The sequence below is a fragment of the Staphylococcus sp. EG-SA-18 genome, assembly GCF_017151825.1.
Classification (GTDB): domain Bacteria; phylum Bacillota; class Bacilli; order Staphylococcales; family Staphylococcaceae; genus Staphylococcus; species Staphylococcus aureus.
The window spans coordinates 13410-71080 of the sequence record NZ_JACYVY010000005.1 but is presented as its reverse complement, the minus strand read 5'-3'; the positions used below and the strand labels follow the sequence as shown (position 1 = coordinate 71080).

Below are 57671 nucleotides of genomic sequence, written 5' to 3'. Positions count from 1 at the left end.
TTGTAGTATATTTGCGAGGTGGCAAAGGTCAAGTAGGACGTGTGCGCGCAGGTAGATTAATGCAATTTTCAGATAGTCAAACTTTAGTGATTGGGCCATACTACCGAGGTAACAATGGGAGTGAAGGTAAAGACGAATTTTACCGTGGCGATTTAAATGATGTGACGCAATTATTAAGGTTGCTACATGATAAATATCCACATGCATTTATCCACATGGTTGGTTTTTCGCGAGGTGGTTTACAAGGATTGTTGACATTTCAAGACTTACCAGTAACAAGTTATACAATCTGGGGTGGTGTCTCAGATATTGATTTAATGTATGAAGAACGTGTCGATTTAAGAGGCATGCTACGAAGAATGATTGGTCATCCGAAAAAAGATCGAGCGGCATATGAGGCACGCCAAGCGATTCCAAACATTAATGAAAACAGTCCGCCAATATTAATTGTACATGGAGGGAAAGACCAGCAAGTTGGTATTCATCATGCGTATTATTTAGCGGACCAACTAGAGTTAAAAGGTGCCACGCATGAAACATTTTATCAAATGGCAGAAGGACATGTGCCAAGACCACCAGCGATGGTTGAAACATTGACTTATATTAAAGAGTTTATGAACCAAGTTGAGTTGCATAGCTAGTATGAAACGTGGTGTGCGCATGGGAACTATCAAGCTTTGAAGATGTGTGATATACGTTGAATGAGGGGTATGCGCTTTCAATGAAAATGTGCTCCATGCAGATAACTGTATGTGCTTTTTGTGAATAGGAACAACTTGCGTTGAGTTAACGATAAGTACTTTATGCAAAGTAGGGCAACATGCATAGCGTAAGGAACCGGTACTTTATGTGAAGACGTGCTGCTTCCATTAAATGAGTGATGCGAGTTTGGCATGAAGGTCACCTTAAATGTGCATTGTTGTAATAAAATTGCCTATAAATTTTTAGCACATAAAATAAGAGGAGCCAACCATTGTTAGACTATAACAACGGTTGGCTCTTTAATTAGTATTCAAATTTATTTGTTGAAGCTACCTTTTTCAGCAATATGTTCAACTTTTTCACCAAATTTTTCGAAGTTCTTTTCAAAACGTTGAATTAAATCTTCTGCTTGTGCTTTATATTTCTCTTTGTCGCTCCAAGCATTAATTGGATTTAAAATTGTTTTCGGTACATCTTCAATTTTTACAGGAATGCTTAAACCAAACGTACTATCTTTTGTATATTCTGCATTTTTCAATTTGCCAGAAATCGCTTGGTTTACCATTTGACGTGTGTAATGTAAGCTGATTCTACGTCCTACACCATATTTTCCGCCAGTCCATCCAGTATTAACAAGATAAACATCAACATCATGTAAATCGATAAGTTCACCTAATAAATCAGCGTAAACAGTAGGGTGTAACGGGAAGAACGGTGCTCCGAAACATGTTGAGAATGATGGTTCAGGTTCTGTCACACCACGCTCTGTACCAGCTAATTTAGAAGTGAAACCACTCAAGAAATGATACATTGCTTGGTCTTTATTTAACTTTGAAATCGGTGGAATAACACCAAATGCATCCGCAGTTAAGAAAATAATTGTATTTGGATGTGCTGCTTTTGATGGTACTACAATATTGTCAATGTGATTAATTGGATAAGCGGCACGAGTGTTTTCTGTATAACGATTGTCTTCAAAGTCCACTGAACCATCTTCTGCAACTACAGTGTTCTCTAAAATCGCACCATATTTGATTGCGTCAAAAATCTGTGGTTCTTTTTCTTTGGAAAGATTAATTGCTTTTGCATAGCAGCCACCTTCGATATTAAAGACCCCGTTTTTATTCCAGCCGTGTTCATCATCACCGATTAGTTTTCGGTGTGGATCAGCCGATAAGGTTGTTTTACCAGTGCCAGATAGACCAAAGAATAATGCAACATCGCCTTTTTCACCAACGTTTGCTGAGCAATGCATGCTCATAATATCTTGCATCGGTAAGAGATAATTCATTACAGAGAAGATACCTTTTTTCATTTCACCAGCGTATTCAGTACCGCCGATTAAAATGACTTTGTGTTTAAATGAAATAATGACAAAGGTTTCAGATTTAGTACCATCAACTTCTGGATCTGCTTTAAAATGTGGGGCAGAAACGATAGTGAAGTTAGGTTTAATCTTTGTAGCTTCTTCTTTTGATTCAGGTCTAATAAACATATTTTTAGCAAATAAATTATGCCATGCTAATTCATTGATGACTGTAAGTTTTAACATTGTATCTTTATCGCTACCAGCGTAGCCTTTAAATACGTATAGTTCATCTTTTTTATCTAAATAGTCTAGTACTTTATGGTATAACTTCAAGAAAGTTTCTTCATCGATAGGTTGATTAATTTCTCCCCAATCAATGTTATCTCTATATGAAGGTTCAGAGACAAAAAATTTGTCTTTAGGCGAACGACCAGTATATTTTCCAGTACTTGCATTAACAGCACCAAGTTCTGTTAATACCCCTTCGTTATTGTCTAAGATTTTATTATAAAGTTGTGTCGTCGAAAGTTGAAAATGTGACGTTGGTTTTTTCAGTAATTTGTCAATTTTAGTTGTTTCAGTGTATGTGTCTACTGACATCCTAAATCCCTCCAAAGCGATAATTTAAATGTAAGCCTTTACATTTAATTAGTATAACACATTAACATAATTAATCTACAATATTTTACTGTAAATTTATTTGTGAAAAATTGACATTAATTCATTAATTAGGTACTATTATTTTTAACGGATTCTCTTATCCTGAGTGGTGGAGGGACATGGACCCAATGAAACCCAGCAACCTCTTTTTTTATAAAAGAAAGGTGCCAAACCGTTTGCAGACAAATAGGTCTGAACGATAAGAGCGAATGGACGTATTAGGCCTTCTCTCTATATTAATAGTTAGAAGGTCTTTTTTATTTAGCTCACAGAGAGAGAATTTTCGTAATATAAATTTAAAGGAGCAAACTATGTTAAATAACAAACGATTATTTACTTCAGAGTCTGTTACAGAAGGACACCCAGATAAAATCGCTGACCAAGTGTCAGATGCAATATTAGATGCTATTTTAAAAGACGACCCAAATGCACGTGTAGCTTGTGAAACAACTGTTACAACAGGTATGGCATTGATCGCCGGCGAAATTTCTACAACAACATATGTTGATATTCCGAAAGTTGTTAGAGAAACAATTAAAGAAATTGGATACACAAGAGCAAAATATGGTTATGATTATGAAACAATGGCAATTTTAACTGCGATTGATGAACAATCACCTGACATTGCACAAGGCGTGGATAAAGCATTAGAGTATCGTGATAAAGATAGCGAAGAAGAAATTGAAGCAACAGGTGCAGGTGACCAAGGTTTAATGTTTGGTTACGCAACGAATGAAACAGAGACGTATATGCCTCTAGCAATTTATTTATCACATCAATTGGCAAAACGTTTATCAGATGTGCGTAAAGATGGTACGTTAAATTATTTACGACCAGACGGTAAAGTTCAGGTCACTGTTGAATATGATGAAAATGATAACCCAGTACGTATTGATACGATTGTCGTATCAACACAACATGCTGAGGATGTGACACTTGAACAAATTCAAGAAGACATTAAAGCACATGTCATTTATCCAACTGTTCCAGAAAACTTGATTAATGAACAAACTAAATTCTACATCAATCCTACAGGACGCTTTGTAATCGGTGGACCTCAAGGTGATGCAGGATTAACAGGACGTAAAATCATTGTTGATACGTACGGTGGCTATGCACGTCATGGTGGCGGATGCTTCAGTGGTAAGGATCCTACAAAAGTAGACCGTTCAGCTGCATACGCTGCACGTTATGTGGCTAAAAATATTGTTGCAGCAGGTTTAGCAGATCAATGTGAAGTACAATTGGCATATGCGATTGGTGTTGCAGAACCAGTGTCAATTGCAATTGATACATTTGGAACAGGTAAAGTTTCTGAAGGGCAACTTGTCGAAGCAGTTAGAAAACACTTTGACCTAAGACCTGCAGGTATTATTAAAATGCTTGATTTGAAACAACCGATTTACAAACAAACTGCTGCTTATGGTCATTTTGGACGTACAGATGTCTTATTCCCATGGGAAAAATTAGACAAAGTGGAAGAATTAAAAGACGCAGTAAAATAATAAGATGAATTGAATATAGCTAAATAAAAGATTTTCGGTATATAAATGATAATATGTATCGAAAATCTTTAGCTTTTCTATTATAATTAAAGTTATTCATATATTAAAAAGGAGCGTTGTTGTGATGGATTTATCTTCACCGATAGTCATTGGACTCATTATTGCAGTAGTCATTGCATTAATCTTTTTTGTCCTTTTCTTAGTTACCTTAGGTAGTAAGAAAAAAGTTAAGCGACAAACAGAAGAAAAGTATGAACAACAAGAACAAAACATTAAAAAGTCTCATGAAGAAGCTTTAGAGAAAGAGCGTATTCAAAATAAAAAGACAATTACAAAACAACAAGAAGATTATAATCACATGGTTAGTACAAAAGATCGTGAGATTGACGCATTAAAATTGTTCTCGAAAAATCATAGTGAATATGTAACGGACATGAGATTAATTGGTATTCGTGAAAGATTAGTTAAAGAAAAACGAATTCGACCAGAAGATATGCACATTATGGCAAATATCTTTTTACCAAAGGATGGCTTTAATAATATTGAACGAATTAGTCATTTAGTATTAACAAGAACTGGTCTTTATATTATTGATTCTCAATTGTTAAAAGGTCATGTTTATAATGGTATTAGTGGCGGTCAATTTAAAGATTTACCACCAATGGAACAAGTATTTGATACATTGGATTTAGATAAATCTAGACCACAAACTATTGTGATGGATCAAAATGATGACAAACGTTCATTATCTTTTGTAAATTATTCAGATCAAATTGAGGCGATTAAACAATTGGCTGAAGACTTACAAAAAGAATTAGGTGCCAAATATACGCCAACTTCAATTTTATACTTTAATCCTAAAAATGAAGGCGATGTAACGATTTCAAATTATAATCAAAATAGTGCTGTCAAAGTGCTTGTCGGTGCTGAACAATTAGACGAGTTCTTTAACAAATTTGTATTCCATGGTCGTATTCAATACAACGTGGAAGACTTACAACAAATGATGGATAAAATTGAATCATTCAATTAAATGTTAGGCTGAAGTGATGACTATATGTTGTTACTTCGGCTTTTTTAGTTTGTCATAAATTAAACAGAATTACTTTTACAATTTGATTAATATTTGAGAGATATTACTAGAATTTTAGTGGTTGATTGCTCTAAGTGTTTTTTCTCATGTATTCAACTCAGATTTGTTATGATAACAGGGTATAATACATCAAAAAGGTGAGGCGATATTTATGGAGGTTAAAACATTTTATAATGGAAACACGATGCCACAAATTGGTTTAGGGACATTTCGTGTGGAAAATGATGAAAATTGCATGGAAAGTGTTAAGTATGCCATTGAACAAGGATATCGTAGTATTGATACCGCAAAAGTTTATGGGAATGAAGAACAAGTAGGTGCTGGCATTCGTGCCGGATTGGAGTCAACTGGTATTGCTAGAGAAGACTTATTTATTACTTCAAAATTATATTTTGAGGATTTCGGTCGTGAAAATGTAGCAGCTGCTTACGAAGCTAGTTTATCTAGATTAGGTTTAAAATACTTAGATTTGTATCTAGTACATTGGCCAGGTACGAACGAAGCCGTAATGGTTGATACATGGAAAGGTATGGAAGATTTATATAAAAATAATAAAGTTAAAAATATAGGTGTCAGCAATTTTGAACCTGAACATTTGGAAGCTTTGTTGGCACAAGTGTCAATTAAACCTGTAATTAATCAGGTTGAATATCATCCATATTTAACGCAACATAAATTGAAATTATATTTGGCAGCACAACATATCGTGATGGAATCTTGGTCACCATTGATGAATGCACAAATTTTAAATGATGAGACAATTAAAGACATTGCTCAAGAATTAGGAAAGTCACCTGCCCAAGTTGTTTTAAGATGGAATGTGCAGCATGGTGTGGTTACAATCCCTAAATCGGTAACACCAAACAGAATCTCTGAAAACTTCCAAATATTTGATTTCGAATTATCAGATGAACAAATGACGCGAATTGATGGTTTAAATCAAGATAAGAGAATTGGACCTGATCCAAAAACTTTTGAAGGATAGATTAAAATCACTCAACTGATGAAAAGGTTAGATGGATTGTCACAGGCTGGGACATAAATCAATGTTCTATGCTCTACGAAGTTATATTGGCAGTAGTTGACTGAACGAAAATGCGCTTGTAACAAGCTTTTTTCAATTCTAGTCAACCTTGCCGGGGTGGGACGACGAAATAAATTTTGAGAAAATATCATTTCTGTCCCACTCCCTTTATTTTCGACTAGTTTGGAGAATTTATTGACATTCACATTATTTAAACGGTAACAAAGATTATTGAAATTTGGTAGGCATTTTATGGTGCTAAAAAATTTGCATGAAAATTAAAAAATGCTTCGTTCAGGAAGGTGTCGTAATTTACCTATTTGCTGAATGAAGCATTTTATTTTTAAATATGATAGCCAATATAACAAGCTATAAATCCAATGATGAATTGTAAAAGTGAATAATTGAGAAAAAGGTTAATATTAAATTTTGGCGTCATCATTAGTGTAAGTTCCTTGGCTAACGTTGAGAAAGTTGTTAAGCCACCTAAAAAACCGGTAACAAAGAACGCAGGGAACCATGAGATTGAAATTGATAAGCCTATATTTAATCCAATTAAAAAACTACCAACTAGATTTACTATCAATGTTGCGATAGGTAACTTTGAAGTAAATTTATGATTAAAATAATCAGTAATGGCACTTCTAGTAATTGCACCGAAACCGCCGCCAATCATGACTAAAATGATTGATATCATGATAAACCACCACCTAGTTTTATACCGACGTAACATAACAAAATACCAAAGACATAACTTGTTACAGCATATAGTAGTAAAGTTATAAATTGTTGATGATCAAACATATGTATTAATTCTAATTGAAATGTTGAAAAAGTCGTTAAAGCACCAAGAAAACCAGTCGTAATAGCTTTTTTTAGCGTCGGATGGTTTGAAAAAAATGCAATTGTTAAGGCTGTTAGCAATCCCATTACAAAGGCACCAGTCAAATTGGCTATCAGTGTTCCGATTGGAAAACCTCCGTCAGTATTCAGAAAAGAAATGAGGTAACGTAATAAAGCGCCTAAAGCACCACCGATAAAAATATATACATATTGCATTTGGTTCACCTCGAAAAGAAGTAGTTTGAATTTAAAAAAGAGGTTTTGGCAACGCGACGACAAAAATTGTCGATGCATTATCAAACCTCATTATATGTTATATCTTGTTGTATAACTATAGCGATTAGATGTATAGTTATGATTTCGAAAATCTAATATTTTTTATACGCAACAACGTCATCAAATTGTTTTACTCATTATAGCATGATACATTGTATTGTTTTGTATTAAGGCTACATTGACATTTTATCTTTTTTAAATAAAACCGAATGTACGAACAATTGAAAAGATATGTACTAAAATAACAATTAGAATAATCCAAGGCAAACTTTTACTCGCAATTCTAATCCAATCTGCATCAGGCTTTAGTGATTTAATTGAACGATCTGCAAAAATTATAGACAAAATTAGTACAATTGAGTTAATAACACTGCAGAAAAGTATTAATTTAATAAAAGAATTAAAAAGTCCACTTAGGAAAACGTTATTTGTATTAAAGAAAAAGCTTAAAATAATCATTAAGCTAGATAAGTAAAAGTATTTTTTTGAACGAGACATGCTAGACCTCCTGGATGGTTATCATTTACATATCGTATCATAAACAATCATAAAACAATAGTTTTATTAACTTGTAGACACAATGTTTACTAAAGTCATTTTTTAAAAATATAGGCAAAAAATTAGCTATATATTATAAAAGCGTGATATAAATGTTTTATATAACAAAGAAATAAAAATCATTTTTTACAAATGGTTGTAAGAAAAAGACATGCAGATGTTGTTAAAATTTTAATAAGAATCAAGGAGGCAATATTATATGGCTAAACTAAATGTAGAAGTATTTGCGGACGGTGCAGATATTGAAGAAATGAAAGCAGCTTATAAAAACAAACAAGTGGATGGTTTTACAACAAATCCTAGTTTAATGGCGAAAGCGGGCGTAACAGATTACAAAGCTTTTGCTGAAGAAGCTGTGAAAGAAATTCCAGATGCTTCAATTTCATTTGAAGTATTTGCAGACGATTTAGAAACTATGGAAAAAGAAGCAGCAATTCTAAAACAATATGGCGAAAATGTATTTGTTAAAATTCCTATTGTAAATACAAAAGGTGAATCAACGATTCCTTTAATTAAAAAGCTTTCAGCTGACAATGTGAGATTAAACGTTACGGCTGTTTACACAATTGAACAAGTTAAAGAAATAACTGAAGCAGTAACTGAAGGTGTGCCAACATATGTTTCAGTATTTGCAGGACGTATTGCAGATACAGGCGTAGATCCATTACCATTAATGAAAGAGGCTGTAAAAGTTACGCATAGTAAAGACGGCGTTAAATTATTATGGGCAAGTTGCCGCGAATTATTCAATGTGATTCAAGCTGATGAAATTGGTGCAGATATTATTACATGCCCTGCAGATGTTGTGAAAAAAGTGAATACAAACTTAGGTCGCGATATTAACGAATTATCAGTAGATACAGTTAAAGGCTTTGCGAAAGATATTCAATCTTCAGGTCTTTCTATTCTATAATATATAAATATATTTAAACACTTATAGGCATTGTGCTTATGGGGGTTTTTCCATAATAGTTATTAATGAAGAAGAAGTCAAAATTCAGCTAAGTAAAAGCTCGAGTTATAAAAAAGTCTAAATTGATTCAACAGGAGTAGAAAAGGAAATTAGTCTCGCATATTTTAGAAAATGAATAAAAACAATTACTATATGCAACTTAAGAATTAAATATTATTTAAGCCACATACCTATTAGAGTACAAAATATACAAGTTGTACTTATATCTAGGTATGTGACTTTTGATTTTAAGCGTAAAGCAAAAGTTTTTATGTTTGTATTAGTTCTAAATTATTTTGCACTTGATGACACGTATTTTTGAGTTTAAGTGGTGACTCAAGTTCAATAAAATAAATATCAGATAGATAATTTGAAAATAATATGAAAGGTTATCTCAAAATTATCCCCATATTATAAAGAGCAGAGCTAACAAGTTATTTAAGAAGTGCATGAATATTACCACTTCTAATCGTTTTGTTTTTATATAAATTATACCAAAAATCAAACCAGAATATAAGTAAGGTAAATAACCAATCCAAGTGTCAGATTCGTGTAATGATGCAAAAACTAAACTAGACACAATTAACCCTAAAAACAAGTGTTTTCTGAAGATAACCCTTATTATCATACCGCGAAAAACAATTTCTTCCACAATAGCGGGGATGATGGTAACAGTGAAAATAGAAATATAGAATGGTGTATTTCGTATTTCTTGCTCTAATTGTTGTTCATTTGCCGGTACGTCATGAAAATATAAATAAAGATTATCTAACCCATAAATTAATAGTGCACCGCCTATAATATAAATAACTTGAGACAATGTTAATTTTTTAAAAGAGAATAAATTGATTTTGAATAGCCTCAATAGAATTAAACCTACTAATACAATTAGCATGCTATAAAGTAAATGTACTTCACTGACAACTATGCCGATAAATAAAATGATAGTAATAAAAAATGCTGCCATTAAAGTTAAAAAATAATTTCCTCGTGTAACCGATAAATCATCGTAAAAAAAGTCTTTGAATTTTTGCATGCTAAATCCTTTCTTTTCATTTTTTAAAATTATTTTGAATGCAATATGTTTAAGGATAGATTCATTATATATGAAACATATATACGATTAAAATTTATCATTGTACCTACCTAAAAAGCATTAGTTTGGAAAATTAGCAGACTGTATTTTAGCGTCAAATCACCATAAATGAAATTGTAATATGGATTTTTGTAGATTTGATACATATATTTCTGTAAAATATATAAAATACACTTTCAATTGACGCTAATGTTTAAAATTACGTCAATATTATAAAGGAGAGAAATCCTTAATTATGAATAAAGCATCATTTGATAAAAAAGTTAAAAAGCAATTATGGTTTTTGAACAAGAAGGAGAAACAAGCATTAGATCAACGATTGTCTTCTATATCTGATGATGACAGCGTTAACTTAAATAAGCCTGTTACCTTTGCTAATGCTTACTTAAGACAAAATGTATTTCGAAATAAAGAAACAAAAAGTTATAGTATGTTTGTTACATTAGTAGTGATGATGTTTGCTTATGTTGCTTTATTAGGCTTGTTTTTATTTGGGCTAATTACAAGTCTATCTGGCGTACAATTTTTCGTTAGTCCTAAGGTAGATTTATCAACAACTGTTGTTATTTTAACAATTATTGGAGCGATTTTATTAATGATTGTTAGCATATATTTTATAAAAATTGTGACATCATACTTTACTAAGAAACTTTTAGAAATTAAATTTAATTCGAAATAGTATTTTCAATGAAGTGCTTCAAAGCTAAACTTTCATGACATTTTTTTGAAACTAGAGAAAATGGCTCATCAACTTCTAGCTGAATGCCTTCTTGAAAATGTATTAATGTTGAATTCTCTATGGCAGTCATACCAACAATATAATGTGCATTGATATAAATTTGTATCGGTGCACGTTTATGTTTTAACGGAAAAAGTATAGTTTTTGGGTTGATGTAAATAGGAACCAGTTTATTAATATTTAGTATGTTTTTTGCAGTCTCAATTAGCACACTTTGTGATGATAAATGCAATTTCGCATAATATGAAACGAGTTTGTTAATTGGAACTTTAAGAATGTAATCGCAATGTAAAAAGACACAATTTGTTTCGAGATGGTTTGAAGTAGCAGTTTGGATATAAAGTAGATATTTAGTAGAATTGTCTTGCAAATATAGTACTCCTCGTATAATAAGTTGTTAATTTAATGGTTAAAATAAATTTATATGAAGATGTTAGGGTGTTTCAACATCATTAACACATCGACCGAAATTTCACAATAAACTAATTAAAATTATGTTGGCATTTACGCTTAACGGACATCTTAATTAATTTAATCGTTGAAAGCGATAATGACATGATTTCAGCAATTTCAAATTGCTTGTATCCTTCAAGGTATAGTTTGAGCCATAGTCTTTCTCTTTGATTTAAAAGCTTGAAGATATCTTGTAAACGAAGGTCATGTTCATTAAAGTATGTTGGTTGTTCAGTTAATGTTGGTGAATTATTCTCACATAAAATGACATCTTTTAATTGATTTTGTTGTCTGAATAAATCGATAAGGTAAAAATTTAATCGAGTGAATAAAAAAGAGGATAAAGATTGCTTGCTTGAGGGTTTATATATCTGACTCAATTGCCACATTTTTATCAAGAGTAGTTGATAATACTCATCATAATTATAGCTAATATTATATTTTTTTAAAAGATGGTGTATGATTTTGTGGTGTTTGTTGTATACGTCATTAAATTTCAAGTAGTCATTCTCCAAGTTATACGTATAACAAATATTTCCGGATAAAGTTAGAATAAAATATTTAGAAAAATCATTCATTTGCGTAATCGCTAAATTAAGTGTTAAATATAAGACATAAGTAATTAATTTAATGTGATATGATGTATTATTACTCTGCTAAATAGTAGATAGAACAAAATTTGTAATCGGGAGGTAACAATGGATTACGCACATTTAAATTTAGAACATTTTTTTGCACGAAACGACGATTTAGATGTTATAAGAGATCGCGCTGATTTCGTGATGATAAATAACTTCACTAATGAAATGATGTATCGTGATGGTCAAATTGAAGGTACGATTGATTTAAATCAGTACTATTATAAAAATAGATCAAATGCAGCAAGTTTTATTATGATGGATTATAAAAAAGAAACTAAGTAAACGAACAAGAGAATTTTTTGTTTTTTAATACGTGAATAATAAGATTATTGATATAAAGGTTTTCAAAGGTTATACAAAAAGAAAAAACATTTATGATTCGTAAATCAACGTAAAGTAATGTTGATAAATGGTTTAAAACGTTTCATTTACATTACTGTTTATTTATGAATATGTAACAATGCATAGATAAAATTGTTAAACGGTTTTAATAATGTTAAACTTTATTATCGTAATCAAACTGAATGTATAACAACAATGACCTAAGAGGTGTGGATATGAATAAACACAAGAAAGGTTCTATTTTTGGAATAATAGGACTTGTTGTCATATTTGCTGTTGTCTCATTTTTATTTTTCTCAATGATATCCGATCAGATATTTTTCAAACATGTTAAATCCGACATTAAGATTGAAAAGTTAAATGTTACATTAAACGATGCAGCAAAGAAACAAATAAATAATTATACGAGTCAACAGGTATCAAATAAAAAGAATGATGCATGGAGAGATGCATCTGCAACTGAAATTAAAAGTGCAATGGATAGCGGTACTTTTATCGATAATGAAAAGCAAAAATATCAATTTTTAGATTTATCAAAGTATCAAGGGATTGATAAAAATAGAATTAAACGTATGTTAGTAGATAGACCAACGTTATTGAAACATACGGATGATTTCTTAAAAGCTGCTAAAGATAAGCACGTTAACGAAGTTTATTTAATTTCACATGCATTATTAGAAACTGGCGCAGTTAAAAGTGAATTAGCTAATGGAGTCGAAATTGATGGCAAAAAATACTACAATTTCTATGGAGTAGGAGCCCTTGATAAAGACCCAATTAAAACAGGTGCAGAATATGCTAAAAAGCATGGTTGGGATACACCTGAAAAAGCTATTTCAGGCGGTGCTGATTTCATTCATAAGCACTTCTTATCAAGCACAGATCAAAATACATTGTATAGTATGAGATGGAATCCAAAAAATCCAGGAGAACATCAATATGCTACTGATATTAAGTGGGCAGAAAGTAATGCAACAATTATCGCTGACTTTTATAAGAACATGAAGACTGAAGGAAAATACTTCAAATACTTTGTGTATAAAGATGACAGTAAACATTTGAATAAGTAATTTGATAGAGTTAAGTTATGATATAACTTGCTCAAGTATAAAAAGACGCTTTCTATCGCAATAAATAGAAAGCGTCTTTTTATTAATTAAAATATGATAAGTGTTAGATACAACCCTATGAGGGTTATAAATAGTACTGGAATTGTAATGATGATACCGGTTTTAAAGTATGTGCCCCAAGAAATCTTAACATCTTTTTGTGTTAAGACGTGTAACCACAGTAATGTAGCTAGAGAGCCTATCGGTGTAATTTTTGGACCTAAATCAGAACCGATAACATTCGCATAAATTAGGCCTTCTTTTAACATGCCATGGACATTTGATTGACCAATAGCAATCGCATCTATTAAAACTGTAGGCATATTATTCATTATTGATGATAAAAACGCTGAAATGAAGCCCATTCCCAAAATAGTGCTAAATAGACCGTAATTGGAAATATATTCTAATATTTTAGCCAATATTAAAGTAATGCCAGCATTTCTTAAGCCGAATACGACGATATACATACCAATTGAAAATAATACTATATTCCAAGGTGCGCCCTTAATGACTTGCTTAATATTTAAAGCATTTGATTTACGAGCCAACATTAGAAAAATAAAAGCAATGATTCCAGTGAAAATTGATACCGGAATTTTAGTAAATTCACTGATAAGATAGCCGAAAAGTAATATAACTAGCACAATCCATGAAATTTTAAATAGCTTTAAATCATTAATGGCATCTTTAGGATGCTTTATATTATTATCATCAAACGTTTTAGGTATCGCCTTTCTAAAATATAACCACAATACTATAATACTTGCTAAAAGTGAGAATAAATTAGGTATAATCATTCTACTAAAATATCGAATGAATCCTATATGAAAATAATCAGCAGATATAATATTCACTAGATTGCTCACGATCAAAGGTAAAGAAGTTGTGTCAGCTATAAAACCACTCGCAATAATAAAAGGGAATATGGCCCGCTTACTAAAACCTATATTTTTAACCATCGCTAATACAATAGGCGTTAAGATTAACGCTGCGCCATCATTTGCGAAAAATGCAGCAACAATGGCACCCAATAATATGATATAAACGAACATTTTTAAACCATTGCCTTTTGAAGCATGAAGCATGTGAATAGCTGACCATTCGAATAATCCAACTTTATCTAATATTAATGAAATAAGAATGACTGAGACAAAAGTCAAAGTAGCATTCCAAACAATACCTGTTACTTCGAAAACATCGGAAAAACTTACAACACCAGTAATAACAGCAATAAAGGCACCAGTTAATGCGGTAATGCCAATATCTAGGCCTTTAGGTTGCCATAATACAAATAATAAAGTTACTAGAAAAATGAGTGTCGCTAAAGTTGTCATCATTAGCATTCACCAGTCTTAAGGTTATGACAAATACATCGTTGGTTAGAGGTATGAACCTTTGACAAGTTATTAATTACGGACTCAAAAATATTATGATTAAGCTGGTATAAATGTTTATTTCCGATTTTTCGTGTCGTAACTAAGTTGGTTTTTACTAATGCTTTCATATGATAGCTAAGTGTAGGTTGAGAGAATTGAAAATGTGCTAACAAATCACAAGCGCATAACTCTCCACAAGAAAGTAAATCTAGTATTTCTAATCTGCTTGAATCTGATAAAACTTTTAAAAATGTTGCTAGTTCTTTATACGTCATAACATACCTCCTAGACGTTAAATAGATTATCATCTATATAGATGAATGTCTATGTTCCTTTGGTATATTACACGATATGACTATGTAATTTAAATTTGGTTTTAGTATTAAAAGGGTATTAAAGATAAATTATAGATATTGATTTTGCAAAATATACTCTTTGTTTTGCATTGAAAAAGGTGATTAGCCATATCTTGAGTGTATGGCCAATCACCTTAGTTGAATTTATTTTGTAATCAAGGGTATTGATTAAGAAGCTTTGTTTTTACGACTAAAAATCATAAATAGAATTACTAATGAGATTAATATCTTTGCTATAAATTTCAATTTAATTCACCTCGTTAAAAATATTTTAACACAAACACTAAGGTTGATATTAAATGAAAAGTTTTAAATGGTTTAATGGTTGTGAAAGTGAAATAATAGCTTGCCTTAATAAATTTTATTAAAAATACCAAATTGCTATAATTATAGGTAATAGTTTAAATATAATATTTTGAATTACAAAAGGATGGATGATATATGCGTGTAGCAATAATAGGCATGGGAACTGCTGGTGTAAGTGTATTGAGAGAGTTAGTTAAGCACCCGAAGTTTAATCAATTAGATATAGATTTATACGATGATAAAGTAAATATGGGACAGGGCGTACCATTTCAAAATGATAGTTCTGAGCTGCTAATTAATATGCCTTCGAAAAAGATGAGTTTAAATTTAGATGATGAGACTGAATTTTGGAAGTGGTATAAACAACAAACTGATTTTAATTTTGATGAACCTGCATATTTACCGAGATTTGTATTCGGACATTATATGAAATCTTATTTATCTATGTTCACGAAAAAATATCCAAATATATCAACTAATTATAATAAAGTTCAAGAGATTTATACAAATTCTAATATCGATGAAACGAATTTAACTTATTACATATGTACTACAAATTCAGAACAATCATGGCAAGCGTACGATTATGTATTTTTAACATGTGGTACATTTGCCTACCATGATCCATATAACTTAAAGGGTAAAAAAGGATATATCGCTACGCCTTATCCAACATATAATACGTTAGACGAAGTAAATGAACTGGACGATATTGCGATTATTGGTACAGGCCTTGCCAGTTTAGATGTTGTCCGTTATGTTGCTGCTCATCATCCGAAATTACCAATTACTATGACGAGTCGTTCTGCTCATTTACCAAGTGTAAGAGGTACAATGATAGACGTGACATTCAAGTACTTAACTAAAGACAAATTAAATGACATTAAAAAACATCATTTCGGCAATGCACCGCTTGATACTTTAGTTTCTTTATTTTTAAAAGAATGTGCTGAATATGACATTGATTTTAAAAAATTAGTATATAGACGTACAGGAAATCATATTGCAGATTTGAAGTATGATTTAGCGCGTCCAACAGAAATGGGCATTTTCCAAAGTATGATTGAACATTTGAAAGAGAATTTAAATTGGATATGGAATAGCTTAAGTATTGAAGACCAACATCAATTTAATCAAAAATACTCAAAGATGATTCAATTAAATTCAAATCCAATGCCTCCAAGAACTGCTGAACTAATTATTGAATTAATAGAAAATAAGTCTTTAATTTTGAAAAAAGATTTAGAAGATGTGAAACATGATGGCAAGTTGTATTATTTTTCATACAAAAACCAAGAATCAGTAGACATATATAATGTTGTCATTAACGCGACAGGTGCAAAAAGTCATTTAAATGAATTGGATCAAGATGATCAATTAATTAAAAATCTTGAAAATAGACAAATTGTACAAGCACACCCAATGGGAGGCATACAAATCATTCCGGAAACCAATCAAGTTATTAGTCCAAGGTTTGGAACATTAACAAATATGATTGCGATAGGTCAAATGACAAACGGTGTTAATAAACTACGAAATGGTGTGAAAATGATTGTAGAACAAGTTGCGCATAAAGTATCTCAATTATATGATGCTTTAGAATCGAATGAGCAACAACAGCGCAGTGACAATCAATAATTTGTAACTAGAAGATAATAAAGAGAACGCTCTATAGAGACGAATTGAAGGTTTGATTTTAATGTCTGTTAGTAAGAATCATATCAATGAGATGCCTATAGTACTCAGATTATATTAAATTAAAACCGTCATTAATTGTTTTTTCAGAAAACATATAGTATCATTTTAAATGTAGTTGACATACTACGTACTCAAATAATCTATAACAATTTCATATATAATTCTTTCGGGGCAGGGTGAAATTCCCAACCGGCAGTAAATAAAGCCTGCGACCTGCTAATATGTTTCATATTAGTGGCTGATCTAGTGAGATTCTAGAGCCGACAGTTAAAGTCTGGATGGGAGAAAGAATGTTAATTATCGACAAAGATAATGTAGCGTATTTGTAAAAATGTGTACAAATAGGCTTATTTAACGATAAATTTTTCTCCTTGCATCTTAATTCATGATGTGAGGATTTTTGTTTATAGAGGTGATCATTTGAGTCAATTTATGGATTATGCGATTCAACTTGCAAATATGGTACAAGGTCAAACAGGTGTTAATCCACCCGTTGGCGCTGTTGTAGTTAAAGAAGGTAGGATTGTTGGTATTGGTGCACACTTGAGAAAAGGTGACAAGCATGCGGAGGTTCAAGCACTTGATATGGCACAACAAAATGCTGAAGGTGCGACGATTTATATTACGTTAGAGCCATGTAGTCATTTTGGTTCAACACCACCCTGTGTTAACAAAATTATTGATTGTAAGATAACTAAAGTAGTTTACGCAACAAAAGACAATTCGTTAGACACACATGGTGATGAGACGTTACGGGCTCACGGTATTGAGGTTGAATGCGTTGATGATGAACGGGCATCACAATTATACCAAGACTTTTTTAAAGCAAAAGCAAAGCAACTGCCACAAATTACAGTGAAAGTATCTGCAAGTTTAGATGGTAAACAAGCGAATGATAATGGACAAAGTCAATGGATTACTAACAAAGAGGTTAAACAAGATGTCTATAAGTTAAGACATCGACACGACGCAGTGTTAACTGGAAGACGTACAGTTGAATTAGATGATCCACAATATACTACACGTATTCAAGATGGAAAAAACCCTATAAAAGTAATATTGTCTAAGTCTGGGAATATTCATTTTAATCAGCAAATTTATCAAGATGAATCAACACCAATTTGGATATATACTGAAAATCCAAATTTAACAACCAATCAAACACATATTGAAATTATTTACTTGAAGTCTTGCGATTTAACAACAATTCTTCACAATTTATATAAAAGAGGAGTTGGAACTTTGCTAGTCGAGGCAGGTCCAACCACTACTTCAGAATTTCTCCAATCTAATTATATAGATGAATTTATTCTCTATTATGCCCCGAAATTAATTGGCGGATCTGGAAATTATCAATTTTATCAAACAAATGATGTGATTGAGATACCAGATGCGAACCAATTTGAAATTGTTCATTCCGAGTTATTAAATCAAAATGTTAAATTAACTTTACGAAAGAAGTGATGATGCATGTTTACTGGCATCGTTGAAGAAATAGGTGTCGTTAAAAGTGTTCAAATTCGTCAATCAGTCAGGACGATTGAAATCGAAGCACATAAGATTACGGCAGATATGCATATTGGTGATTCCATCAGTGTTAATGGTGCATGTTTAACAGTGATTGATTTTGATCAGACATCTTTTACTGTTCAAGTAATTAAAGGCACTGAAAATAAAACCTATTTAGCAGATGTTAAGCGACAATCAGAAGTAAATTTAGAGCGTGCCATGAGTGGTAACGGTAGGTTTGGTGGACATTTTGTCCTCGGTCATGTAGATGAACTAGGAACAGTTTCAAAAATAAATGAAACAGCCAATGCCAAAATTATTACGATTCAATGTAGCCAACATATTAATAATCAGTTAGTTAAGCAAGGGTCTATTACTGTGGATGGTGTAAGTCTAACGGTATTTGATAAGCATGATAACAGTTTTGACATTCATCTTATTCCAGAAACGAGGCGTTCAACGATTTTATCATCCAAAAAATTAGGAGATAAAGTACATTTAGAAACAGACGTTTTGTTTAAATATGTTGAAAATATTTTAAATAAAGATAAAGACCAATTATCTGTAGATAAATTAAGAGCATTTGGTTTTTAGGAGGGGTAGCATGCAATTCGATAATATTGACAGTGCTTTAATGGCTTTAAAAAATGGAGAAACAATTATTGTAGTAGATGATGAGAATCGTGAAAATGAAGGTGATTTAGTAGCGGTCACTGAATGGATGAACGATAATACCATTAATTTTATGGCGAAAGAAGCAAGGGGATTAATATGCGCACCAGTGTCTAAAGATATTGCACAACGTTTGGATTTGGTACAAATGGTTGATGATAACTCCGACATCTTTGGTACGCAATTTACAGTAAGTATTGATCATGTAGATACAACAACAGGAATTAGTGCTTATGAACGTACATTGACTGCCAAAAAGCTCATTGATCCTAGTAGTGAAGCTAAAGATTTTAATCGTCCTGGTCATTTATTTCCATTAGTAGCACAAGATAAAGGCGTATTAGCTAGAAATGGACACACAGAAGCGGCTGTTGATTTAGCTAAACTTACTGGTGCCAAGCCCGCTGGTGTCATTTGTGAGATTATGAATGATGACGGCACGATGGCGAAAGGACAAGATTTACAAAAGTTTAAAGAAAAACATCAATTAAAGATGATTACGATTGATGATTTAATTGAATATCGTAAAAAATTAGAACCAGAAATTGAATTTAAGGCAAAAGTGAAAATGCCTACAGATTTCGGAACATTTGATATGTATGGTTTTAAAGCGACTTACACAGATGAAGAGATAGTTGTACTGACAAAAGGTGCAATTCGACAACATGAAAATGTACGCTTACATTCTGCGTGCCTTACAGGCGATATTTTCCATAGTCAACGTTGTGATTGTGGTGCTCAACTTGAATCGTCTATGAAGTATATCAATGAACATGGTGGCATGATTATTTATCTACCTCAAGAAGGTCGTGGCATAGGATTGTTAAACAAATTACGCGCATATGAATTAATTGAGCAAGGATATGATACAGTAACTGCAAATTTAGCATTAGGTTTTGATGAAGATTTGCGAGATTATCATATTGCTGCACAGATTTTAAAATATTTTAACATCGAACATATCAATTTATTAAGTAATAATCCAAGTAAATTTGAGGGATTAAAACAATATGGCATTGATATTGCAGAAAGAATTGAAGTTATCGTACCAGAAACGGTACATAATCATGATTATATGGAAACGAAAAAAATAAAAATGGGTCATTTAATATAGGAGGATTTTAACATGAATTTTGAAGGTAAATTAATTGGAAAAGATTTGAAAGTTGCAATCGTAGTTAGTCGATTTAATGATTTTATCACTGGAAGATTACTTGAAGGTGCAAAAGATACTTTGATTCGACATGATGTTAATGAAGACAATATTGATGTAGCATTTGTGCCAGGTGCGTTTGAAATTCCTTTAGTAGCTAAAAAATTAGCCTCATCAGGAAATTATGATGCAATAATTACATTAGGATGCGTAATTCGCGGTGCTACGTCTCATTATGATTATGTTTGTAATGAAGTCGCGAAAGGTGTTTCTAAAGTAAATGATCAAACTAATGTACCAGTCATATTTGGTATTTTAACGACTGAAAGTATTGAACAAGCTGTGGAAAGAGCAGGTACGAAAGCTGGTAATAAAGGTGCCGAAGCAGCAGTAAGTGCAATTGAAATGGCTAATTTATTAAAATCTATAAAAGCATAGAGCACTGTTGTGAGTTCATAATCAAAGATTTATAAATGTTTCAGAACTGCCAATATAACATTTAGGAGCCTAGAACATTGATTATTGTTCCAGACTCCTAAATTATTGTTTATGTCTTGCTCTATTTACGGCATAATTTTTTAATTGTACTTAAACCTAACATAACTGTAGCTCCTAAAGCTGCAATTATGCCAACACGTTTTAAGCCAGCAGGTTTCACAAATTCTTTTACAGCAAGAGATAGGTTTTGTGGGCGTTCTGCTAATCTTCTCATAAAATACGCAAACCAATCATCGCCATAAGGTACATAAATAGTGAAATTATAGCCTTCATTTGCGATTTCTTCTGCTAACTCTGATCTAAAACCATAGAGCATTTGGAATTCCATACGATCTTTTTCAATGTGATTTTCTTTCATAAATTGTTTTACATGATTAATGATGCGATGGTCATGTGTTGCAATTGAAGTGAAATTGCGTGCGTTTAACAAACGTTGTTCAATTATTTTGATGTAATTTGCATCTACGTCTTCCTTAGATTGAAATGCAATTGATTCGTTTTCTTTATATGCACCTTTAACCAAACGTAATCGTAAATCTTGGTACTTATCAACTAATTCATGGCTATCGTATAAATATGCTTGAATTACAGTACCAACATTTCTAAATTCGCCTTTTAATCGATCTAAAACTTGAACAATTTGTTGCAGGCTAGCATATTTTTCAGTATCAATATTTATATGCATATTGTTGTAAGTATTTGCTTTAAGTAAAATCTCTCTTAAATTTTGGTAAGCTAATTCTAAGTCGAATTCTGCACCTAACTGACTCAATTTAACAGACATATGTGCCTTTACGCCATGTTGATGAAGCGCGTCCATAATTGTTAAAATTTGTTCTTTAGCATGATTACTTTCTTCAACTGTACCGACAAATTCCCCTAAATTGTCTACTGTAACAGCGATATTCTTGTCATTTAAGTATTCGATTGTATTAATTAACTCTGGAATTGTATTTCCGGCAACGACTTTATTGGCGCCCAAACGTGGGCCCACTTTTTTTGCTGCGTTGTTTAAAAAACTATTATTAGATAATCCGATAAAAAAATTCTTTAATAGTGCCATTGCTACTCCTCCAAACCCTTGTGTTTACAATAAGTTTAGCATGAAAAAAATATTCGAGAAAGCGTTTTCATAAAAAACAATCAAAAATAATTATGTATAATTACACTATCATTGATGTTGATTTCATTTATATATAATAATATGGACAACAATAATACTATAAATAGAAATCTACATAGTGAATTTGCTATAATTATGTTATTGAAGATTAATGAAAAAGGGGCAGTATAATAATGTGGAAGTGGGAAGCTGAAAATGATGCGAAAGGCGTCGTTGTTATTGCTCATAATATATTAGAACATACGGGAAGATATGCATATGTTATTACGATGTTAAGAAGAAATGGCTATCATGTGATTATGGGAGATTTGCCTGGTCAAGGTCAAACTTCAAGAGCTAATAAAGGACAAATTGAAAACTTTCAAACGTATCACGAAAGTTTGCTAGACTGGTTAAAGATAGCTAATGAATATAAAATTCCTACTTATGTATTAGGGGTAGGACTTGGCGGTTTGATTTTATTAAATTTACTTGAAAAAGTAGAATTGCCAATCGAGGGGATGATGTTAATTTCTCCTATGCTAGAACTTCAAAAGAATGGAAAAAATCGTAAAGATAAACTTGTTTCAAATATAGGTAAAATTTCAAAAGACACACGTTTTAATGTTGGTGTAGAACCAAAAGATTTAACACGTAATTTAGAAATTGTTGAAGAAACAGTTAACGATGGTTTAATGTTAAAAAAAGCAACGTATCATTGGTATAATACAATTAATGAGACGATGAAAGATACGATGGCTCATATTCATGACATTCAACCAATGCCAACGCTATTAATGTATGGAACGAAGGATTTAATTGTTGATACTAGGGCAATTGATGAGTTTAAAGAAAAATATCAAACACCTGAATTATATTTTAAAGCTTGGCAAGGTTTTTACCACGAGGTTCACAATGAGCCAGAACGCGATGAAGTAATGCGTTATATTCTGACTTTCTTAAATAACAGCGTCAATACAATGGGCTTTATTGTTGAAGATGACGAAATTGTAGAAATTTAATATTCTAAAAAGATGAGACAGTAGATGCTCATCTTTTTTTTAGAACTTTTTTAAGGTTGAGAATGTATATCACATTTTATACACATTTGATTTGTAAGAAATGTTTTGATTTATACAAATCATATCTTGAAAAATAACCAATTTAGCCTCATTCGGTTTGATTTAATTTGTTAAATTTAAGGCTAACTAATTAATTTAGTTTAATCAATTTTCATGAGAGTTATATGTAATAAAAATTCAATGCGTATCTTTTTTGAAGAAATATATGTAGAATTGTTGCAATTTAATGGTAATATTGATATATTTTCTTTGTATATAAATTATAAAATTAATATGTAATAGAGTGATTTGTTTTATGTACTATTATCTTATTTCTAAATATTAACTCTATTGATTATTGGTTTTTATACTTATTTAATTTTATTCAACTTTGACAATTGAATAGAAAGCAAGTTTATTTACACTTGTAGTTTTATGCATAAGTTAGCACATACAAGTTTCGGGATTGTTGGGATGTTTGTTAATACTTGTATGGTAGCTAAATATGTGATTATTAATTGGGAGATGTTTAGCATGAAAAAAGTAAATAACGACACTGTATTTGGGATTTTGCAATTAGAAACACTTTTGGGTGACATTAACTCAATTTTCAGCGAGATTGAAAGCGAATACAAAATGTCTAGAGAAGAAATTTTAATTTTACTAACTTTATGGCAAAAAGGTTCTATGACGCTTAAAGAAATGGACAGATTTGTTGAAGTTAAACCGTATAAGCGTACGAGAACGTATAATAATTTAGTTGAATTAGAATGGATTTACAAAGAGCGTCCTGTTGACGATGAAAGAACAGTTATTATTCATTTTAATGAAAAGTTACAACAAGAGAAAGTAGAGTTGTTGAATTTCATCAGTGATGCGATTGCAAGTAGAGCAACAGCAATGCAAAATAGTTTAAACGCAATTATTGCTGTGTAAGTTTAATAGCATAAAAAGAGGTTTTCATTAAGTTGAAAACCTCTTTTTGTTGTTGGTATTAATTTTTCAAATGTTGACTACTCAATCCTAAATTATAAATAGTATAGCGCAGCAAATGCTTAAGAAATTTTTTCTATGGCACAAATGAATGGAGCATGATTACGTTGGTTTAAAAATTGATATTGCAAAACTTGCGCATGCTTTTGATCTAAAGTACTCAAGTAATCAAGCAATGCATGCTTCTCAATTTGTCCTTCGCTATGACCATGATATATAACAAGTACAATAATACCTTCAATTGACATTAATGATAGCAATGAATTAATAGCTTGGATTGTCGTGTCAGGCTTTGTCACGATAGATTTATCACCTTTAGGCAAATAACCTAGGTTAAAGATGGCTGCATCAATATGACCTTTATGTGCATCATTTATATGATGTTCAATATTTTCATGTCCATCTTTTATTAAAGAAACATGATTGAAATCCTTAACTTTATCACGTGTATTTTCCAAAGCTAAATCTTGAATGTCGAAACCATAAACATGTCCTTCTGGTACTTGTTCGGCTAAAAATAAAGTGTCATTGCCGTTACCGCAAGTTGCGTCTACAACAATACTTTCTGGTGTTATATGTTGTTTAATAAGTGTTTTTGAAAAAGGGAGTATACGTTCTAATTTCATTGCTTCACCTTAGACTTGTAACGCAAGCCTTGATATGAATTTCTACGTGCTAATTCAGCATCGATGCCATTTAATACTTCCCATTTATTAACACTCCACATTGGACCGACCATGATATCTATTGGACCATCACCGGTAATTCGGTGAACGATCATTTCAGGGGGAATCACTTCTAATTGGTCCACAACTAGGTTTGTGTACTCTTCTTGAGTCATAAAAGTTAATAAACCTTTATCGTATTGTTTTACCATCGGTGTACCTTTTAACAAATGAAGTAAATGAATTTTAATACCTTGTACATCCATTTGTGCAACTTCTTTGGCAGTAGCCATCATCATGTCATAGTCTTCGCCAGGTAAGCCATTAATGATGTGTGTACATACATTGATATTATGCTTACGTAATTTTGCCACACCATCATAATAAGTTTTCATATCATGGGCACGATTGATTAAATCAGATGTTGATTGATGGATTGTTTGTAGTCCTAATTCAACCCATAAGTATGTTCGTTGATTCAAATCTGCTAAATATTCGACAACATCGTCTGGTAGACAGTCAGGACGCGTACCAATAGATAATCCTACAACACCCGGTTCTTTAAGTACAGGTTCGAATTTTTCTTTTAATACTTCAACTGGCGCATGTGTATTTGTAAATGCCTGAAAATAAGCAATATATTTTCCTTCGTGCCATTTCTCATGCATCTTTTCTTTAATTTCTTTAAATTGTACTGCGATTGAATCTGCACGATTACCTGCAAAGTCTCCGCTACCTGCAGCAGAACAAAATGTACATCCACCATGTGCTACAGTGCCATCGCGGTTAGGACAGTCAAACCCGCCATCCAATGCAACTTTAAATATTTTTTGTCCAAATTTATTTTTTAAATGGTAATTCCATGTGTGATAACGTTTGTTTTCAAAAGCGTATTGGAAATGATTGCCCATATGTCATTTTCCTTTCTATAAAAAAAGAGTTCTAAGTACAGATTTTAACATATTTTAATGTTATAGTGTTTATTATAGTTTGACAAAAAAGAGAGAGGAACTATGAAATATGAATATACCTAAATCAGTCTGGTGGCTAGTAATTGGCATGGCGTTAAATATTACTGGTTCCAGTTTTTTGTGGCCTTTAAATACAATTTATATGAAACAAGAACTTGGAAAAAGTTTAACTGTTGCTGGTTTAGTGCTAATGATAAATTCATTTGGCATGGTTATTGGAAACTTATTAGGTGGTTCACTATTTGATAAATTAGGTGGATACAAGACGATTTTAATTGGAACTTTCACTTGTCTTTGTAGTACAACGCTACTTAATTTCTTTCACGGGTGGCCTTGGTATGCTGTATGGCTTGTAATGTTAGGGTTTGGTGGCGGAATGATTATTCCTGCGATATACGCTATGGCTGGAGCAGTGTGGCCAAATGGCGGAAGACAAACGTTTAATGCGATATACTTAGCGCAAAATATTGGTGTGGCTGTCGGTGCTGCAATGGGCGGCTTTGTCGCAGAATTTAGCTTTAACTATATCTTTTTAGCCAATCTTATTATGTATGTTGTGTTTGCGCTTGTCGCGGTAACGCAATTTAATATTGAAATTAATGCGAAAGTTAAATATCCAACTCAATTAGATATTACTGGTAAAAAGAATAAAGCAAGATTTATTTCATTAGTACTAATTTGTGCAATGTTTGCAATTTGTTGGGTTGCATATATTCAATGGGAGTCTACAATCGCTTCATTTACACAATCTATTAATATTTCAATGGCACAATATAGTGTTTTATGGACAATTAACGGAATAATGATTTTAGTAGCACAACCATTAATTAAACCGATTCTCTATCTGTTAAAAGGAAACTTAAAGAAGCAAATGTTTGTCGGCATCATCATTTTTATGTTGTCGTTCTTTGTCACGAGTTTTGCCGAAAACTTTACAATATTTGTTGTCGGTATGATTATTTTAACTTTTGGAGAAATGTTTGTATGGCCAGCAGTTCCAACTATAGCCAATCAGTTAGCGCCAGATGGTAAGCAAGGACAGTACCAAGGTTTTGTGAATTCAGCTGCTACAGTAGGAAAAGCATTTGGTCCATTTCTTGGTGGTGTATTAGTTGATGCGTTTAATATGCGCATGATGTTTATCGGTATGATGCTACTACTTGTATTTGCATTAATATTATTAATGGTTTTCAAGGAGAATAATACGCAACCTAAAAAAATAGATGCATAATGAGTAAATAGAATTAACGTTATAGACTTGAAATAAATGTCGTTATAACATAATATTAATTTGTATAATTTAATTTCGTTTGGAGCTTTTCTACAGAAAGCTAGTGATGCTGAGAGCTAGTGTTAAGGACTAAATGTAAATCGTATTAATTTTAAATTGAATGAATGACATCTCTTACTATTAAAATGAGTGCACAATTTTTGTGAAATAGGGTGGTAACGCGGCAAATGTCGTCCCTATGTAAATAGAATAGTTAGAGGTGTCTTTTTTATTGAATAGGAGGAAATGTGTTGAATTACAACCACAATCAAATTGAAAAGAAATGGCAAGACTATTGGGACGAAAATAAAACATTTAAAACAAATGATAACTTAGGTCAAAAGAAATTTTATGCTTTAGACATGTTTCCATATCCATCAGGTGCTGGTTTACATGTTGGACATCCTGAGGGCTATACAGCAACAGATATCATTTCAAGATATAAAAGAATGCAAGGATATAATGTATTACATCCGATGGGGTGGGATGCATTCGGATTACCAGCAGAGCAATATGCTTTAGACACTGGCAACGACCCACGTGAATTTACAAAGAAAAATATCCAAACTTTTAAACGACAAATTAAAGAATTAGGGTTCAGTTATGATTGGGATCGTGAAGTTAATACAACAGATCCAGAATACTATAAATGGACACAGTGGATTTTCATACAGTTATATAACAAAGGTTTAGCATACGTTGATGAAGTTGCAGTTAACTGGTGTCCAGCATTAGGCACTGTTTTATCTAACGAAGAAGTGATTGATGGTGTCTCTGAACGTGGTGGACATCCAGTTTATCGTAAGCCGATGAAACAATGGGTACTTAAAATCACAGAATATGCAGATCAATTATTAGCAGATTTAGATGATTTAGATTGGCCTGAATCTTTAAAAGATATGCAGCGCAATTGGATTGGACGTTCTGAAGGGGCCAAAGTTTCATTTGATGTAGATAATACGGAAGCGGAAGGAAAAGTAGAAGTATTTACGACTAGACCAGATACAATCTATGGTGCATCATTCTTAGTCTTAAGTCCTGAACATGCATTAGTTAATTCAATTACAACTGATGAATATAAAGAAAAAGTAAAAGCTTATCAAACAGAAGCTTCTAAAAAGTCAGATTTAGAACGTACAGATTTAGCAAAAGATAAATCAGGTGTGTTTACTGGTGCATATGCAATTAATCCTTTATCTGGTGAAAAAGTACAAATTTGGATTGCTGATTATGTATTATCAACATATGGTACTGGAGCAATTATGGCAGTACCAGCGCATGATGACAGAGATTATGAATTTGCTAAAAAGTTTGATTTGCCAATCATTGAAGTCATCGAAGGTGGAAATGTTGAAGAAGCAGCATACACTGGTGAAGGTAAACATATTAATTCTGGTGAACTTGATGGTTTAGAAAATGAAGCGGCAATTACTAAAGCTATTCAATTATTAGAGCAAAAAGGTGCTGGCGAAAAGAAAGTTAATTACAAATTAAGAGATTGGTTATTCAGTCGTCAGCGTTATTGGGGCGAACCAATTCCTGTCATTCATTGGGAAGATGGAACAATGACAACTGTTCCTGAAGAAGAGCTACCATTGTTGTTACCTGAAACAGATGAAATCAAGCCATCAGGGACTGGTGAGTCTCCACTAGCTAATATTGATTCATTTGTAAATGTTGTAGATGAAAAAACAGGTATGAAAGGACGTCGTGAAACAAATACAATGCCACAATGGGCAGGTAGTTGTTGGTATTATTTACGTTACATCGATCCTAAAAATGAAAATATGTTAGCAGATCCTGAAAAATTAAAACATTGGTTACCTGTTGATTTATATATCGGTGGAGTAGAACATGCGGTTCTTCACTTATTATATGCAAGATTTTGGCATAAAGTCCTTTATGATTTGGGTATCGTACCTACTAAAGAACCTTTCCAAAAATTATTTAACCAAGGTATGATTTTAGGAGAAGGTAATGAGAAGATGAGTAAATCTAAAGGAAATGTAATCAATCCTGATGATATAGTACAGTCTCATGGTGCAGATACTTTACGTCTTTACGAAATGTTTATGGGACCTTTAGATGCTGCAATTGCATGGAGTGAAAAAGGATTAGATGGGTCTCGTCGATTCTTAGATCGCGTATGGCGTTTAATGGTAAATGAAGATGGAACATTGAGTTCAAAAATTGTAACTACAAATAATAAATCTTTAGATAAAGTTTATAACCAAACTGTTAAAAAGGTAACAGAAGACTTTGAAACATTAGGATTTAATACTGCTATTAGTCAATTAATGGTATTTATTAATGAGTGTTATAAAGTTGATGAAGTTTATAAACCTTACATTGAAGGCTTCGTTAAAATGTTAGCACCTATTGCACCACATATCGGTGAAGAATTATGGTCAAAATTAGGACATGAAGAGTCTATTACGTACCAACCTTGGCCAACTTATGACGAAGCACTACTTGTAGATGATGAAGTAGAAATCGTTGTTCAAGTAAATGGTAAATTGAGAGCTAAAATTAAAATTGCTAAAGATACATCAAAAGAAGAAATGCAAGAAATTGCCTTATCTAATGACAATGTTAAAGCGAGTATTGAAGGTAAAGACATCATGAAAGTCATCGCTGTTCCTCAAAAATTAGTCAATATTGTAGCTAAATAATGTTTTAAGGAGGACTTTGAAATGAAGTCAATTACTACAGATGAATTAAAAAACAAACTTTTAGAATCTAAACCAGTTCAAATTGTTGATGTTCGTACTGACGAAGAAACAGCAATGGGATATATTCCTAATGCAAAGTTGATTCCAATGGATACCATTCCGGATAATTTAAATTCATTTAATAAAAATGAAATATATTATATTGTATGTGCTGGTGGAGTTCGAAGCGCTAAAGTTGTAGAATATTTAGAGGCAAATGGCATTGATGCCGTAAATGTCGAAGGCGGCATGCACGCATGGGGCGATGAAGGTTTGGAAATAAAAAGTATTTAAAGTAGTGACATAATTTAAAATAATATTACATTTGTAATGACACCAAGTAACGTTTCGGTTGCTTGGTGTTTTTTGGTATGAATTACTTTCTGTTACAAAACAATCTAAAGCGTTCTTGTTATGTTTTATTAAGATTTTAATTACAAAACGGAAACTAAATTGTAATAAAATAAAACTTTATTTTATAAAATGATGATGATAAAATCGAGTGAACTTAAAATATTGTACAAAATAATATAGCTATAAACATAATGTGAGGGAGCGTATATTTTTAGCATAATTCTTAACAACACAGCAGAGAACAGACAACCAGGAGGAAAATGAAATGAATTTGTTAAAGAAAAATAAATATAGTATTAGGAAGTATAAAGTAGGCATATTCTCTACTTTAATCGGAACAGTTTTATTACTTTCAAACCCAAATGGTGCACAAGCCTTAACTACGGATAATAATGTACAAAGCGATACTAATCAAGCAACACCTGTAAATTCACAAGATAAAGATGTTGCTAATAATAGAGGTTTAGCAAATAGTGCGCAGAATACACCTAATCAATCTGCAACAACCAATCAAGCAACGAATCAAGCATTGGTTAATCATAATAATGGTAGTATAGTAAATCAAGCTACGCCAACATCAGTGCAATCAAGTACGCCTTCAGCACAAAACAATAATCATACAGATGGCAATACAACAGCAACTGAGACAGTGTCAAACGCTAATAATAATGATGTAGCGTCGAATAATACCACATTAAATGTACCAAATAAAACAAATGAAAATGGTTCAGGAGGACATCTAACTTTAAAGGAAATTCAAGAAGATGTTCGTCATTCTTCAGATAAACCAGAGCTAGTTGCAATTGCTGAACCAGCATCTAATAGACCGAAAAAGAGAAGTAGACGTGCGGCACCGGCAGATCCTAATGCAACTCCAGCAGATCCAGGGGCTGCAGCGGCAGGAAACGGTGGTGCACCAGTTGCAATTACAGCGCCATACACGCCTACAACTGATCCTAATGCCAATAATGCAGGACAAAATGCACCTAACGAAGTGCTGTCATTTGATGACAATAGTATTAGACCAAGTACCAACCGTTCTGTACCATCAGTAACAGTTGTTGATAATTTACCAGGCTTTACACTTATCAATGGTGGTAAAGTAGGTGTGCTAAGTCATGCGATGGTTAGAACAAGTATGTTTGAGGCTGGGAGCAACAGAACCTATCAGGCACAAGGCAATGTACTTGCATTAGGACGTATAAGCGGGACGGACGCTAGTAATCATGGAGATTTTAATGGTATTGAAAAATCTTTAACAGTAAATCCAAATTCTGAATTAATCTTTGAATTTAATACAATGCCAACTAAAAATGGTCAAGGCGCAACAAATGTTATTATCAAAAATGCTGATACTAATGATACGATTGCTGAAAAGACTGTTGAAGGCGGTCCAACTTTGCGTTTATTTAAAGTACCTGATAATGTGAGAAATCTCAAAATTCAATTTGTACCTAAAAATGACGCAATAACAGATGCGCGTGGCATTTATCAACTAAAAGATGGTTACAAATACTATAGCTTTGTTGACTCTATCGGACTTCATTCTGGGTCACATGTTTATGTTGAAAGACGAACAATGGAACCCACAGCAACGAATAATAAAGAATTTACAGTTACAACATCACTAAAAAATAATGGTAATTCTGGTGCTTCTTTAGACACAGATGAATTTGTTTATAAAATTCAATTACCTGAAGGGGTAGAATATGTGAACAATTCATTGACTAAAGATTTTCCAAGTAACAATTCAGGCGTTGATGTTAATGATATGAATGTTACATATGATGCGGCGAATCGAGTGATAACAATTAAAAGCACTGGTGGTGGCACAACGAATTCACCTGCACGACTAATGCCTGATAAAATATTGGATTTAAAGTATAAGTTGCGTGTTAATAATGTACCGACACCAAGAACAGTAACATTTAATGATACATTAACGTATAAAACATATACACAAGATTTCATTAATTCAGCTGCAGAAAGTCATACTGTAAGTACAAATCCATATACTATCGATATCATCATGAATAAAGATGCATTACAAGCCGAAGTTGACAGACGTATTCAACAAGCTGATTATACATTTGCATCATTAGATATCTTTAATGATCTTAAAAAACGTGCACAAACAATTTTAGCTGAAAATCGTAACAATGTACCATTAAATAAAAGAGTATCTCAAGCAGATATTGATACATTAACTAATCAGATGCAACATACTTTAATTCGAAGTGTTGATGCTGAAAATGCAGTAAATCAAAAAGCTGATCAAATGGAAGATTTAGTTAATCAAAATGATGAACTGACAGATGAAGAAAAACAAGCAGCAATACAAGTTATCGAGGAACATAAAGGCAATATTATTGGTGATATTGGTGATCAAACGACTGATGATGGCGTTACTAGAATCAAAGATCAAGGTATACAGACCTTAAGTGGGGATACTGCAACACCGGTTGTTAAACCAAATGCTAAAAAAGCAATACGTGATAAAGCAACGAAACAAAGGGAAATTATCAATGCAACACCAGATGCTACTGAAGACGAGATTCAAGATGCAATAAATCAATTAGCTACGGATGAAACAGATGCTATTGATAATGTTACGAATGCTACTACAAATGCTGACGTTGAAACAGCTAAAAATAATGGCATCAATACTATTGGATCAGTTGTTCCTCAAGTGACACATAAACAAGCTGCAAGAGATGCAATTAACCAAGCAACAGCAACGAAAAGACAACAAATAAATAGTAATAGAGAAGCAACTCAGGAAGAGAAAAATGCAGCATTGAACGAATTAACTCAAGCAACCAACCATGCTTTAGAACAAATCAATCAAGCAACAACAAATGCTGATGTTGATAACGCCAAAGGAGATGGTCTAAATGCCATTAATCCAATTGCTCCTGTAACTGTTGTTAAGCAAGCTGCAAGGGATGCCGTATCACATGATGCACAACAACATATCGCAGAGATCAATGCTAATCCTGATGCGACTCAAGAAGAAAGACAAGCAGCAATTGACAAAGTGAATGCTGCTGTAACTGCAGCAAACACAAACATTTTAAACGCTAATACCAATGCTGAAGTGGAACAAGTGAAGACAAATGCGATACAAGGAATACAAGCAATTACACCAGCTACAAAGGTAAAAACAGATGCAAAAAATGCCATCGATAAAAGTGCGGAAACGCAACATAATACGATATTTAATAATAATGATGCGACGCTCGAAGAACAACAAGCAGCACAACAATTACTTGATCAAGCTGTAGCCACAGCGAAGCAAAATATTAATGCAGCAGATACGAATCAAGAAGTTGCACAAGCAAAAGATCAGGGCACACAAAATATAGTAGTGATTCAACCGGCAACACAAGTTAAAACGGATGCTCGCAATGTTGTAAATGATAAAGCGCGAGAGGCGATAACAAATATCAATGCTACACCTGGCGCGACTCGAGAAGAGAAACAAGAAGCGATAAATCGTGTCAATACACTTAAAAATAGAGCATTAACTGATATTGGTGTGACATCTACTACTGCGATGGTCAATAGTATTAGAGACGATGCAGTCAATCAAATCGGCGCAGTTCAACCGCATGTAACGAAGAAACAAACTGCTACAGGTGTATTAAATGATTTAGCAACTGCTAAAAAGCAAGAAATTAATCAAAACACAAATGCAACAACTGAAGAAAAGCAAGTGGCTTTAAATCAAGTGGATCAAGAGTTAGCAACGGCAATTAATAATATAAATCAAGCTGATACAAATGCGGAAGTAGATCAAGCGCAACAATTAGGTACAAAAGCAATTAATGCGATTCAGCCAAATATTGTTAAAAAACCTGCAGCATTAGCACAAATCAATCAGCATTATAATGCTAAATTAGCTGAAATCAATGCTACACCAGATGCAACGAATGATGAGAAAAATGCTGCGATCAATACTTTAAATCAAGACAGACAACAAGCTATTGAAAGTATTAAACAAGCTAACACAAATGCAGAAGTAGACCAAGCTGCGACAGTAGCAGAGAATAATATCGATGCTGTTCAAGTTGACGTAGTAAAAAAACAAGCAGCGCGAGATAAAATCACTGCTGAAGTGGCGAAGCGTATTGAAGCGGTTAAACAAACACCTAATGCAACTGACGAAGAAAAGCAGGCTGCTGTTAATCAAATCAATCAACTTAAAGATCAAGCATTTAATCAAATTAATCAAAACCAAACAAATGATCAGGTAGACACAACTACAAATCAAGCGTTAAATGCTATAGATAATGTTGAAGCTGAAGTAGTAATTAAACCAAAGGCAATTGCAGATATTGAAAAAGCTGTTAAAGAAAAGCAACAGCAAATTGATAATAGTCTTGATTCAACAGATAATGAGAAAGAAGTTGCTTCACAAGCATTAGCTAAAGAAAAAGAAAAAGCACTTGCAGCTATTGACCAAGCTCAAACGAATAGTCAGGTGAATCAAGCAGCAACAAATGGTGTATCAGCGATTAAAATTATTCAACCTGAAACAAAAGTTAAACCAGCTGCACGTGAAAAAATCAATCAAAAAGCGAATGAATTACGTGCTAAGATTAATCAGGATAAAGAAGCAACAGCAGAAGAAAGACAAGTAGCACTAGATAAAATCAATGAATTTGTAAATCAAGCCATGACAGATATTACGAATAATAGAACAAATCAACAAGTTGATGATACAACAAGTCAAGCGCTTGATAGCATTGCTTTAGTAGCGCCTGAACATATTGTTAGAGCAGCTGCTAGAGATGCAGTAAAGCAACAATATGAGGCTAAAAAGCAAGAAATAGAGCAAGCTGAACATGCGACTGATGAAGAAAAACAAGTTGCTTTAAATCAATTAGCGAATAATAAAAAACTTGCATTACAAAACATCAATCAAGCAGTAACGAATAATGATGTGAAACGTGTTGAAACAAATGGCATTGCTACACTAAAAGGTGTACAACCTCATATTGTAATTAAGCCTGAAGCACAACAAGCAATAAAAGCAAGTGCAGAAAATCAAGTAGAATCAATAAAAGATACACCACATGCAACAGTTGATGAATTAGATGAAGCGAATCAATTAATTAGCGACACACTCAAACAAGCGCAACAAGAAATAGAAAATACAAATCAAGATGCTGCTGTTACTGATGTTAGAAATCAAACAATCAAGGCAATTGAGCAAATAAAACCTAAAGTAAGACGTAAACGAGCTGCGCTTGATAGCATTGAAGAAAATAATAAAAATCAACTCGATGCAATCCGAAATACGTTGGATACTACTCAAGATGAAAGAGATGTTGCTATTGATACTTTAAATAAAATTGTAAATACAATTAAAAATGACATTGCACAAAACAAAACGAATGCAGAAGTGGATCGAACTGAGACTGATGGCAACGACAACATCAAAGTGATTTTACCTAAAGTTCAAGTTAAACCAGCAGCGCGTCAATCTGTTGGTGTAAAAGCCGAAGCTCAAAATGCACTAATCGATCAAAGCGATTTATCAACTGAAGAAGAAAGACTAGCTGCTAAACATTTAGTAGAACAAGCACTTAATCAGGCTATTGATCAGATCAATCATGCAGATAAGACTGCCCAAGTTAATCAAGATAGTATAGATGCTCAAAATATTATTTCAAAAATTAAACCAGCGACAACAGTTAAAGCAACAGCATTACAACAAATTCAAAATATCGCTACAAATAAAATTAATTTAATTAAAGCAAATAACGAAGCGACAGATGAAGAACAAAATATTGCAATAGCACAAGTTGAAAAAGAGTTAATTAAAGCTAAACAACAAATTGCTAGTGCAGTGACTAATGCTGATGTGGCATATTTATTGCATGATGAGAAAAACGAAATTCGTGAAATCGAACCTGTTATTAGCAGAAAGGCGTCTGCTCGAGAACAATTGACAACATTATTCAACGATAAAAAACAAGCAATTGAAGCGAATATTCAAGCAACGGTAGAAGAAAGAAATAGTATATTAGCACAGTTACAAAATATTTATGACACTGCTATTGGACAAATTGATCAAGATCGTAGCAATGCACAAGTTGATAAAACAGCATCATTAAATCTACAAACAATACATGATTTAGATGTACATCCTATTAAAAAGCCAGATGCTGAAAAAACGATTAATGATGATCTTGCACGCGTCACTGCTTTAGTGCAAAATTATCGAAAAGTAAGTGATCGTAATAAGGCTGATGCATTAAAAGCTATAACTGCTTTAAAATTACAAATGGATGAAGAATTAAAAACAGCACGCACTAATGCTGATGTTGATGCAGTTTTAAAACGATTTAATGTTGCATTAAGCGATATAGAAGCAGTAATTACTGAAAAAGAAAATAGCTTACTGCGCATTGATAACATTGCTCAACAAACATATGCGAAATTCAAAGCGATCGCAACACCAGAACAATTAGCTAAAGTAAAAGTATTAATTGATCAATATGTTGCAGATGGCAATAGAATGATTGATGAAGATGCGACATTAAATGACATCAAACAACATACGCAATTCATTGTTGATGAAATTTTAGCAATTAAATTACCAGCTGAAGCGATGAAAGTATCACCAAAAGTAATTCAGCCAGCTCCAAAAGTTTGTACGCCTATTAAAAAAGAAGAGACACATGAATCGCGCAAAGTTGAAAAAGAACTTCCAAATACAGGTTCTGAAGAAATGGATTTACCATTGAAAGAATTTGCACTGATTACAGGTGCGGCTTTGTTAGCTAGAAGACGTACTAAAAACGAAAAAGAATCATAATTAACGAAATGACCTTAATATAACGACACTTTTTAGTGACTCAGTTATATTAAGGTCATTTTTAATTGAATGAAAAAGTTGATCTACTAAAGAGAATCGAACCAAATTTTATACTATTATTCCATTGATGCATGTGAGTAATGTCCGGCATATAATCCAGCGACATGTCCTGTTACGAGTGCACTTGTAATATTATAACCACCAGTATAACCATGTATATCTAATACTTCACCACATAAAAATAATCCCGGAACTAATTTAGACATCATTGTTTTAGGTTGAATTTCTTTAAGTGACACACCACCACCTGTGACAAATGCCTTATCTATAGGTAATGTCCCGTTCACCTTAAATACAAACCCTTTAAACATATTTACTAAGTCGTTCAATTGTTGATTTGATAAGTGATGTGATGTGGTATTTTCATCGATTCCTGCTTGTTCCAGCATGAACAGTAAGTAGCGCTCTTCAATTAGACCATGCAAACTGTTTTTAATGATTTTATCTGGTGTGTCCGATAATAATGATGTGATGTGTTGTTTTAATTGTTCATGGTTTAATTCAGGAAATGCATCGATTGCCATAGAAATGTGCTGTGTCTTTTGATTTTTTTGTTCTTTATAAACAAACTGACTACATCTTAATGCAGCTGGACCACTGATACCAAAATGAGTAAATAACATATCCATTTGATGACTGATGCGTTTTTTACCATTTTTCTTAAGTACTGACAATTCAACATCTTTTAAACTTAAACCTTTTAGACGATTGGATTTGATGAAAGGTTCAGCTGATGTAATTGGAACTTCGGTCGGGAATAACTCAGTAATGGTATGACCTAAATCTTGTGCGAACTTATAACCATCACCAGTTGAACCAGTTTGAGGGACACTTGTACCACCTGTAGCAATCACTAGCGAATGGCTTTCATAACTATTATTTTGAGTATGTACAGTGAAAGTTTGGTCTGTATTAACTTCGATTCTACTAACAGCTTCTTCTTCTTTAATCGTTACATGTTGGCGTTCGATAGTTGTCACTAATGTATCAACCACGTCTTGTGCTTTGTTGGAAACTGGAAACATACGCCCGTGATCTTCTTCTTTTAATTTAACACCCCTAGACTCAAAAAAATCTATGATGGATTCATTATCAAAAATTGAAAAGGGACTATATAAAAATTTCCCATTTCCAGGAATGTTCTTAATAATTTCAGCATATGGTAATCGATTAGTTACGTTACATCTACCGCCACCAGATATTTTGAGTTTACGACCTAGACCTTTCTTTTTTTCAATGAGTAACACACTGCTACTTTGTTCGCTTGCAGCTACTGCCGCCATTAAGCCGCTAGGTCCGCCTCCGATAATAATTGTTTGATACATATACGCTTCCTCCAAATTTGTTACTGGACATTCAATTGCTATTTTATAGTACTTTTTTAAACTTTGCTATATCTCTTGTGTTATGAGATGACAATTATGTTGAATATATTTATAATGTGAACTTCATAAAAAATGAAGATGTATGTGTATGATAAGAATGATTTTTCTACTGTTATGCGATGTTCATCTCAAATAGTAGTATAATGTTTATATGAAATTTCGTAATATTCTAATCAAAATCTAGTATTCAATGACAATGTGTTGATAATTTTGTTATGATAATTCATTGAATATACGACAATGAAATAAAGTTTTGTGATATATTCATAATAATGAAAAATGATTTTACAGAGAAATAGCTTTTAGTTTACAAAACTTTAATAAACATGAGATAGGGAGATTCGTAATGAGTGAAAGTAAAGAAATGGTGCGTGGAACCTTTTTAATTACCATTAGTATATTAATTACCAAGGTATTGGGCGTACTTTTTATCATTCCATTCAACTATTTAATTGGTGGACAAGAAAATATGGCGCCGTTCACATACGCTTATGCACCATATAATATTGCAATTGCAGTTGCGACAGCAGGTGTACCATTAGCAGCTTCGAAATATGTTGCGAAATATAATGCTATTGGGGCATATAAAGTCAGTCAGAAATTTTATAAATCGAGTTTTATTGTAATGAGTATTACCGGTGTTTTAGGTTTCTTGGTACTGTATTTCCTAGCACCTTATATTTCTGAATTAACATTAGCTAGAAACGTTCATGATAAAAACGGTTGGTCAGTCGATGATATTACTTGGATTATAAGAATCATTAGTATGGTTGTTATCTTTATTCCTGTATTAGCGACATGGAGAGGTATATTCCAAGGTTATAAATCTATGGGGCCAACAGCAGTGTCAGAAGTAACTGAGCAAATTGCACGCGTGATTTTCATATTAATCGGAAGTTATTTAGTACTAAATGTCTTTGATGGCTCTATTTTATTAGCCAATGGTATTGCTACTTTTGCAGCAGCAGTTGGTGCGATTATTGGTATATTCACACTCTGGTATTACTGGAGAAAGCGTAAGCATAATATTGATCGTATGGTCGAATCTGATTACACAGATATAGATGTGTCATATGGCAAGATGTATAAAGAAATTATTGCTTATAGTATTCCGTTCGTTATTGTAAGTTTGAATTATCCATTATTTAACTTAGTAGATCAATTTACACATAACGGTGCTTTATCTTTAGTTGGTATACCTTCACAGTTACAAGATATATTCTTTAATATGCTAAATATGTCAACTAATAAAATTGTAATGATTCCGACATCATTAAGTGCTGGTTTTGCAGTGAGTTTAATTCCTTTTATTACAAAAACATTTGCAGAAGGTCGCTTACATGAAATGCATCATCAAATTAGAACATCTATTGGTGTATTAATGTTTATAACTGTTCCAGCTAGTATTGGAATTATGGCCTTGGCACAACCATTATTCACAGTTTTCTATGGTTACGATCCAATTGTTTTAGGTCATGACCCTAACCATGATGGTAGTCGCTTATTATTCTATTATGCGCCTGTAGCAATACTAATTTCACTATTAAGTGTAACGGCATCAATGTTACAAGGTATAGATAAACAGAAATTAACAGTTTATGTTATTTTAGCTTCTGTAGTTATCAAGTTAGCGTTAAACTATCCATTAATTATGTTATTCCATACACCTGGTGCAATTTTAAGTACTAGTATCGCATTATTATTTGCAATTGGATGTAATTTCTATATTCTTAAAAAATATGCGAAGTTTAAATTCAGCTATAGTTGGATTCATTTTGCAAAAATATTCTTGTATTCATTTATTATGATGCTAGGTGTAGAATTAGTATTCTTCCTTGCAAATCTATTCTTAGAACCTACTAAACTTGGTTACTTAATCATTATTATTTTAGGTGTTACAGTAGGTATTCTAATTTACGGTACAATCACAATTAAAACGCGTCTTGCGGACGAATTCTTAGGTGAAATTCCTGAAAAATTAAGACGTAGAGTTAGGTTTTTACGATGAGAATAGATAAATTTTTAGCAAATATGGGCGTCGGTACACGTAATGAGGTCAAACAGTTACTTAAAAAAGGCCTTGTAAATGTCAACGAACAAGTAATTAAATCACCAAAAACACATATAGAACCAGAAAACGATAAGATAACAGTTCGTGGAGAATTAATAGAATACATTGAAAATGTCTATATTATGTTAAATAAGCCAAAAGATTATATATCAGCAACTGAAGATCATCATTCAAAAACCGTTATTGATTTAATACCTGAATACCAACATCTAAATATTTTTACGGTTGGTCGTCTTGATAAAGATACAGAAGGGCTTTTATTGATAACGAATGATGGTGATTTTAATCATGAATTAATGAGTCCAAACAAACATGTTTCTAAAAAATATGAAGTTATTTCAGCAAATCCTATCACTGAAGACGACATTCAAGCTTTTAAAGAGGGTGTAACACTGTCTGATGGCAAGGTTAAGCCTGCAATTTTAACTTATATTGATAATCAAACGTCACACGTAACAATTTATGAAGGAAAATATCATCAAGTTAAACGAATGTTTCATAGCATTCAAAATGAGGTATTACATTTAAGACGTATCAAAATTGCTGATTTAGAATTGGACAGCAATCTAGATTCAGGAGAATATCGTTTATTAACTGAAAATGATTTTGACAAATTAAATTATAAATAAAAGGGAGACGATTGATATGGCAAAAGGTAATTTATTTAAAGCGATTTTGGGTATAGGTGGCGCTGTAGCAGCTGTACTTGTTACACGTAAAGATAGTCGTGACAAGCTGAAAGCAGAATATAATAAATATAAACAAGATCCTCAAAGCTATAAAGATAATGCTAAGGATAAAGCGACGCAATTAGGAACAATTGCTAATGAAACAATTAAAGAAGTAAAAACAAATCCGAAAGAATATGCTAATAGATTAAAAAATAATCCAAAAGCATTTTTCGAAGAAGAAAAATCAAAATTTACCGAATATGACAATAAGACTGACGAAAGTATTGAAAAAGGTAAATTTGATGATGAAGGTGGCGCCGCACCAAATAATAATTTACGTATCGTCACTGAAGAAGACTTAAAAAAGAATAAAAATGCACTATCTGATAAAGAATAAGATGTGAGTAGGACAGAAATGATAAGGGAGTGGGACAGAAATCATATTTTAGCAAAATTTATTTCGTCGTCCCACCCCGGCAAGGTTGACTAGAATTGAAAAAAGCTTGTTACAAGCGTATTTTCATTCAGTCAACTACTGCCAATATAATATTGTAAACTATAGGACATTTATTAGTGTTTCAGGTTCTTTATCGTTAGTCATAGCTAATATGCATATAGAAAGAAGAATACATGCGTGAAACTCATTCATAAAAAATACTAATATCTAAAGAAAACGTATTTCTTTATCTTTTCGAAATTCTCTATGTTGGGGCCCTTACCCCAACTTGCACATTATTGAAAGCTGACTGTTGGCCAGTTTCTGTGTTGGGGCCTCGCCAACTTGCATTGTCTGTAGAATTTCTTTTCGAAATTCTCTATGTTGGGGGCCCCGGGGCGCATTTTCGTTCGGTTAATTACTGTCAATATTAAATTGTGTGCCTAGTACATTGACTTATATCTCGAGTTCTTGAATATGTGTATTTTAAATATATAAATTAAAAAAGGAACAAAGCAGCTATTTATGATTTGTGTCATATCGATAGCATCGTTTTGTTCCTTTTTATTATTTTCTGACATCTTATTGTAGTTTTTATATCATTTCATGTAAAATAGAATTTAACTTATAGAAAAAAGGAAGTCGATTTCGAATGTGGAAAGAAAAAGTTCAACAATACGAAGATCAAATCATTAATGACTTAAAAGGATTATTAGCAATTGAAAGTGTGAGAGATGATGCAAAAGCATCAGAAGACGCACCAGTTGGTCCAGGTCCTCGTAAGGCATTAGACTACATGTATGAAATTGCACATAGAGATGGATTTACAACACATGATGTGGATCATATTGCAGGAAGAATTGAGGCAGGTAAAGGAAATGACGTATTAGGTATCTTATGTCATGTTGACGTTGTTCCTGCTGGTGATGGATGGGATAGTAATCCGTTCGAGCCGGTTGTAACAGAAGATGCTATCATAGCTAGAGGTACACTTGATGACAAAGGTCCAACAATTGCTGCTTATTATGCAATTAAGATATTAGAAGATATGAATGTGGATTGGAAGAAACGTATTCATATGATTATTGGTACGGATGAAGAATCTGATTGGAAATGTACGGATCGCTATTTTAAAACAGAAGAAATGCCAACATTAGGTTTTGCACCAGATGCAGAATTTCCGTGTATTCATGGTGAAAAAGGCATTACAACATTTGACTTAGTTCAAAATAAGCTTGCTGAAGATCAAGATGAACCTGATTATGAATTAATAACTTTTAAATCTGGTGAACGTTACAACATGGTGCCTGATCATGCAGAAGCAAGAGTGCTTGTTAAAGAAAATATGACAGATGTTATTCAAGACTTTGAGTACTTTTTAGAACAAAATCATTTACAAGGTGATAGTACTGTTGATAGTGGCATTCTAGTTTTAACAGTTGAAGGTAAAGCGGTTCATGGTATGGATCCATCTATCGGTGTGAATGCGGGTCTTTACTTACTAAAATTCTTGGCATCATTAAATCTTGATAATAATGCACAAGCGTTTGTAGCATTTAGTAATCGCTACTTATTTGATTCAGATTTTGGTGAAAAGATGGGAATGAAATTCCATACAGATGTCATGGGTGACGTGACAAATAACATTGGTGTTATTACATATGATAATGAAAATGCGGGTCTTTTCGGTATCAACTTGCGCTATCCAGAAGGATTTGAATTTGAAAAAGCTATGGATCGTTTTGCAAATGAGATTCAACAATATGGCTTTGAAGTGAAATTAGGTAAAGTCCAACCACCACATTATGTTGATAAAAATGATCCTTTTGTACAAAAGTTAGTTACTGCATATAGAAATCAAACAAATGATATGACTGAACCTTATACTATAGGTGGCGGTACTTATGCGAGAAACTTAGACAAGGGTGTAGCATTTGGCGCAATGTTTAGTGATTCTGAAGATTTAATGCATCAGAAAAATGAATATATCACTAAAAAACAGTTATTTAACGCAACTAGTATTTACTTAGAAGCAATTTATTCATTATGCGTGGAGGAATAATATATGGAAAAAATTTTTTTAAATGGTGAGTTTGTAAGTCCAAGTGAAGCAAAGGTTTCATACAACGACAGAGGATACGTATTTGGCGATGGTATTTATGAATACATTCGAGTATATAATGGTAAGTTATTTACAGTAACAGAACATTATGAAAGATTTTTACGTAGTGCCAATGAGATTGGTTTAGATTTAAATTATTCTGTAGAAGAATTAATTGAACTATCTCGTAAATTAGTTGATATGAATCAAATTGAAACTGGGGCAATTTATATTCAAGCAACGCGAGGTGTAGCTGAAAGAAATCATAGCTTCCCAACACCTGAAGTAGAACCAGCAATTGTTGCTTATACAAAGAGTTATGATCGTCCTTATGATCATTTAGAAAATGGTGTGAATGGTGTTACCGTTGAAGATATCCGATGGTTACGTTGCGACATTAAAAGCTTGAATTTATTAGGAAATGTATTAGCAAAAGAATATGCTGTAAAATACAATGCCGTTGAAGCAATCCAACATCGAGGCGAAACTGTCACTGAAGGATCTTCAAGTAATGCTTATGCAATTAAAGACGGTGTGATTTATACACATCCGATTAACAACTATATTCTTAATGGTATTACACGAATTGTAATTAAAAAAATTGCCGAAGACTATAATATCCCATTTAAAGAAGAAACGTTTACTGTAGATTTCTTGAGAAACGCAGATGAAGTTATTGTTTCAAGTACTTCAGCTGAGGTTACACCTGTTATTAAATTAGATGGTGAACCAGTTAATGATGGTAAAGTTGGCCCAATTACACGTCAACTACAAGAAGGATTTGAAAAGTATATAGAGTCACACAGTATTTAAAATTCTTTCATCATATTTTTAGATTAAATTACTTAAATTTATCAACTTTCGTAAGTGAATTATGTTATAATTTAAAACGAAGCTTAAAAGTATTGTTTAGAAAACACATATTAGTAAAAAGTGCCATTTTGTTTCTCATTTTCAGTTGAAATATAATGATAAAAATTATAAAATTTTCTATGAGTTACAAATATGATGTGCATCATATTTTACTAAGTACGTAAATGTTACAGTTCATAAATTTATGCTAACCATGAAAATGGGATAGCAATTATTTTGAAAACTAGAGTTTATCGCCTACAAAAGTTACAAAAACATGTAGTTTTAGACACGGTAACATTTTATGTCAAGTAAGTGACTATAGAATGTATGGTGTCAATGACAGACATTACGATTTAAATTTAGTCGTGTAATGTAGGCATTAGTTGAGGATTTACAATAATTATCTGGACATAATATTTGTACCAGTATGGTGTTATAAATTAGAATATATGGCTCTTGAAAAACCTATTTCTAGAGCCATTTTCTAATTGAAAGTGAGGTGGACGAGTTGGAGCAGTTTTATCAATTAGGGTGGACACTTGATTCTGCAGGTGGTGCATCTGGCGAAGCATATATGGCTGAACAAGATGGACAAAAGTTGTTTTTAAAACGAAATTCAAATCCATTTATTGCGGCATTATCAGCAGAAGGTATTGTGCCCAAATTAGTATGGACGAAGCGCATAGAAACAGGCGAGGTTGTTACAGCACAACATTGGAAAAATGGCCGTGAACTATCTTCAAACGAAATGAAGCAAACAAGAGTTGCACATTTATTAAAGAAGATACACAATTCTAGACCTTTATTAAGTATGTTAAAGCGTATGGAAATGGAACCTATTACTCCTGAGATTATGCTTAATAAAATTAATGCCTCTTTATCAAGAGAAGTTTTAACACATCATATTGTGAGAAAATCATTAACCTATTTAGAAGAGCATATACCGAGTTTAGATTCACGTTTTTTCACTGTTGTACATGGTGATGTGAATCATAATAATTGGTTATTATCTGATCGAGATGAACTATTTTTAGTCGATTGGGAAGGTGCAATGATCGCAGACCCGGCAATTGATATCGGAATGCTGCTTTACAACTATGTTCCACAACAACAATGGTCTGAATGGCTTGAAACATATGGTGTTCAAGAGAGCTTGAATTTAAATAAACGTATGAAATGGTATACGGTAATTCAATCTATAGGTCTTGTGCAATGGTATGAAGAGCAAAAAAGATATAAGGATATGAACACTTGGCTTAAATTCCTAAATCAAGTTATGAATAGTAACATGTTTATTTAAGAGGAGAATAAAATATGAGAGTTCGATACAAACCATGGGCTGAAGATTATTTAAAAGATCATCCTGAATTGGTTGACATGTACGGTCAACATGCAGGGAAAATGACTGAATGGTTTGATAAAACGCAACCGATACACATTGAAATTGGTTCGGGTATGGGGCAGTTTATTACAACATTAGCTGCTCAAAATCCTCATATTAACTATATTTCAATGGAACGTGAGAAAAGTATCGTTTATAAAGTATTGGATAAAGTTAAAGAGATGAGTTTAACAAATTTAAAGATTATTTGTAATGATGCCATTGAATTAAATGAATATTTTAAAGACGGCGAAGTTTCGCGTATTTATTTGAACTTTTCAGATCCATGGCCAAAAAATCGTCACGCAAAACGACGTTTAACGTATCATACGTTTTTAGCGTTGTATCAACAAATCTTAAATGATGAAGGAGATTTACATTTTAAAACTGATAACAGAGGACTATTTGCCTACAGTTTAGAAAGTATGTCTCAATTTGGAATGTATTTTACAAAAATAAATCTAAATTTACATCAAGAAGACGATGGCAGTAATATTCTAACAGAATATGAAAAGAAATTTTCGAATAAAGGGTCACGTATTTATCGTATGGAAGCGAAATTCCATTCACAAAAATAAAGCACTTATGAGGGTATGTACACATACAATCATAAGTGTTTTTTCGTACTATAATGGTTCTATAGTAAAAGGGTTCTATAATAAATCGGACTGATAGAAAAAGTATTTTACTTTTCATCTGTCCGATTTTTTGATTTTGAATATAAAAAAGCGCAATTGCCTCTGTAATTTAAAGTGACCAAACCTAAACTAAAGGAGACAATTGCGCCTATGAACAATGTTATACTAAATACCTTTGATTTAAAAGAATAAAGCTTGCATTTTACTTGGAAATTTTAATTATTAATTTAAAATTACAGTCCGATGGTTATGATGCATTTACATATAATATGATTGCATTAATCTTTATAAGTAGTTAGAAGTGTATTAGTGTGGGGCGTTTCGTTTTTGTTCGCATTTATGAATAGTGATATGATGTAATAAACACATGCTAATTGTAATAACGAATACAGAAAGAATAGGTGATGTTGTGAAAATCGGGGATATATCTATTCATTATCTAAATGGCGGCAATACAAAAATGGATGGCGGTGCAATGTTTGGTGTTGTTCCGAAGCCGTTGTGGTCAAAGCAATACAATGCAAATGAACGAAATCAAATCAATTTACCGACACATCCAATTTTGATTCAAACGGCTCAATATAATTTGATTATAGATGCGGGTATTGGTAATGGTAAATTATCTGAAAAGCAATTACGTAATTTTGGAGTAGATGAAGAAAGTCATATTATTACTGATTTGGCAAATTATAATTTAACGCCAAAGGATATTGATTATGTGCTAATGACACATATGCATTTTGATCATGCTGCCGGTTTGACTGATCAAGCGGGACATGCAATTTTTGAAAATGCGATTCATGTTGTGCAACAAGATGAGTGGCATGAGTTTATTGCACCTAATATAAGAAGTAAATCAACTTACTGGGATAAGAATAAAGGCGATTATAGTAACAAGTTGATTTTATTCGAAAAACATTTTGAACCGGTTCCGGGTATCAAGATGCAACATAGTGGAGGTCATAGCTTTGGCCACACGATTATTACGATTGAAAGTCAAGGAGATAAAGCAGTTCATATGGGTGATATATTCCCAACTACTGCACATAAAAATCCTCTATGGGTAACGGCATATGATGATTATCCTATGCAATCGATTCGTGAAAAAGAACGCATGATACCATATTTTATTCAGCAACAATATTGGTTCTTGTTTTATCATGATGAAAACTACTTTGCTGTAAAATACAGCGATGATGGTGAAAACATAGATGCATATATTTTACGTGAAACATTAGTTGATAATAACTAAAATAAAGATGTATTACTAAACAAATTTTCAAAAATAAAAAATTGAGCCACATCCAATCTTACTAATTAGGGTGTGGCTCATTTTTAAGTTTTACGATCCAAATCAAATATGGATAAAATTCGTATTAACGCTCTACAATGTTAATGACTTCACCAGTATATGCATCTGCATAAAAATCATAATGAATATTTTGACCATTTTTAATAGTTGTAATTCCACCTTGATAAACTAAACGGTATTTATCAGTTTCAGGATGAACGAATGGTTCATAAACGATATATGAGCCTTTGACATTCATAAAATATGATTTTACTTCATTAAGTACTTTAACGGGATTATAGCGTTTACGATTAATATATTGGATGATTGAAATGGTAGAAATAATTACAATGGCTACTGCAATTATTGTTGGAATTATATATTTCAGTTTAGTCATCATTTATGCTCCCTTGATTTCAAATTCATATCATTAGTTTACCATATTGAAGATGATATAATAACTTATAAGGAGTGAGAACTTTTATGAACATAAATAAAAAAGTAACATTACAACGAATTCAAACTTTAACTGAGCTTCATGGGGCACCAGGTTTTGAAGAAGAAGTAAAAAATTATATGACTCAGCAAATGGCGCCGTACGTAGATGAATTTATTGAAAATCGTATGGGTGGATTTTTTGGTGTGAAAAAATCTAAAAATCCAAATGCAAAACGTGTAATGATTGCAGCACATATGGATGAAATCGGATTTATGATTACAAATATCACTAAAAATGGAATGATTCAATTCACAAATTTAGGTGGTGTTGCAAATGATATTTGGCAAGGACAACGCTTAGTAATTAAAAATAGAAATGGCGATAAAATTATCGGTGTTGTTTCTAATATACCTAAACATTTTCGTACTGGTAGTGAAGGCGCACCGGAAATTAAAGATTTAACATTAGATATAGGTGCTCAAAATGAAGATGAGGTGCGTGAGCGCGGAATAGATATAGGAGATACAATTGTACCTCACACGCCATTCACACAGTTATCTGAACATCGATATAGTGCTAAAGCATGGGATAATCGTTATGGTTGTGTCTTGGCAATTGAAATACTAGAATTATTAAAAGATATAGAATTAGATGTAGACTTGTATGTTGGCGCAAATGTTCAAGAAGAGGTTGGATTACGAGGTGCGAAAGCATCTGCAGAGATGATAGACCCAGACGTTGCATTTGTAGTCGATTGTTCACCTGCCAATGACGTTAAAGGAAGCCAACCATTATCTGGTGAACTTGGTAAAGGGACGTTAATTCGCATAAAAGACGGTACAATGATTTTAAAGCCTGTATTTAGAGACTATTTATTAAAGTTAGTAGAAGCACATGACATTGAACATCAATACTATATGTCACCAGGTGGAACAGATGGTGGAGAAATTCATAAAGCTAATATTGGTATTCCGACTGCAGTTATTGGTGTATGTGCACGATATATTCATAGTACAGACTCAGTATTTGATATAAGAGACTATTTTGCAGCTAGATCTTTACTTTCAGAAGCCATTTGTAATTTAGATAATAATCAAATAGAAACATTACAATATAAATAATCGGGTAATAACAACTATTATCTCTAAATAGTTATATATATTCATTAATTAAGGAGACATAAAAATGAAACAACTTGAATCAGAACAACAATTTGAATCTTTAAAACAAGGTGCTACAGTATTTGAATTCACTGCAGGCTGGTGTCCAGATTGTAGAGTGATAGAACCAGATTTACCGGAATTAGAAGCGAGATATCCTATGTTTGACTTCGTATCAGTAGACCGTGATAAATTTATGGATATTTGTATTGAAAATGGTATTATGGGTATTCCAAGTTTTCTAGTATATAAAAATGGAGAACTGCTTGGAAGTTATATTGGAAAAGAACGAAAATCAATTGAACAGATAGATGCATTTTTAGCTCAATACGTGTAATTTAGACTAGAGAAAAACGGGGTAATACTCGTTTTTCTCTGTTACTATGTGTTGATTTATTGTAAACTATTATAAGGTGCGAAATTAGGAGTGTTACATATGAATACCTTTCAAATGAGAGATAAATTAAAGGAACGTTTAAGCCATTTAGACGTTGATTTTAAATTTAATCGTGAAGAAGAAACTTTGCGTATTTATCGAACAGATAATAACAAAGGTATCACGATTAAACTTAACGCTATAGTCGCAAAATATGAAGATAAAAAAGAAAAAATTGTAGATGAAATTGTTTATTACGTTGATGAAGCTATTGCACAAATGGCAGATAAAACCCTTGAGAGTATATCATCTAGTCAAATTATGCCTGTCATTAGAGCGACTAGCTTTGATAAAAAAACTAAACAAGGTGTTCCTTTTATCTATGATGAGCATACTGCAGAAACAGCAGTTTATTATGCAGTCGATTTAGGGAAATCATATCGTCTAATTGACGAAAGCATGTTAGAGGATTTGAAGTTAACTGAACAACAAATAAGAGAAATGTCTCTGTTTAATGTTAGAAAATTGTCAAATTCATATACGACTGATGAAGTAAAAGGTAATATTTTTTATTTTATTAACTCAAATGACGGGTATGATGCAAGTAGGATACTAAATACTGCATTTTTAAATGAAATTGAGGCACAATGTCAAGGCGAAATGCTCGTAGCAGTGCCACACCAAGATGTGTTAATTATTGCAGATATACGCAATAAAACAGGATATGATGTGATGGCACATTTAACAATGGAATTTTTCACTAAAGGTCTAGTTCCAATTACATCATTATCCTTTGGATATAAACAGGGTCATCTTGAACCGATATTTATTTTAGGTAAAAATAATAAACAAAAAAGAGATCCAAACGTGATTCAGCGTTTAGAAGCAAATCGTCGTAAATTTAATAAAGATAAATAGAAATAATTGGATAAGGAGTTTTGTCATAATGAATTTATTTTACAATCCTAAATATGTAGGAGATGTCGCATTTTTACAAATTGAACCAGTTGAAGGTGAATTAAACTACAATAAAAAAGGTAATGTTGTTGAAATTACTAATGAAGGTAATGTTGTAGGTTATAATATTTTTGAAATTTCAAAAGATATAACAATTGAAGAAAAAGGTCATATTAAATTAACTGATGAACTTGTAAATGTATTCCAAAAGCGTATTTCAGAAGCTGGTTTTGATTATAAATTAAATGCTGATCTATCACCGAAATTTGTAGTTGGCTACGTTGAAACTAAAGACAAACATCCTGATGCAGATAAATTAAGTGTACTAAATGTAAACGTTGGAAATGACACATTACAAATTGTATGTGGCGCGCCTAACGTTGAAGCTGGACAGAAAGTTGTTGTTGCTAAAGTAGGTGCAGTGATGCCTAGCGGTATGGTAATTAAAGATGCTGAATTACGTGGTGTTGCCTCAAGCGGTATGATTTGTTCAATGAAAGAATTGAATTTACCTAATGCACCTGAAGAAAAAGGTATTATGGTATTAAATGACAGCTATGAAATTGGACAGGCATTTTTTGAATAATTAAGGAAGGTAGTGAAAATATGAGCTGGTTTGATAAATTATTCGGCGAAGATAATGATTCAAATGATGACTTGATTCATAGAAAGAAAAAAAGACGTCAAGAATCACAAAATATAGATAACGATCATGACTCATTACTGCCTCAAAATAATGATATTTATAGTCGTCCGAGGGGAAAATTCCGTTTTCCTATGAGCGTAGCTTATGAAAATGAAAATGTTGAACAATCTGCAGATACTATTTCAGATGAAAAAGAACAATACCATCGAGACTATCGCAAACAAAGCCACGATTCTCGTTCACAAAAACGACATCGCCGTAGAAGAAATCAAACAACTGAAGAACAAAATTATAGTGAACAACGTGGGAATTCTAAAATATCACAGCAAAGTATAAAATATAAAGATCATTCACATTACCATACGAATAAGCCAGGTACATATGTTTCTGCAATTAATGGTATTGAGAAGGAAACGCACAAGTCAAAAACACATAATATGTATTCTAATAATACAAATCATCGTGCTAAAGATTCAACTCCAGATTATCACAAAGAAAGTTTCAAGACTTCAGAGGTACCGTCAGCTATTTTTGGCACAATGAAACCTAAAAAGTTAGAAAATGGTCGTATCCCTGTAAGTAAACCTTCAGAAAAAGTTGAGTCAGATAAACAAAAATATGATAAATATGTAGCTAAGACGCAAACGTCTCAAAATAAACAATTAGAACAAGAAAAACAAAATGATAGTGTTGTCAAACAAGGAACTGCATCTAAATCATCTGATGAAAATGTATCATCAACAACAAAATCAATGCCTAATTATTCAAAAGTTGATAATACTATCAAAATTGAAAATATTTATGCTTCACAAATTGTTGAAGAAATTAGACGTGAACGAGAACGTAAAGTGCTTCAAAAGCGTCGATTTAAAAAAGCGTTGCAACAAAAGCGTGAAGAACATAAAAACGAAGAGCAAGATGCAATACAACGTGCAATTGATGAAATGTATGCTAAACAAGCGGAACGCTATGTTGGTGATAGTTCATTAAATGATGATAGTGACTTAACAGATAATAGTACAGATGCTAGTCAGCTTCATACAAATGGCATAGAGAATGAAACTGTATCAAATGATGAAAATAAACAAGCGTCAATACAAAATGAAGACACTAATGACACTCATGTAGATGAAAGTCCATACAATTATGAGGAAGTTAGTTTGAATCAAGTATCGACAACAAAACAATTGTCAGATGATGAAGTTACGGTTTCGAATGTAACGTCTCAACATCAATCAGCACTACAACATAACGTTGAAGTAAATGATAAAGATGAACTAAAAAATCAATCCAGATTAATTGCTGATTCAGAAGAAGATGGAGCAACGAATAAAGAAGAATATTCAGGAAGTCAAATCGATGATGCAGAATTTTATGAATTAAATGATACAGAAGCAGATGAGGATACTACTTCAAATATCGAAGATAATACCAATAGAAACGCGTCTGAAATGCATGTAGACGCTCCTAAAACGCAAGAGCACGCAGTAACTGAATCTCAAGTTAATAATATCGATAAAACGGTTGATAATGAAATTGAATTAGCACCGCGTCATAAAAAAGATGACCAAACAAACTTAAATGTCAACTCATTGAAAACGAATGATGTGAATGATGGTCATGTTGTGGAAGATTCAAGCATGAATGAAATAGAAAAGCATAACGCAGAAATTACAGAAAATGTGCAAAACGAAGCAGCTGAAAGTGAACAAAATGTCGAAGAGAAAACTATTGAAAACGTAAATCCAAAGAAACAGACTGAAAAGGTTTCAACTTTAAGTAAAAGACCATTTAATGTTGTCATGACGCCATCTGATAAAAAGCGTATGATGGATCGTAAAAAGCATTCAAAAGTCAATGTGCCTGAATTAAAGCCTGTACAAAGTAAACAAGCTGTGAGTGAAAGCAAGCCTGCGAGTCAAGCCGCACCATCATCAAGATTTGATTCACAAGAGTCAAACACAAATGCATATAAAACAAATAATATGACATCAAACAATGTTGAGAACAATCAACTTATTGGCCATGCAGAAACAGAAAATGATTATCAAAATGCACAACAATATTCAGAGCAGAAACCTTCTGCTGATTCAACTCAAACGGAAATATTTGAAGAAAGCCAAGATGATAATCAATTGGAAGATGAGCAAGTTGATCAATCAACTTCGTCTTCAGTTTCAGAAGTAAGCGACATAACTGAAGAAAGCGAAGAAACAACACATCCAAACAATACTAGTGGACAACAAGATAATGATGATCAACAAAAAGATTTACAGCCTTCATTTTCAAATCAAAATGAAGATACAGCTAATGAAAATAGACCTCGGACGAACCAACAAGATGTTGCAACAAATCAAGCTGTACAAACATCTAAGCCGATGATTCGTAAAGGCCCAAATATTAAATTGCCAAGTGTTTCATTACTAGAAGAACCACAAGTTATTGAGTCGGACGAGGACTGGATTACAGATAAAAAGAAAGAACTGAATGACGCATTATTTTACTTTAATGTACCTGCAGAAGTACAAGATGTAACTGAAGGTCCAAGTGTTACAAGATTTGAATTATCAGTTGAAAAAGGTGTTAAAGTTTCAAGAATTACGGCATTACAAGATGACATTAAAATGGCATTGGCAGCGAAAGATATTCGTATAGAAGCGCCTATTCCAGGAACTAGTCGTGTTGGTATTGAAGTTCCGAACCAAAATCCAACGACAGTCAACTTACGTTCTATTATTGAATCTCCAAGTTTTAAAAATGCTGAATCTAAATTAACAGTTGCGATGGGGTATAGAATTAATAATGAACCATTACTTATGGATATTGCTAAAACGCCACACGCACTAATTGCAGGTGCAACTGGATCAGGGAAATCAGTTTGTATCAATAGTATTTTGATGTCTTTACTATATAAAAATCACCCTGAGGAATTAAGATTATTACTTATCGATCCAAAAATGGTTGAATTAGCTCCTTATAATGGTTTGCCACATTTAGTTGCACCGGTAATTACAGATGTCAAAGCAGCTACACAGAGTTTAAAATGGGCCGTAGAAGAAATGGAACGACGTTATAAGTTATTTGCACATTACCATGTACGCAATATAACAGCATTTAACAAAAAAGCACCATATGATGAAAGAATGCCAAAAATTGTCATTGTAATTGATGAGTTGGCTGATTTAATGATGATGGCTCCGCAAGAAGTTGAGCAGTCTATTGCTAGAATTGCTCAAAAAGCAAGAGCATGTGGTATTCATATGTTAGTAGCTACGCAAAGACCATCTGTCAATGTAATTACAGGTTTAATTAAAGCCAACATACCAACAAGAATTGCATTTATGGTATCATCAAGTGTAGATTCGAGAACGATATTAGACAGTGGTGGAGCAGAACGCTTGTTAGGATATGGCGATATGTTATATCTTGGTAGCGGTATGAATAAACCGATTAGAGTTCAAGGTACATTTGTTTCTGATGACGAAATTGATGATGTTGTTGATTTTATCAAACAACAAAGAGAACCGGACTATCTATTTGAAGAAAAAGAATTGTTGAAAAAAACACAAACACAATCACAAGATGAATTATTTGATGATGTTTGTGCATTTATGGTTAATGAAGGACATATTTCAACATCATTAATCCAAAGACATTTCCAAATTGGCTATAATAGAGCAGCAAGAATTATCGATCAATTAGAGCAACTCGGTTATGTTTCGAGTGCTAATGGTTCAAAACCAAGGGATGTTTATGTTACGGAAGCAGATTTAAATAAAGAATAATTATGAGTAAGGAGTTTTATATAATGACACACTATCATTTTGTCGGAATTAAAGGTTCTGGCATGAGTTCATTAGCACAAATCATGCATGATTTAGGACATGAAGTTCAAGGATCGGATATTGAGAACTACGTATTTACAGAAGTTGCTCTTAGAAATAAGGGGATAAAAATATTACCATTTGATGCTAATAACATAAAAGAAGATATGGTAGTTATACAAGGTAATGCATTCGCGAGTAGCCATGAAGAAATAGTACGTGCACATCAATTGAAATTAGATGTTGTAAGTTATAATGATTTTTTAGGACAGATTATTGATCAATATACTTCAGTAGCTGTAACTGGTGCACATGGTAAAACTTCTACAACAGGTTTATTATCACATGTTATGAATGGTGATAAAAAGACTTCATTTTTAATTGGTGATGGCACAGGTATGGGATTGCCTGAAAGTGACTATTTCGCTTTTGAGGCATGTGAATATAGACGTCACTTTTTAAGTTATAAACCTGATTACGCAATTATGACAAATATTGATTTCGATCATCCTGATTATTTTAAAGATATTAATGATGTTTTTGATGCATTCCAAGAAATGGCACATAATGTTAAAAAAGGTATTATTGCTTGGGGTGATGATGAACATCTACGTAAAATTGAAGCAGATGTTCCAATTTATTACTATGGATTTAAAGATTCGGATGACATTTATGCTCAAAATATTCAAATTACGGATAAAGGTACTGCTTTTGATGTGTATGTGGATGGTGAGTTTTATGATCACTTCCTGTCTCCACAATATGGTGACCATACAGTTTTAAATGCATTAGCTGTAATTGCGATTAGTTATTTAGAGAAGCTAGATGTTACAAATATTAAAGAAGCATTAGAAACGTTTGGTGGTGTTAAACGTCGTTTCAATGAAACTACAATTGCAAATCAAGTTATTGTAGATGATTATGCACACCATCCAAGAGAAATTAGTGCTACAATTGAAACAGCACGAAAGAAATATCCACATAAAGAAGTTGTTGCAGTATTTCAACCACACACTTTCTCTAGAACACAAGCATTTTTAAATGAATTTGCAGAAAGTTTAAGTAAAGCAGATCGTGTATTCTTATGTGAAATTTTTGGATCAATTAGAGAAAATACTGGCGCATTAACGATACAAGATTTAATTGATAAAATTGAAGGTGCATCGTTAATTAATGAAGATTCTATTAATGTATTAGAACAATTTGATAATGCTGTTGTTTTATTTATGGGTGCAGGTGATATTCAAAAATTACAAAATGCATATTTAGATAAATTAGGCATGAAAAATGCGTTTTAATATGTTTATAATAGAGTAGTATGGGTATTTATTATTAATGACATTATTACATGTTAATTAGGAGGCGTTTTTAATGGATTGGATTTTACCAATTGCTGGAATTATCGCTGCGATTGCATTCTTAATTTTATGTATCGGTATCGTAGCTGTATTAAATTCTGTTAAGAAAAACTTAGATTATGTTGCAAAAACACTTGACGGTGTAGAAGGTCAAGTTCAAGGTATTACTCGTGAAACAACAGATTTACTTCATAAAGTAAACCGTTTAACTGAGGATATCCAAGGTAAAGTAGATCGTTTAAACTCAGTTGTAGATGCTGTTAAAGGTATCGGTGACTCAGTACAAACGTTAAACAGCTCTGTAGATCGTGTAACAAATTCAATTACACATAATATTTCTCAAAATGAAGATAAAATCTCACAAGTTGTTCAATGGTCAAATGTTGCAATGGAAATTGCAGACAAATGGCAAAATAGACACTACCGTCGTGGAAGTGCAAATTACAAAGCTAATAATGTAGCAACTGATGCAAATCATAGCTATACTTCTCGAGTAGATAAATAATTAATAATTAAACAAATGCACTTAAATGAGGTTGTTACTTATTTAAGTGCATTTGTTATAGGAGGATACACAAATGACGCAACAACAAAATAATAAAAGAACATTAAAAAATAAACACACTTATCAAAATGAACCATTACCCAACCGTAAAGATTTTGTTGTTAGTTTTATAACTGGCGCGCTTGTTGGTTCAGCTTTAGGTTTGTATTTTAAAAATAAAGTTTATCAAAAAGCAGATGATTTAAAAGTCAAAGAACAAGAACTGTCGCAAAAATTTGAAGAAAGAAAAACGCAACTTGAAGAAACGGTTGCCTTTACAAAAGAACGTGTTGAAGGATTTTTAAACAAATCTAAAAATGAGCAAGCAGCATTAAAAGCACAACAAGCAGCAATAAAAGAAGAAGTAAGTGCAAATAATTTGAGTGATACATCACAAGAGGCACAAGAGATTCAAGAAGCTAAAAAAGAAGCACAAGCAGAAACAGATAAAAGTGCAGCTGTATCAAATGAAGAATCAAAAGCAGCGGCATTAAAAGCACAACAAGCAGCAATAAAAGAAGAAGCAAGTGCAAATAATTTGAGTGATACATCACAAGAGGCACAAGAGATTCAAGAAGCTAAAAAAGAAGCACAAGCAGAAACAGATAAAAGTGCAGCTGTATCAAATGAAGAATCAAAAGCAGCGGCATTA

General features: G+C 32.6%; 49 protein-coding genes, 1 pseudogene and 2 riboswitches (2 of these 52 cut by a window edge). Of the genes and pseudogenes, 36 read left to right on the top strand and 14 right to left on the bottom strand.

Going from position 1 to position 57671, the window contains the following annotated elements; all coding sequences use genetic code 11:
• Positions 1-641: the 3' portion of an alpha/beta hydrolase family protein gene (locus IDG66_RS02035; RefSeq protein ID WP_016169057.1), read on the top strand. The gene continues 106 nt to the left of window position 1, outside the view; only the last 641 of its 747 coding nucleotides appear in the window; its start codon lies beyond the left edge, outside the window; the stop codon is at positions 639-641.
• A 377-nt stretch (positions 642-1018) separates the two neighbouring features.
• Here IDG66_RS02035 and pckA read toward each other — a convergent pair whose 3' ends face one another.
• Positions 1019-2611: a phosphoenolpyruvate carboxykinase (ATP) gene (pckA, locus tag IDG66_RS02030; protein ID WP_000109910.1), complete on the bottom strand. Its 1593-nt coding sequence runs from the start codon at positions 2609-2611 to the stop codon at positions 1019-1021.
• A gap of 154 nt (positions 2612-2765) precedes the next feature.
• A riboswitch (SAM riboswitch) is annotated at positions 2766-2877 on the top strand.
• Positions 2878-2982: 105 nt separating this feature from the next.
• Between pckA and metK the strand changes: the two genes are divergently transcribed.
• The 3 genes from metK to IDG66_RS02015 all read left to right on the top strand — a co-directional run bounded on the left by metK (position 2983) and on the right by IDG66_RS02015 (position 6254).
• On the top strand, positions 2983-4176 hold the full coding sequence (gene metK, locus IDG66_RS02025) for a methionine adenosyltransferase (RefSeq protein WP_000933822.1): 1194 nt from the start codon (positions 2983-2985) through the stop codon (positions 4174-4176).
• Between the two features lie 124 nt (positions 4177-4300).
• A complete protein-coding gene (locus IDG66_RS02020) occupies positions 4301-5209 on the top strand; it encodes a nuclease-related domain-containing protein (protein ID WP_000366158.1) in 909 nt (302 codons plus the stop codon).
• Positions 5210-5420: 211 nt separating this feature from the next.
• On the top strand, positions 5421-6254 hold the full coding sequence (locus IDG66_RS02015; protein ID WP_000453314.1) for an aldo/keto reductase: 834 nt from the start codon (positions 5421-5423) through the stop codon (positions 6252-6254).
• A 382-nt stretch (positions 6255-6636) separates the two neighbouring features.
• Here IDG66_RS02015 and IDG66_RS02010 read toward each other — a convergent pair whose 3' ends face one another.
• From IDG66_RS02010 to IDG66_RS02000, 3 genes are all read right to left on the bottom strand, one after another.
• Positions 6637-6990 (bottom strand): fluoride efflux transporter FluC, encoded by a 354-nt coding sequence (locus IDG66_RS02010; RefSeq protein WP_000623476.1) that lies wholly within the window; start codon positions 6988-6990, stop codon positions 6637-6639.
• Complete coding sequence (crcB, locus tag IDG66_RS02005; RefSeq protein ID WP_001200542.1) at positions 6987-7352, bottom strand: fluoride efflux transporter CrcB; 366 nt, start codon at positions 7350-7352, stop codon at positions 6987-6989. Before crcB ends, IDG66_RS02010 begins: the two co-directional genes overlap by 4 nt.
• 255 nt (positions 7353-7607) lie before the next feature.
• Positions 7608-7910: a hypothetical protein gene (locus IDG66_RS02000; RefSeq protein ID WP_000091445.1), complete on the bottom strand. Its 303-nt coding sequence runs from the start codon at positions 7908-7910 to the stop codon at positions 7608-7610.
• Between the two features lie 259 nt (positions 7911-8169).
• On the opposite strand from IDG66_RS02000, the gene IDG66_RS01995 reads away from it, so the two are divergent.
• Positions 8170-8883, top strand: a complete 714-nt coding sequence (locus IDG66_RS01995) for a transaldolase (RefSeq protein ID WP_001096494.1) — start codon at positions 8170-8172, stop codon at positions 8881-8883.
• A gap of 439 nt (positions 8884-9322) precedes the next feature.
• Here the strand turns inward: IDG66_RS01995 and sdpA are convergent, their stop codons facing one another.
• The gene (gene sdpA, locus IDG66_RS01990; protein ID WP_001168907.1) at positions 9323-9958 is read right to left on the bottom strand and encodes a CPBP family intramembrane glutamic endopeptidase SdpA; all 636 of its coding nucleotides are present in this window, start codon (positions 9956-9958) and stop codon (positions 9323-9325) included.
• Between the two features lie 295 nt (positions 9959-10253).
• On the opposite strand from sdpA, the gene IDG66_RS01985 reads away from it, so the two are divergent.
• Positions 10254-10697 (top strand): hypothetical protein, encoded by a 444-nt coding sequence (locus IDG66_RS01985; protein ID WP_001030469.1) that lies wholly within the window; start codon positions 10254-10256, stop codon positions 10695-10697.
• Here the strand turns inward: IDG66_RS01985 and IDG66_RS01980 are convergent.
• Both IDG66_RS01980 and sigS read right to left on the bottom strand, forming a co-directional pair.
• On the bottom strand, positions 10684-11127 hold the full coding sequence (locus IDG66_RS01980; protein ID WP_001153742.1) for a competence protein ComK: 444 nt from the start codon (positions 11125-11127) through the stop codon (positions 10684-10686). The genes IDG66_RS01985 and IDG66_RS01980 overlap by 14 nt on opposite strands.
• Before the next feature lie 112 nt (positions 11128-11239).
• Entirely contained in the window at positions 11240-11710 is a 471-nt protein-coding gene (gene sigS / locus IDG66_RS01975; protein ID WP_000671052.1) for an RNA polymerase sigma factor SigS, read from the bottom strand.
• Between the two features lie 198 nt (positions 11711-11908).
• Here sigS and IDG66_RS01970 point away from each other — a divergent pair, with 198 nt between their 5' ends.
• The gene (locus IDG66_RS01970) at positions 11909-12133 is read left to right on the top strand and encodes a hypothetical protein (protein ID WP_000384171.1); all 225 of its coding nucleotides are present in this window, start codon (positions 11909-11911) and stop codon (positions 12131-12133) included.
• A 275-nt stretch (positions 12134-12408) separates the two neighbouring features.
• Positions 12409-13263 carry a peptidoglycan release complex glucosaminidase SagB gene (gene sagB, locus IDG66_RS01965; protein ID WP_001032833.1) on the top strand — a complete coding sequence of 285 codons (855 nt, stop codon included), beginning with the start codon at positions 12409-12411 and terminating at the stop codon, positions 13261-13263.
• Between the two features lie 86 nt (positions 13264-13349).
• Here the strand turns inward: sagB and arsB are convergent, their stop codons facing one another.
• Both arsB and IDG66_RS01955 read right to left on the bottom strand, forming a co-directional pair.
• Entirely contained in the window at positions 13350-14642 is a 1293-nt protein-coding gene (gene arsB / locus IDG66_RS01960; protein ID WP_000989116.1) for an arsenite efflux transporter membrane subunit ArsB, read from the bottom strand.
• Positions 14642-14956, bottom strand: coding sequence for an ArsR/SmtB family transcription factor (locus IDG66_RS01955; protein ID WP_000221179.1), 315 nt, complete (start codon positions 14954-14956; stop codon positions 14642-14644). The genes arsB and IDG66_RS01955 overlap by 1 nt, the downstream gene beginning before the upstream one ends.
• 522 nt (positions 14957-15478) lie before the next feature.
• Between IDG66_RS01955 and IDG66_RS01950 the strand changes: the two genes are divergently transcribed.
• The 5 genes from IDG66_RS01950 to ribH all read left to right on the top strand — a co-directional run bounded on the left by IDG66_RS01950 (position 15479) and on the right by ribH (position 20813).
• The gene (locus IDG66_RS01950) at positions 15479-16981 is read left to right on the top strand and encodes an FAD/NAD(P)-binding protein (RefSeq protein ID WP_001261671.1); all 1503 of its coding nucleotides are present in this window, start codon (positions 15479-15481) and stop codon (positions 16979-16981) included.
• Positions 16982-17199: 218 nt separating this feature from the next.
• Positions 17200-17335, top strand: a riboswitch (FMN riboswitch).
• A gap of 126 nt (positions 17336-17461) precedes the next feature.
• On the top strand, positions 17462-18505 hold the full coding sequence (gene ribD / locus IDG66_RS01945; RefSeq protein ID WP_000077351.1) for a bifunctional diaminohydroxyphosphoribosylaminopyrimidine deaminase/5-amino-6-(5-phosphoribosylamino)uracil reductase RibD: 1044 nt from the start codon (positions 17462-17464) through the stop codon (positions 18503-18505).
• A gap of 6 nt (positions 18506-18511) precedes the next feature.
• Complete coding sequence (locus IDG66_RS01940; protein ID WP_000493886.1) at positions 18512-19144, top strand: riboflavin synthase; 633 nt, start codon at positions 18512-18514, stop codon at positions 19142-19144.
• Positions 19145-19154: 10 nt separating this feature from the next.
• A complete protein-coding gene (ribB, locus tag IDG66_RS01935; RefSeq protein ID WP_001159035.1) occupies positions 19155-20336 on the top strand; it encodes a 3,4-dihydroxy-2-butanone-4-phosphate synthase in 1182 nt (393 codons plus the stop codon).
• Between the two features lie 12 nt (positions 20337-20348).
• Positions 20349-20813: a 6,7-dimethyl-8-ribityllumazine synthase gene (gene ribH / locus IDG66_RS01930; protein WP_001008549.1), complete on the top strand. Its 465-nt coding sequence runs from the start codon at positions 20349-20351 to the stop codon at positions 20811-20813.
• A 121-nt stretch (positions 20814-20934) separates the two neighbouring features.
• On the opposite strand, the gene IDG66_RS01925 is transcribed toward ribH, so the two are convergent.
• A complete protein-coding gene (locus IDG66_RS01925) occupies positions 20935-21936 on the bottom strand; it encodes a proline dehydrogenase family protein (protein ID WP_001196354.1) in 1002 nt (333 codons plus the stop codon).
• 111 nt (positions 21937-22047) lie between these two features.
• Here IDG66_RS01925 and IDG66_RS01920 point away from each other — a divergent pair, with 111 nt between their 5' ends.
• The 3 genes from IDG66_RS01920 to IDG66_RS01910 all read left to right on the top strand — a co-directional run bounded on the left by IDG66_RS01920 (position 22048) and on the right by IDG66_RS01910 (position 23972).
• Positions 22048-22167, top strand: a complete 120-nt coding sequence (locus IDG66_RS01920) for a hypothetical protein (RefSeq protein ID WP_001790712.1) — start codon at positions 22048-22050, stop codon at positions 22165-22167.
• 2 nt (positions 22168-22169) lie between these two features.
• Complete coding sequence (locus IDG66_RS01915; RefSeq protein WP_000266096.1) at positions 22170-22997, top strand: alpha/beta fold hydrolase; 828 nt, start codon at positions 22170-22172, stop codon at positions 22995-22997.
• 573 nt (positions 22998-23570) lie between these two features.
• Complete coding sequence (locus IDG66_RS01910) at positions 23571-23972, top strand: transcriptional regulator, SarA/Rot family (RefSeq protein ID WP_000757543.1); 402 nt, start codon at positions 23571-23573, stop codon at positions 23970-23972.
• Positions 23973-24091: 119 nt separating this feature from the next.
• Here IDG66_RS01910 and mnmM read toward each other — a convergent pair whose 3' ends face one another.
• Together mnmM and mnmL are read right to left on the bottom strand one after the other, a co-directional pair.
• Positions 24092-24655 (bottom strand): tRNA 5-(aminomethyl)-2-thiouridylate-methyltransferase MnmM, encoded by a 564-nt coding sequence (mnmM, locus tag IDG66_RS01905; protein ID WP_000764419.1) that lies wholly within the window; start codon positions 24653-24655, stop codon positions 24092-24094.
• Positions 24652-25605: a tRNA modification radical SAM protein MnmL/YtqA gene (gene mnmL, locus IDG66_RS01900; RefSeq protein ID WP_000526539.1), complete on the bottom strand. Its 954-nt coding sequence runs from the start codon at positions 25603-25605 to the stop codon at positions 24652-24654. The genes mnmM and mnmL overlap by 4 nt, the downstream gene beginning before the upstream one ends.
• 109 nt (positions 25606-25714) lie before the next feature.
• Here mnmL and IDG66_RS01895 point away from each other — a divergent pair, with 109 nt between their 5' ends.
• From IDG66_RS01895 to sasC, 4 genes are all read left to right on the top strand, one after another.
• Positions 25715-26896 (top strand): MDR family MFS transporter, encoded by a 1182-nt coding sequence (locus IDG66_RS01895; RefSeq protein WP_001025071.1) that lies wholly within the window; start codon positions 25715-25717, stop codon positions 26894-26896.
• 287 nt (positions 26897-27183) lie between these two features.
• Positions 27184-29607, top strand: a complete 2424-nt coding sequence (gene leuS / locus IDG66_RS01890; protein WP_001789004.1) for a leucine--tRNA ligase — start codon at positions 27184-27186, stop codon at positions 29605-29607.
• A gap of 21 nt (positions 29608-29628) precedes the next feature.
• Positions 29629-29940: a rhodanese-like domain-containing protein gene (locus IDG66_RS01885; protein ID WP_000836465.1), complete on the top strand. Its 312-nt coding sequence runs from the start codon at positions 29629-29631 to the stop codon at positions 29938-29940.
• Positions 29941-30265: 325 nt separating this feature from the next.
• On the top strand, positions 30266-36826 hold the full coding sequence (sasC, locus tag IDG66_RS01880) for an LPXTG-anchored aggregation protein SasC (protein WP_001050541.1): 6561 nt from the start codon (positions 30266-30268) through the stop codon (positions 36824-36826).
• 116 nt (positions 36827-36942) lie between these two features.
• On the opposite strand, the gene IDG66_RS01875 is transcribed toward sasC, so the two are convergent.
• Positions 36943-38211 (bottom strand): BaiN/RdsA family NAD(P)/FAD-dependent oxidoreductase, encoded by a 1269-nt coding sequence (locus IDG66_RS01875; protein WP_000285019.1) that lies wholly within the window; start codon positions 38209-38211, stop codon positions 36943-36945.
• Positions 38212-38617: 406 nt separating this feature from the next.
• Here IDG66_RS01875 and IDG66_RS01870 point away from each other — a divergent pair, with 406 nt between their 5' ends.
• The 8 genes from IDG66_RS01870 to IDG66_RS01835 all read left to right on the top strand — a co-directional run bounded on the left by IDG66_RS01870 (position 38618) and on the right by IDG66_RS01835 (position 47676).
• Positions 38618-40279, top strand: a complete 1662-nt coding sequence (locus IDG66_RS01870; RefSeq protein WP_000004339.1) for a putative polysaccharide biosynthesis protein — start codon at positions 38618-38620, stop codon at positions 40277-40279.
• Positions 40276-40971, top strand: coding sequence for a pseudouridine synthase (locus tag IDG66_RS01865; protein ID WP_001217122.1), 696 nt, complete (start codon positions 40276-40278; stop codon positions 40969-40971). Before IDG66_RS01870 ends, IDG66_RS01865 begins: the two co-directional genes overlap by 4 nt.
• 16 nt (positions 40972-40987) lie before the next feature.
• On the top strand, positions 40988-41410 hold the full coding sequence (locus IDG66_RS01860; protein WP_001051856.1) for a YtxH domain-containing protein: 423 nt from the start codon (positions 40988-40990) through the stop codon (positions 41408-41410).
• Positions 41411-42101: 691 nt separating this feature from the next.
• On the top strand, positions 42102-43511 hold the full coding sequence (sapep, locus tag IDG66_RS01855) for an Mn(2+)-dependent dipeptidase Sapep (RefSeq protein WP_000265409.1): 1410 nt from the start codon (positions 42102-42104) through the stop codon (positions 43509-43511).
• Between the two features lie 3 nt (positions 43512-43514).
• Positions 43515-44363 (top strand): D-amino-acid transaminase, encoded by an 849-nt coding sequence (gene dat / locus IDG66_RS01850; RefSeq protein ID WP_000411087.1) that lies wholly within the window; start codon positions 43515-43517, stop codon positions 44361-44363.
• Between the two features lie 550 nt (positions 44364-44913).
• On the top strand, positions 44914-45705 hold the full coding sequence (locus IDG66_RS01845; RefSeq protein ID WP_000434766.1) for a phosphotransferase family protein: 792 nt from the start codon (positions 44914-44916) through the stop codon (positions 45703-45705).
• A gap of 14 nt (positions 45706-45719) precedes the next feature.
• Positions 45720-46364, top strand: coding sequence for a tRNA (guanosine(46)-N7)-methyltransferase TrmB (gene trmB, locus IDG66_RS01840; RefSeq protein WP_103143696.1), 645 nt, complete (start codon positions 45720-45722; stop codon positions 46362-46364).
• Between the two features lie 469 nt (positions 46365-46833).
• Positions 46834-47676 carry a YtnP family quorum-quenching lactonase gene (locus IDG66_RS01835; protein ID WP_001823213.1) on the top strand — a complete coding sequence of 281 codons (843 nt, stop codon included), beginning with the start codon at positions 46834-46836 and terminating at the stop codon, positions 47674-47676.
• A gap of 124 nt (positions 47677-47800) precedes the next feature.
• Here the strand turns inward: IDG66_RS01835 and IDG66_RS01830 are convergent, their stop codons facing one another.
• Entirely contained in the window at positions 47801-48112 is a 312-nt protein-coding gene (locus IDG66_RS01830) for a PepSY domain-containing protein (RefSeq protein ID WP_000163829.1), read from the bottom strand.
• A gap of 86 nt (positions 48113-48198) precedes the next feature.
• Here IDG66_RS01830 and IDG66_RS01825 point away from each other — a divergent pair, with 86 nt between their 5' ends.
• The 8 genes and pseudogenes from IDG66_RS01825 to IDG66_RS01790 form a co-directional block, all read left to right on the top strand.
• Entirely contained in the window at positions 48199-49275 is a 1077-nt protein-coding gene (locus IDG66_RS01825) for a M42 family metallopeptidase (protein ID WP_001024577.1), read from the top strand.
• 64 nt (positions 49276-49339) lie between these two features.
• Positions 49340-49651 carry a thioredoxin family protein gene (locus tag IDG66_RS01820; RefSeq protein WP_000811163.1) on the top strand — a complete coding sequence of 104 codons (312 nt, stop codon included), beginning with the start codon at positions 49340-49342 and terminating at the stop codon, positions 49649-49651.
• 99 nt (positions 49652-49750) lie between these two features.
• Positions 49751-50608 (top strand): DUF1444 domain-containing protein, encoded by an 858-nt coding sequence (locus IDG66_RS01815; RefSeq protein ID WP_001091387.1) that lies wholly within the window; start codon positions 49751-49753, stop codon positions 50606-50608.
• A gap of 28 nt (positions 50609-50636) precedes the next feature.
• On the top strand, positions 50637-51233 hold the full coding sequence (gene ytpR, locus IDG66_RS01810) for a YtpR family tRNA-binding protein (RefSeq protein ID WP_001048368.1): 597 nt from the start codon (positions 50637-50639) through the stop codon (positions 51231-51233).
• 20 nt (positions 51234-51253) lie between these two features.
• Positions 51254-55078 (top strand): DNA translocase FtsK, encoded by a 3825-nt coding sequence (locus IDG66_RS01805; RefSeq protein ID WP_000118311.1) that lies wholly within the window; start codon positions 51254-51256, stop codon positions 55076-55078.
• A 23-nt stretch (positions 55079-55101) separates the two neighbouring features.
• The gene (murC, locus tag IDG66_RS01800; RefSeq protein ID WP_000150169.1) at positions 55102-56415 is read left to right on the top strand and encodes a UDP-N-acetylmuramate--L-alanine ligase; all 1314 of its coding nucleotides are present in this window, start codon (positions 55102-55104) and stop codon (positions 56413-56415) included.
• 73 nt (positions 56416-56488) lie between these two features.
• Positions 56489-56980, top strand: a complete 492-nt coding sequence (locus tag IDG66_RS01795; RefSeq protein WP_000383814.1) for a DUF948 domain-containing protein — start codon at positions 56489-56491, stop codon at positions 56978-56980.
• 73 nt (positions 56981-57053) lie between these two features.
• A pseudogene (locus IDG66_RS01790) lies at positions 57054-57671 on the top strand (hypothetical protein); it runs 884 nt beyond the window's last position.

Coding starts and splice junctions, on each gene's coding strand:
- pckA (WP_000109910.1), bottom strand. CDS start 2,611: ATGTCAGTAGACACATACACTGAAACAACTAAAATTGACAAATTACTG.
- metK (WP_000933822.1), top strand. CDS start 2,983: ATGTTAAATAACAAACGATTATTTACTTCAGAGTCTGTTACAGAAGGA.
- IDG66_RS02020 (WP_000366158.1), top strand. CDS start 4,301: ATGGATTTATCTTCACCGATAGTCATTGGACTCATTATTGCAGTAGTC.
- IDG66_RS02015 (WP_000453314.1), top strand. CDS start 5,421: ATGGAGGTTAAAACATTTTATAATGGAAACACGATGCCACAAATTGGT.
- IDG66_RS02010 (WP_000623476.1), bottom strand. CDS start 6,990: ATGATATCAATCATTTTAGTCATGATTGGCGGCGGTTTCGGTGCAATT.
- crcB (WP_001200542.1), bottom strand. CDS start 7,352: ATGCAATATGTATATATTTTTATCGGTGGTGCTTTAGGCGCTTTATTA.
- IDG66_RS02000 (WP_000091445.1), bottom strand. CDS start 7,910: ATGTCTCGTTCAAAAAAATACTTTTACTTATCTAGCTTAATGATTATT.
- IDG66_RS01995 (WP_001096494.1), top strand. CDS start 8,170: ATGGCTAAACTAAATGTAGAAGTATTTGCGGACGGTGCAGATATTGAA.
- sdpA (WP_001168907.1), bottom strand. CDS start 9,958: ATGCAAAAATTCAAAGACTTTTTTTACGATGATTTATCGGTTACACGA.
- IDG66_RS01985 (WP_001030469.1), top strand. CDS start 10,254: ATGAATAAAGCATCATTTGATAAAAAAGTTAAAAAGCAATTATGGTTT.
- IDG66_RS01970 (WP_000384171.1), top strand. CDS start 11,909: ATGGATTACGCACATTTAAATTTAGAACATTTTTTTGCACGAAACGAC.
- sagB (WP_001032833.1), top strand. CDS start 12,409: ATGAATAAACACAAGAAAGGTTCTATTTTTGGAATAATAGGACTTGTT.
- arsB (WP_000989116.1), bottom strand. CDS start 14,642: ATGATGACAACTTTAGCGACACTCATTTTTCTAGTAACTTTATTATTT.
- IDG66_RS01955 (WP_000221179.1), bottom strand. CDS start 14,956: ATGACGTATAAAGAACTAGCAACATTTTTAAAAGTTTTATCAGATTCA.
- IDG66_RS01950 (WP_001261671.1), top strand. CDS start 15,479: ATGCGTGTAGCAATAATAGGCATGGGAACTGCTGGTGTAAGTGTATTG.
- IDG66_RS01940 (WP_000493886.1), top strand. CDS start 18,512: ATGTTTACTGGCATCGTTGAAGAAATAGGTGTCGTTAAAAGTGTTCAA.
- ribB (WP_001159035.1), top strand. CDS start 19,155: ATGCAATTCGATAATATTGACAGTGCTTTAATGGCTTTAAAAAATGGA.
- ribH (WP_001008549.1), top strand. CDS start 20,349: ATGAATTTTGAAGGTAAATTAATTGGAAAAGATTTGAAAGTTGCAATC.
- IDG66_RS01925 (WP_001196354.1), bottom strand. CDS start 21,936: ATGGCACTATTAAAGAATTTTTTTATCGGATTATCTAATAATAGTTTT.
- IDG66_RS01915 (WP_000266096.1), top strand. CDS start 22,170: ATGTGGAAGTGGGAAGCTGAAAATGATGCGAAAGGCGTCGTTGTTATT.
- IDG66_RS01910 (WP_000757543.1), top strand. CDS start 23,571: ATGAAAAAAGTAAATAACGACACTGTATTTGGGATTTTGCAATTAGAA.
- mnmM (WP_000764419.1), bottom strand. CDS start 24,655: ATGAAATTAGAACGTATACTCCCTTTTTCAAAAACACTTATTAAACAA.
- mnmL (WP_000526539.1), bottom strand. CDS start 25,605: ATGGGCAATCATTTCCAATACGCTTTTGAAAACAAACGTTATCACACA.
- IDG66_RS01895 (WP_001025071.1), top strand. CDS start 25,715: ATGAATATACCTAAATCAGTCTGGTGGCTAGTAATTGGCATGGCGTTA.
- IDG66_RS01885 (WP_000836465.1), top strand. CDS start 29,629: ATGAAGTCAATTACTACAGATGAATTAAAAAACAAACTTTTAGAATCT.
- sasC (WP_001050541.1), top strand. CDS start 30,266: ATGAATTTGTTAAAGAAAAATAAATATAGTATTAGGAAGTATAAAGTA.
- IDG66_RS01875 (WP_000285019.1), bottom strand. CDS start 38,211: ATGTATCAAACAATTATTATCGGAGGCGGACCTAGCGGCTTAATGGCG.
- IDG66_RS01870 (WP_000004339.1), top strand. CDS start 38,618: ATGAGTGAAAGTAAAGAAATGGTGCGTGGAACCTTTTTAATTACCATT.
- IDG66_RS01865 (WP_001217122.1), top strand. CDS start 40,276: ATGAGAATAGATAAATTTTTAGCAAATATGGGCGTCGGTACACGTAAT.
- IDG66_RS01860 (WP_001051856.1), top strand. CDS start 40,988: ATGGCAAAAGGTAATTTATTTAAAGCGATTTTGGGTATAGGTGGCGCT.
- sapep (WP_000265409.1), top strand. CDS start 42,102: ATGTGGAAAGAAAAAGTTCAACAATACGAAGATCAAATCATTAATGAC.
- dat (WP_000411087.1), top strand. CDS start 43,515: ATGGAAAAAATTTTTTTAAATGGTGAGTTTGTAAGTCCAAGTGAAGCA.
- trmB (WP_103143696.1), top strand. CDS start 45,720: ATGAGAGTTCGATACAAACCATGGGCTGAAGATTATTTAAAAGATCAT.
- IDG66_RS01830 (WP_000163829.1), bottom strand. CDS start 48,112: ATGACTAAACTGAAATATATAATTCCAACAATAATTGCAGTAGCCATT.
- IDG66_RS01825 (WP_001024577.1), top strand. CDS start 48,199: ATGAACATAAATAAAAAAGTAACATTACAACGAATTCAAACTTTAACT.
- IDG66_RS01820 (WP_000811163.1), top strand. CDS start 49,340: ATGAAACAACTTGAATCAGAACAACAATTTGAATCTTTAAAACAAGGT.
- IDG66_RS01815 (WP_001091387.1), top strand. CDS start 49,751: ATGAATACCTTTCAAATGAGAGATAAATTAAAGGAACGTTTAAGCCAT.
- ytpR (WP_001048368.1), top strand. CDS start 50,637: ATGAATTTATTTTACAATCCTAAATATGTAGGAGATGTCGCATTTTTA.
- IDG66_RS01805 (WP_000118311.1), top strand. CDS start 51,254: ATGAGCTGGTTTGATAAATTATTCGGCGAAGATAATGATTCAAATGAT.
- murC (WP_000150169.1), top strand. CDS start 55,102: ATGACACACTATCATTTTGTCGGAATTAAAGGTTCTGGCATGAGTTCA.
- IDG66_RS01795 (WP_000383814.1), top strand. CDS start 56,489: ATGGATTGGATTTTACCAATTGCTGGAATTATCGCTGCGATTGCATTC.